Here is a 57,416-nt window from a genome sequence, read left to right on the forward strand (position 1 = left end):
AGGGCAGTGTCTCTATGTCTGGCGTTGTGGATGAAGTTGAGCGCCACGCTGCCGTCCATATCCGCTATCAGGATCTGGACGGTAAAGAACATATAGAAGAGTCGGAAGGCTTACTGGCCGTATGCCATCAACACGAGATTGATCAGATGAACGGTATTTTCTGGATTCAACGTCTCTCGCGGCTGAAACGGGATCGTCTGATTAAGCGCTTTGAAAAATTGCAGCGCCGCTAAACATATACCCTATTATAAAGAAGCCTCCCGAAATCACTTTCGGGAGGCTTATTCATTTTAACTATGCAGGCCCGGTGCTTCCTGACCGGTGCTTTCCACATATTCCGTATAACCGCCGCCATATTGATGAATACCATCCGGCGTCAGTTCCAGCACACGGTTTGAAAGCGCTGACAGAAAATGTCTGTCATGCGAAACAAACAGCATTGTGCCTTCATAGGCAGCCAGCGCCTTGATCAGCATTTCTTTGGTATCAAGATCAAGGTGGTTGGTCGGTTCATCCAGAACAAGGAAGTTCGGCGGATCGAACAACATAGCCGCCATCACCAGACGCGCTTTTTCACCACCGGACAGAACGCGGCATTTCTTTTCGATATCATCACCGGAAAAACCGAAGCAACCGGCAAGAGCCCGCAGAGGTGCCTGCCCTGCTTTTGGAAAACGCTGCTCCAGCCATTCCAGAATCGTGCTGTCACCTTCCAGAATATCCATGGCATGCTGAGCGAAATAACCGAGCTTTACACTGGCGCCGAGGGAAACATTGCCCTGATCGGCATCAGTTGTACCGGTCACCAGTTTGAGCAAAGTCGATTTGCCCGCACCATTCACACCCATAATGCACCAGCGCTCACGACGACGGATCATGAAATCCAACCCGTCATAGATTGTGCGGCTGCCATAGGCTTTATGGACACCTTTGAGATTGACCACATCTTCACCGGAGCGCGGCGGCGTTGCAAATTCAAAGGCCACAGTCTGACGGCGGCGCGGCGGTTCTACGCGGTCAATCTTTTCCAGCTTCTTCACGCGGCTCTGCACCTGTGAGGCATGGGACGCCCGTGCTTTGAAGCGTTCAATAAATTTGATTTCTTTGGCAAGCATTGCCTGCTGGCGTTCGAACTGTGCTTGCTGATGTTTTTCATTCAGAGCACGCTGGCCTTCGTAAAAAACATAGTCACCGGAATAGGTAGTGAGATTACCACCGTCGATTTCAATAATCTTAGAGACAATACGGTTCATGAATTCGCGGTCATGAGACGTCATCAGCAAAGCGCCGTCATAAGTCTTCAGGAAATTCTCAAGCCAGATCAGGCTTTCAAGATCAAGATGGTTGGAAGGTTCATCGAGCAGCATCACATCAGGACGCATCAGCAGAATACGCGCCAAGGCCACGCGCATTTTCCAGCCGCCGGACAATTTACCGACGTCGCCATCCATCATTTCCTGAGAAAAGCTCAAACCTGCCAGCACTTCACGCGCACGACCGTCCAGACCGTAACCGTCGAGTTCCTCATAACGTGCCTGAACTTCACCATAGCGCTCAATGATTGTATCCATCTCGTCCATACGATCCGGATCGCACATTGCAGCTTCAAGTTCACGCAATTCTGCAGCTACGATGCTGACAGGGCCGGCACCATCCATCACTTCCGCAACGGCCGTACGTCCGCCCATTTCACCGACATTCTGATCGAAATAACCGATCGTCACGCCCTTCTCGACCGTAACCTGTCCTTCATCCGGCTGTTCTTCGCCGGTAATCATGCGAAACAGAGTGGTTTTACCGGCACCATTCGGCCCGACAAGGCCGATTTTTTCGCCACGGTTCAAAGCGGCAGACGCTTCGATAAACAGAATGCGATGGCTGTTGGACTTACTGATATTGTCAATGCGGATCATGAAACAGGAGGCCTTGTGATTGTGCGCCCTCCTATGCCACGCCTTAGGCGCGCTGTCACGTCTTACAAGTTCTGCAATTTAATACACTGTCTCGCCAACATTATTGAGAACTTCAAACCGGAACTGGCCTGTTCGTCATCCGCAGTCGGTATTGAGTGCTTGACATTTAATTAGGACTCCTACTTAATATTTACATGAGTCAGATATCAACAACACTCCGGCACCTAAAGACGGGCTTTGATCGCCTTGCTATCATTTTGCGAGCTGAACTATGGGCAGCGGCAGCAGCTGAAGGGATGAACCCGGCTCAGGCACAGGTTCTTGCTTTGCTTGTGACGCGGCCCGACGGTATGCGCTCAAAAAATATTGCCGCGCAACTTGCCGTTTCCGGCGCCAGTATCACGGAGACAGTAAACGCCCTTGTCCGGAAAAAACTACTGATCCGCACCGCTGACACCTCTGATGCACGGGCAAGCATCATATGCGCGACCCCTGAAGGTCATGCAGTCAATGCTGCGATAGAAGAGAGTTCATCACGCTTTTCTGAGGCGCTGGCGAGCTTACCTGCTTCGGTACAAAGCGAATTACTCGCCACACAAATCAGACTCATCCATGAATTACAGCAAGCCGGTGCTATTCCACTACAGCGCATGTGCGTTTCCTGCCGTCATTTCCGCCCGAATATTCATCCCGGATCATCACACCCGCACCATTGCACATTTATCGGCGCAGACATTGCCGGTACGGATCTCCGGCTGGATTGCGGGGAACATGAAGCCGCAGACCAGACTGCTCAGGATGTGAACTGGGCAGCATTCACCCAAAACCCTGATAGAAATATCTCCGGCACACAAAAACTGCCGGATACCGTTGTTCACGGCCCATAAGCCGGAACTGAAAACGGCCCGGTGACTGCCATCACCGGACCGTTCATTGACCCAACTCCACGCTACAGAGAAGGATTATCTATTATGGCACATATTCATCTCATTGATCCAGCGTCTGCCACCGGTTCTGTCAAACCGGTGCTCGATCAGATTAACGGTGCTTTCGGCACTGTCCCGAACATGTTCAAGGTTGTTGCCAATTCACCAGCCGCATTGCAAAGCATGTGGGGATCGTTCGGCGCTCTTAGTACCGGCAAACTCGGTGCGCGTCTGGGCGAGGAAATCGCTGTTGCGGTCGCCAATGCCAATAATTGTGCATATTGCCTTGCCGCCCATACAGCGCTCGGACGCAAGGCCGGCGCATCAGCTGCCGATATGGCGGCTGCCCAGACCGGACAATCCTCAGACCCGCGGACACAAGCTGTTCTGAACTTTGCCCTCAAAATCACCCGCGACCGTGCCGCAGTGACAGCAAATGATATTGCGGTGCTGAAAGCCGCAGGTTTTGACGATGAGGCTATTGTGGAGATTATTGCCCATGTCGCTCTCAATCTCTTCACTAATTATATCAATGTCGCGCTGGATGTACCGGTAGATTTTCCTGCTGTCGCATTAAAACCGGCCGCCTGATCTTCCGGCAAAACAAACACAAAGAATAAAACTGCCGGCCTCCGTGACGGAAGCCGGTAGTTTCCTTTTACAAAATATCTGATGGATCAGAACTTGATGCCAAGTTTGGCATTCACAGAATTACTCTGAAAGCCTGATCCGAACTGACCACGATAGCTGATACCGAAAACCGCCTGTTCACTGGCCTTGATATCAAAACCTGCCTGAACCAGCGCCGTATCCTCTGCCACAGGAACACCGGAAATATCAAATGCAGAACCCGTTGCAAAAGATGCGCGGCTGACCGGATCAGTATCAGCAAATGCATGCTGCCAGCCAAGCGTACCATTCAGCTCGGCTTTGATACTACCAAACATCATCTCTGTTGCTCCGCGAATACCGAGCGTTGTGAACACGGTGCTCATTCTGTCACCGTCAACGGTCAGAGCAGCCTGTCCGCCGGTTTCGGTAAAACTATCCGTCTTCACTGCAACATAGGCAAGATTGGCGAAAGGCTCGAAGACCGCATTACCGGTTTGCAGCTTATGGCTGAGTTCACCGAAAGCCTGCATAGTGCCTGCATTATAATCAGCTGCGAGTTTATCCGAGAAATCAGCAAAACGGACTGAACGGCTGATATCTACCGAGTGCCAGCTATAGGCAAGACCGGCGCTCAGAGCAGTATTGCCCCATTGCGAACCACCGTAGATGCCGAGATGATAATTATCACTCTCGCCGGATGAGGCACGGTCATCAACATCAAAACTGGTGCGGCTGTAACCGGCAAGTGCACCAAGGCGTGTATTCTCTGCAATTTCTGCATCATAACCGGCAAAGACACCACCCGTTGTCTGGCTGAGTTTTGCAGCATTGTTGTTTGCAGAATTCTCAACCCATGTGCCGAAGCTCTGCACCCATAAAGCAGCAGGCGCATCTTTGGCTGAGACAACCTGAGCACCCTTCTGTGCATGTGTATCCCCGACAGCGGAACGAAGACGACCCTGTGCCGCGTTACGCAAATCGCTGCTCGTATTCATCAAAGCCGTTTTAGCGGATGCATGTACCTCACCTGTCAGCAGATCAAAAGCAGCCAAAGCCTGTTCTTTGCTTTCCAGCCCGAGCACAGCATCATAAACAGCATTGCCACTTGCCAGAGATTCAACAGAGGCTGCGACAGAACGCTGATTAGCCGTTTCGCCGATATCGTCAAACGCAACCTGATTGCGCAGCACATCCAGATAAACCGCCTTCGGATCGTAAATCAGGCCGAGATTAATGAATGGCATATTCTGGCTGAGGTCAGCGAAAGTACCGTTCACACCGCCATCCGCTGTGAGAATGGTATAACGGCTGCCCGGTATATAAGAGCCTCCCGCCTTATCGACATAAACGCGGGCACCGTCGATTGTTGCAGTACCGGAAGCCTGAACGAGATCAGATGTACCATCCGGATTGATTTCCGCATGATAAAGAGAGCCTGCCTCCATCACCAGATCGCCGGAAGTTTTCAGCGTGCCGATTGAGTTACCCGGTGCCAGAACAGCATCCGCAGCAATATGAATACCACCGAGTGTTCCTGAACCCGCAAGAAATGCACCATTGCTGACTTTAATCATACCGCTCATTGAAGCATCCGTATGATCTGCATCACCGACAATCAATCCGCCGCGCTCTACGGATGTGCCGCCGCTGTAGCTATTGGCAGCATTCAGTGTCAGTACGCCCTCGCCGCGTTTGATGAGAGCACCGCCGCCGCTGATCTCCTGATTAACTTTCAGGTTGTTGGCAGCTTCAGTCACATCAATCCAGCCATTGCCGTCCAGCACGATTTTGCGCTCAAGACTGTTCATTGCCAGACCGGCCACGCGCAGACCACCATCATTCAGACGTAAACTTGCTGATGCACTGCCCAGCGCCGCATCTTCAAAAACAATCACCGTTCCGCCATCGGAAACCGAGGTTTCGCCAATGAAATTGTGATTATCAATACAGTAATCTCTCACAGCCTGCGCAAAGCGTGCATCCGTTGTCTGGCAATTGAGCAGTGTTTGTTTTTCTTCCTGCGTCAGATCTTTCAGGATCGGTTTGCCGTTTTCATCCGCGACCTGTCCAAGATAAACATCATTACGGTTATTATTACGGGTCAGGAAAAACTCTTTGCCTTTGGTTTTAAAACCGGATGCACCGGCGCCCCAGATCAGACGGCTTTTCTCAACATCGCCGTCTTTATAAGTCTCAAGCTTTGGCCCTACCCAGCGCAGCTCCTGTGCGACCGGATCGTGATCCGACAGCGAATTACCATTTGGCAGTAATGACGGTTTGGAAAGTGTGCCGGACCATTGACCATTATCAACAATCTCAACCCATTTGGCGAAAGGTCGGGAAACCAGAATATGATCAATATTCACACGATCCCAGCTCGGCCATGTATTGGTGGATTCCTCCCCGTCACTGGTCCAGGTCGCACGTTCATCACCAACGTCACTTGGTTTGAACTGCTCGCGGTTCCGCTCAAGCTGAATCAGCTGATATTGTTGTTTCAGAATATTCATCGTCACCGGAAGATTATTGTCTACCGGATAGGTCTCTCCGGCAAAGCCTATATCTTTTTGCGCCTGATAGGCTTTGTCCAGTGCATTGCCCCACTGCTCCCATGACAAATTGTCAATATTGGCATTCGGGTGTTCGGCTTGAATGATTGCACGCCATTTTGCTGCATCCGCCCGCTCAAGATATTCATAAGCCAGCGTTTTATAAAATGCGTTACCAGCGGCTTTTTTTATCAGACGCAGTTGCGCATCCACACTCAGCAGACCACGCTCGGAAATATCACCGGCATTCAGATCGCCGAGCAATATTGTCGGCGTCAGGGTAGATTGTGCCAGTTTGTTGGCATCTTTTGCCTGAGCGATACGACCAGATGATGTGTCTGCATAATTGAAATGGCGACCGGCGATAACTGTATCAGGGAAGCCATTACCCGGCTTCACGACAACCGTATTCGCCGCCAGATATTCCGTTTCACCGCTTGTAAAGACCATGCCTTCGCCTTCACGGGAACCATGATCTTTGATTTTTTCAAATGCACCCAGCTTGTCTGCTTTTTCATTCAGCAGATCCAGAGTATTTTTCACATGGGCTTTAACAACCGTCGTATCGCCAAACGGCCTGCCGCTATTGTTGTAAAGTTCCGGCATAACCAGCACATCAGGGGCAACGCCACGCAGCAAATCCTGCATGGCCTTATTATAAATCAGCTGGTCATTCTTTTTTGCTTCCGCATCCCACATTTTGGAATCAAGGCCGTTATTCCAGATGTTAAAACCCATCACGGTCAGAGAAAAATTCTGTGTTTTTGCTGGTTCTGCCTGTGCATTTGTATTCAGCGCAGCCAGCAATATTGCACTCGCCACCCCTGCCGTTAATTTACGCTTATGCCTTGTGCCTGACCGCTGCTGTTTCATCATATCATCCTGATAATAAGATTTGAGACATAAAATGTCACTTTTCTTACATTAGACGAGTCATATGTCAGTTTTTATACAATCCGGATGATTGTCAAAAATCATTTTCTTGACGCATAATTTTTTTTGTCCGAAATACGTGGAGTACAGGGGGGCGCTATGCGATTTGACAATTCGGCATCAACCGGCGGCAACAAAAAAGACAACCGTCAGGCGTTTCTGCTGCAATATCTCGAGCAAAATCATTATATTTCGCTGGAAGAAATTGCGCATCTCTGCTCGGTGACGATGCAAACTGCACGCCGCGATATCATGGCGCTGGAAACCACAGGCAAAGTTCGCCGTATCCATGGCGGCGCGACGATCGCAGCTCCGATGGATGCCGGAACCTATCGTCAGAGGCGTCTGGATCAGGCCGCAGAAAAACAGGCGATTGCCGCATTTGTAGCCGATTACATTCCCGACAACACAACGATTTTCATTGATACGGGCACAACCTGTGAGGCCATTGCCGCTGCGCTGATAAAAAACAGGCAGGGCTTGCGCATTGTCACTTATAGTCTGCGTGTAGCATCACTCATCAGCGAGAATTCCGACTTCGCACTGGCAATCCCGGGTGGTTTTGTCCGCGCCGTAGATGGCGGCATTTTTCAGGAAGACACACCCGATTTCATCAACCGTTTCAAATTCGACTATGCGGTGATTTCTGTCAGCGGCATCGATGATGACGGTGACCTGTGTGATGATGACCGGACAGAAGTGGCGGCCGTGTCCAAAGCACTCAACCAGTCCAGACACAAATTACTGGCTGTCGACAGCAGCAAATTTGGCAAGCGCGCGCTTGTCAAACTCGGCGCACTGAATATTGTCGATGCCATTATCACCGACAAAGCACCGGCACCGCATATTTTTGAGAAAATACAGACGCATAAACTTCAGTTGCATCTGTGTGAGATCGCTGACCGGCAAAATACCTGAATTTGCCGGTCATAGAGCAACGATCCCGGATTATTCAGAAATCAGACCGATTTCCTGCGCATTGAAAACAGTGCTGAAAATTTCATTCCGGCCGGCACGTTTACTCAGATAGAGCTGGCGATCAGCATGTGCCATCCACTGAGAGGCAGACATTTCCGGCAGACAACATGCCGAAGCAACGCCGATACTCACCGTGACACAAGTGGAAACCGTTGAACCCGGATGCGGAATTCTTAAAGAACTGACCTGTTCCTGTATTTCTTTGGCCACCAGTACTGCCGCATCATGATCCCGCCCCGGCAAGACACAGACAAATTCCTCACCGCCATAACGTGCTGTCACATCTGTTGCCAGATGCACCGCGCGTGTAAGAGCCGCCGCAACCATCGCCAGACAACGATCACCGGCCGGATGACCAAATGTGTCGTTGAACAGTTTGAAGAAGTCGATATCGACCATGATAACCGACAGCCAGTCGCCTGTGCGGGCCAGTTTCGTGGTTTCCGTCGCCAATGTTTGTTCCAGATGACGGCGGTTGCTTAAACCGGTCAAAGCATCTGTGACAGCCATTTGCGCCAGCTGATCGCGCAGGCGTTTCAATTCGACATGATTGGCCACGCGCGCCAGCAGAATAACCGGCTGAATAGGCTTGGTCACATAATCGATCGCACCGGCAGATAATCCGCGTACTTCCGCATCCTGATCATTCAGGCCGGTTGTAAAAATCACCGGAATATCCGCAAGCATGCGATCTTTTTTCAGACGCTGGCAAACTTCATATCCGTCAATACCCGGCATCAGCACATCGAGCAGAATAAGGTCCGGCAACACCGTCTGTGCAACTTTTAATGCTTCCTCACCTGAAGTCGCAAAACATACTTCATAATCGTCCTCGAGTACTGCACTCATAATCTCAATATTTGAGATTTCATCATCCACAATGAGGATGACCGCGCGGTCTGTCATAATTATTCTCCGATACGCTCAGTGTCCGGTGAAGCTTGCAAAACATCAGCAAATTCAGCATCCAGCAATGTGAGGGCGCGATTATAGTCAAGATTGTCGAGAGCGACCTTCACCGGATGAACCTGCAGAGTGTCAGGTGTCATACCGAGCGTAATCGCCAATTTTTCAAAACTGCTGCGTGCCTTCAGACTTCTGCGCTCCAGAAGCCCGCGGAAAACCAGAATCTCCGCCTGAATATTGACCGGATCAGCTTGTCCTGCCGGAACCGGTTTATTATCATCTTCTGTTGTAGTTACAAGACTCTTAGCCGCTTTTATTGCCGGTTTCAGCACCTGCTCCAATTCAGCAATCAATATATTAGCCGCAACCACATCGCCTTGTGCCAATGCAGCTTCAGTCTTGGCAGACTGTTCATAAACTTCTGCCAGTTCCAGCGATCCCGCCACACCTTTCAGCGTATGGGCGCTGCGCCGTGCATCATCCAATGCACCGCGGCCGATCAGCTCGTTGAGCTCTTCCGGTGTTGCAGCAAATCTCTGTCCAAAATCAATAATCAGCTTACGCAATAGTGATGTTTTACCATTCATACGCGCCAGCGCTTTTGTAAGATCAAACGGCGGCAGGCTTTCCGGTAGATCACTTACAGGCTTCACTGCAACCGGAGCAGACTCTGCGACCGGACGCGAAGCTTCTTTGCTGCGCGGCTTCAACCAGCGATCAAGCGTGCGCACCAGCAGAAACGGATCAACCGGTTTGGCCACATGGTCGTCCATACCCGCAGCAAAACATTTCTGCCGTTCTTCCTCATAGGCATGGGCGGTCATGGCAATAATCGGCAATTGCTCCGCAGACCATTTTTTACGGATCTGCAAAGTGGCTTCAATACCGTCCATTTCCGGCATCTGGATATCCATCAAAATGCCGTCATAGGGCAGCGGATCCTGAAGAACGAGATCGCAGGCGATACGGCCGTTTTCAGCAACATCAACCACCAATCCGGCATCTTGCAGCAGCTCAACCGCGATCTCACGGTTAATCATACTGTCTTCAGCCAGCAGAACCTTCAGCCCGCGCAGCTGCTCCGCCACCATCGGAATAGTCTGGCCGATTTCCGCATGCGGTGCATCCGCCGCTGTTTCACGGGCAAACAAGCCGGTAATCGTGTCAAAAAGCACATTCGGGACAATCGGCTTGGTCAGGAAGGCAGCAATACCGGAACGCTCGGTTTCCGCGCGGAAGTCCTCATTACCATAGGCCGTCACCATCACCACATAAGGCAGCGGCGAAAGATTCTCATTACGATGAAGCGCCTGTACTGTTTGCAGACCGTCCATGCCAGGCATTTTCCAGTCCAGAACCACCAGATCATAAGGCTGGCCGGTTTTGCATGCTCCTTCAAGCGCGCCCAGAACTTCCTCACCGGAAGCAACCAGATCAATATTCAAGCCCCATGAATTAAAGACATCATGGAAAATCTCACGCGAGGCCGGATTATCATCAGCTACAAGCACACGCAAACCTGCAATCTCTGCCGAAGCGAGGCGCTCCGGTTCAGCCTGCATTTCACCAATTGCCATATTGACGGTAAAGGTAAAAGTACTGCCCACACCCGGCATGCTTTCCACGCCGATTGTGCCGCCCATCTGCTCAACAATCTGTTTGCTGATGACAAGTCCAAGTCCGGTTCCGCCAAAGCGGCGTGTCATGGAACTGTCGGCCTGTGTGAAAGAATTAAACAGCAAAGCCTGCTGTTCCGGTGCCATACCGATCCCCTGATCGCGCACCGATATGCGTAGTTTGACACCTGCATCCTGCTGCTCTTCAGCATCAACCGTGACAGTAACAGTCCCTTTTTCGCTGAACTTCACCGCATTACTGACGAGATTGAGCAGCACCTGATTCAGGCGCAATTCATCGCCGACCAGAACCGCAGGCACATCATTCTGAATTACGGTTTCAATGCTGACGCCTTTATTCTCCGCATTGATTGCCGCCAGATTAAGCTGGCTCTGCAAAGAAGAGCGTAAATTGAACGGACGTGTCTCGAGAGAAAGCTTGCCTGCCTCATTCTTGGAGAAGTCGAGAATATCGTTGATCAGACGCAGCAAAGCCGTGCTGGCATTGCTGATTTTCGAGACATATTCTTTTTGGCGCAGATCCAGATCCGTGCGCAGCACCAGATGGCAAAAGCCCAGAATGGCATTCATCGGTGTGCGGATTTCATGGCTCATATTGGCGAGGAACATGCTCTTCGATTTGCTTGCAGCTTCCGCTTCCAATGTGCGCTGTTCCAGTGCCGCATTCTTGGCAATGATTTCATCGCGCATGGCATTAATGCGATTGAAGCAATCGACAAGCATATCGCCGAACCACACCAGCACCGCGGCCTGAAACGCAACAATCACCGCATGAAGCAGAACGCGCTTGATATCCCCGCCTTCAGGAAACACCGCTGCTGGCATCAGATAATCCAGCGTTAAATGATGCAGAGCCACGGCAGCGGCGGCAAAAAGAACTGCACGCTTGTCACACCACGCAACCGTGAGCGCCAGCATAGCAAAGAAATACATATGCATATCCATTTGCCAGAGCTGACCGCTCATAAAATACAACAGCAATGCGGGCTGCCCCATCAGGGCAACACCGGAAATATAGCGCGTTACCGGAGCAATGCCTGAGCGCAGCCACGACATATGATAGGCACCGGCCAGTACCACGCCTGCCAAAGCTGCGCCGACCGGCGAATGACCGGTGATATAAGCAACCAGCGCCAGAAGCGGGACATGCAGCCAGAATAAAATCACCAAAAACCGGCCAAACCGGCTGCGAAGGTCGTCAAGTTCTAGGATCATGCGGCTGTCGTCCGTTCCTGAATGGCATAACAACCACCAGGCAGAAGCGGTTCAAAAACCAGCCACTCACCGGCACTGTAAAGCCTGTTTGGGAAATCTTTATTTTCGGAATAAACTGTAATCAGGCTGGATGAAGCATTGATAGAAATAATCGCGCCTTCAGCGGCCTGAATGGAGCTGATAACAGAGTTCAATGTGCGCCAGGGAGCGACCATAACAATATATTGGTCATCCTTGCCGGTTGGCTTGAGAAAAGCCACGGCAATCCCGCCAAGCAACAGAACCAGCAATGCAATCGCTGGCATAAGATCACGGATATGACACCGCTGATCACCGGTCTGCCCGTTCATGACATTATTCCTGCTTCAAATATTACTGATATTAGCAGGATTAATATCGTTTTCCGGTAAATACCGCCTTAAGATTTTATAAACGTCACAACAAGACAGACCAATAGGCCATCAGAACAGGAATCCTCAGCGGCGCAACACTTTTCCGGCTCTGTTACCGGTCGGTTTGCCTGCTGCAATCACCGCCTGTCCGTTGACTAAAACATGGCTGATACCAGACGGCATCTGTGTGGAATTTTCAAATGTCGCGTGATCTGTGATCGCATCTTCAAACAGCACCAGATCAGCAGCCATCGCAGGACGTAACAGGCCGCGGTCATGCAGAGAAAAACGCTGCGCAGCAACCGAAGTCATCCTGCGCACGGCATCCTCCAGCGGGAACCATTTTTTCTCCCGCCGTAAAGGACCGGCAATGCGCGGGAAAGTCCCGAAAGCACGCGGGTGCGGCTTGGAACCCGGACGCGGCAAACCGTCAGACCCCGCCATAAACAAACGGTTACAACAGGCTGCATGAAGATCATCCTCATCAAGCTGAAACAGGATAATCCCCGTCTGTCCGTCATCCTCTTCAACAAAACGCACCAGCAGATCGAAAGGCGTTGTGCCAAGCGTAAAGGCAGCTTCACGCATGGTCTGCCCTTCCAGATGTTTCAGTTCCTCAATACCGATTGCTGAAAGCCGCACATTCTCCCAGCCTATCAGCGAGATTTTGCTCTGGCCGTGATAATCATCACCGCCATGCTCCACCCAATGCGCCAATTTCTGCCGCCATGCGGTGTCCTGTAAGCGCACTTTCAAAGCCGGCAAACCACCATCCATCACCGCCGCTGGCAGAAGTTGCAATATCCATGTGCTGCCTGCCGGATAAGGATACATATCAAAGCTGATATCCACACCGTCAGATCGCAGGTTTTCCAGATAGTCAATCACAGCCGGTACATTACCCCAGTTCGGTCGTCCCGCCGATTGCAGATGTGACAGCAATCCGGCTGCACCGGACAGGCGCACAGCCTCACCGAATTCTTCGGTCGCCTGCATCAGCCCTGCCTCATAGGAACGGATATGCGCAGCCAGCACCCCGCCGAAACCGGCCACAGTTTTTCCAAGCGTCACCAGTTCTTCAATCTCAGCAAAAGCACTTGGCGGATAAACCAACCCCAGCGACAGACCTGCCGCCCCCTGTACCATTTGCACTTCAAGCAAGCTACACATCGCTGCAAGCTCGTTCTCTGTGGCAGGCCGTCTGTCATGCCCCATCACTGCCAGCCGCAAAGCCGCATGGCCAACAAGTGAGATCAGATTGAGAGCAATCCCCTCTCCTTCCAAAGCTTGATGATAGCCGGAGAAATCATCAAAAATCTCATCAGATCGCGTTTCACCGAGAAGGCCGGAGAAATGCTGACGCAGATATTCGCGGGACTGTTCTGCTGCCGGATAGAGCGAAAAAGAGCAATTGCCGACCACAATACTGGTCACGCCCTGCATCGCCTTTTCCGGCCTGTCCCGCTCGCGCAGAAAGATCAGATCATCATGACAATGGGCGTCGATAAAACCGGGGCTTAAATAACGCTCATCCGCATCAATGATCTGCGCATCGCCATTTGCTTTGAGCCCCCTGCCGACCTGCCGGATCAACCCGCCGCCCAGCAAAACATCTCCGCGATACCAGGGCGCGCCGGTGCCATCAATGATACGGGCATTACGAATGAGCGTTTGAGTCATATCCGGCTCCGGCACTTCATTGAGCATTAAAGGGCAGCAACTGCTGTCATTTCAACCCGCAGATCAGGATCAGCAAGGCGCGCTTCCACACAGGCACGCGCCGGCGGGTTTTCCGGATCGATCCATGCATCATAAACCGAATTCATCGCATCAAAATCAACAATGGCCGGAAGAAACACATTCACCGCCAGCAATTTGGAACGGTCAGTGCCCGCCTGCTGCAAAAGCTGGTCAATCTTGCCCAAAACATCACGGGTCTGCTCTTCAATGGAAGCCTTGCGGTTTTCAGCCACCTGACCAGCAATATGCACCATGCCGCCATAGCTCACGGCCTGACTCATCCGGCTGCCTTTTTGATAACGCATAATCATACCCGTATTTCCTTCTGTCATCGTCACTTCTGATTGTAAACTTCTGCTTGCCTGCATGATAAAATCCAATATAACAGACATAATAACATTATAGCGCTCATCGGAGGCAGCATGTCAGACAGTACCGCAACCGCTCCGGTCACGCCCAAAGAAGACAGCAGCAAACGTGCGCGCGGTCTGGATCGTGCCTTTGAGATACTGGATTTTCTGCGCAACAAACGTGAGCCGCTGAAACCCAATGAAATTGCCGCGCAGATCGGTGCCCCGCGCTCCTCGGTTTACGAACTGGTCAATCTGCTGCTGCGCAACGGCATTCTCGAATTTACCGGCGGTGACGGCCGTGTGTTTCTCGGACGTAAACTTTATTTTCTCGGTGCGGCCTATGAAGATCATTTTGACTTCATGCGCGCCTGCGATGCCGCACTGGAACGCATTGCCGAACAGACCCGCGAAACAGCGCAATATTGCGTGCTCGATGGTAATAAATATACCGTTGCCCGTATGAAAGAAGGCGTGCGCCCGTTTCGTATTTCCTCGGATGTCGGCCATTCCGTGCCTATTCCGTGGACAGCTTCCGGTCGCCTGCTGGTCGCCCATCTCAGCGATGAAGAAATTACCAGTTTCATTCCCGCTGCCGATTTCCAAATGCCCAATGGCAGCTGGCTTGATCCGGCTGAATTTATCGCGCAGGTGCGTGAAGCCGACAGAACCGGCCAATTTACCTTCAACAGCACGGTCGATAATTTCACTCACTGTTTTGCCGTACCAATGCGCGATGCGCAGGGCATTGCCACCGCGACGCTGTGCCTTGTCGCCCCACGCGATGACGGGCTGAAGAACCATGCTTTCTATCTGCAATGCCTGAAGGATGCCGCGCAGGCGCTCAGCGGCAAGCACTGACTGGAAGAAGCAGACTTGTTTCACCGGATCTATCATTGGAATATGAAATGCCCTTCTGATACTTCGCGCATCTGCCGCTGCACCGGTACATAATCCGGCGCACGGACAGGGCTGTGCAATTCATCCGCAATCTGCCCGCGCCGCATGCCACGCCGCGCCGGATCAGGCACCGGCACTGCAGCCATCAGTTTCTTCGTATAAGGATGTTGCGGATTTTCAAACACCGCTGCACGTGGGCCGATCTCAACAATCTCGCCCAGATACATCACCGCAACACGATGGCTGAGACGTTCTACCACCGCCATATCGTGCGAAATAAACAGAAAAGACAGGTTGAGACTGGATTGCAGATCGAGCAGCAGATTGATGACCTGCGCCTTGATGGAAACATCAAGCGCTGAGACAGACTCATCGGCAACGATAAGTTTTGGATCAAGCGCTAACGCGCGGGCAATACAAATACGCTGACGCTGCCCGCCGGAAAATTCATGCGGAAAGCGAGACGCCATATCGGCTTTTAACCCAACACGCTCCAGAAGATCGGCTACACGTTCCCGTGCCTGATGTTTTGTACCGAGCTTATGCTCCAGAAACGGCTCCGCAATCGACGCCCCTACCCGCATACGCGGATTGAGACTGGCATAGGGATCCTGAAAAATCATCTGCATGGTACGGCGCAGACCTTGCAGCTCATGCCCTGCCATGGCCATCACATCCTGCCCGTTGACCATAACGGAACCGCTTTGCGGCTCTATCAGCCGCATGATCGAGCGGCCGGTCGTCGATTTACCGCAACCGGACTCGCCCACCAGTGACAGCGTTTCTCCCGGTTGCAGCGAGAAGGAAACATTCTCCACCGCATGAACGCGCCCTGCCAGCTTCCCGAATAGTCCGCTGTGAATGGTAAAGCGTGTCGTCAGCCCTTTCACATCCAGAACCGGCTGTGCATCCTGTGCAACTGTATCGGCAGCTTCAACCGGCGGTAAAGCCGTACCGGTACGGATATCAACGACCGGAAAACGCAGCGGACGCGCACGACCTGTCATAGACCCGAGCGCCGGTACAGCCGAGAGCAAAGCCCGCGTATAAGGATGTTTTGCATCGCGGAAAATCGTGGCCGTATCGCCGGTTTCCACCGCATCGCCATGATACATCACCACCGTGCGGTCAGCTATTTCTGCAACCACACCCATATCATGGGTGATGAACAGTACCGAAGTGCCTTCCTCTTCCTGCAGGGTTTTAATCAGGTCGAGAATCTGCCCCTGAATAGTCACATCCAGCGCTGTAGTCGGCTCGTCGGCAATCAGCAGTTTCGGGCGGGTGACCAGCGCCATAGCGATCATCACCCGCTGGCGCATACCGCCGGAGAAACGATGCGGATACTCATTGAACCGGCTTGCGGCAGAAGGAATACGCACCTTATCCATCAGTCGCAGAGCTTCAGCCTTTGCCTCTGCCTTGCTCATATTGCGATGGCATAACAGAGCTTCACAAATCTGGTCTCCCACCGTGTAAAGCGGGTTGAGCGATGTCATCGGCTCCTGAAAGATCATAGCGACATCATTGCCGCGTATTTTTTGCATTTCCTGCTCGGGCAGCTGCAAGATATCTTTACCTGCAAGCAGAATATTCCCCTCAATCCGGCTGGTATCTGGCTGCAACAACCGCATGACAGAAAGAGACGTTACACTTTTTCCGGAACCGGATTCCCCGACCAGCGCCACGGTTTCCCCTGCACCGACATCAAAGGAGATATTTTTCACAACCGGTCGCCAGCCATCCTCACCAAGAAAAGAGGTTGTGAGATTTTGCACGCGGAGCACAGGCTGTTTGTCTGATAAATGGCTCATCATGCCCTCACATATCTTTACGCAAACGCGGATCGAGAAGATCGCGCAATCCGTCACCGACCATCTGCAAAGACAGTACGGCGAGAATGATGGCAAAACCCGGAAACAGCGTCATCCAGTCTGCCTGTCCGACATATTGACGGCCGGAGGCAATCATCGTGCCCCATGTCGGAATTTCAGGACTGACACCAAGCCCCAGAAAGGACAAACCAGCTTCGGCAAGCATGGCCTGCGCAAACAGAAACGTCCCCTGCACCAGAATAGGTGACAGCAGATTACGCAACACATGGCGGGTCATAATATGCGGCGTGGAAATGCCCAGCGCACGCGATGCCTCGATATAAGGCAGTTCGCGAATAACGAGTGTTGAAGCACGCACCACACGCGCCAGTCTCGGTGCATAGACAATCGACAAAGCCACAATCACTGTTGTCAGCGAAGGGCCAAGTGCGGCCACCAGCGCAATCGCCAGCAGAATATCAGGAAAAGCCATCATCGCATCAATCAGACGCGCAATCGGCGTATCCAGCCGCTGGAAAAAACCGGCCAGCAAGCCGAGTGTGATACCAATCAGGCTTGCCAGAACGACAACCGCAGCACCGACTGCCAATGACAGCTGCCCCGCATAAAGTGTGCGGGAAAATACATCACGGCCAAATTCATCGGTACCGAAAAACCATGTGCCGTTCGGCGCGGTCAGACGATTGCTGATCGACAATTTACCTGGTGCATAGGGGGCAATTAGTGGTGCCAGAACGGCTAGCAGCACGAAAACGATCAGGACGAACAGGCCGAATGCAACCGTACGGCGGCGCAACAGGCGACGGATAAACAACCATGTTTCTGAGGATTTTACACTGGAGCCGGTCATCAGTAACGCACCCTCGGATCGACGGCCAGATAAAGCATATCAATGGCAAAATTAATCAGAACATAGAGCGCGGCAATCACCAGCAAGGCCCCCTGAATAACCGGATAATCGCGGCGCATCACAGCCGACACCACCAGATTGCCAACCCCCGGCAAGCCAAACACCGTCTCTGTCACCACTGCACCGGAAATCAGCACAGCTGCGGTCAGGCCGATCACTGTCAAAATCGGGATCAGCGCATTTTTAAACGCATGTTTCATCACCACGCGTCTGCCATTCAGCCCCTTGGCTCTGGCAGTGCGCACATAATCATCGCCCAGCACATCCAGCATAGAAGCGCGGGTAAAACGCATAATCAAAGCGGAGGATACAATACCCAGCGCGAAAGACGGCAGCACCAGATGCATCATTCGTTCGCCGAAACTCGTATCCGGCCCGCCATAACCGGAGACCGGAAACAAGCCGTAGCGCACGGCAAATACCTGCATCAACAACAGGCCGAGCCAGAAACTTGGAATACTGGCGGCAAACATCGCCAGAGCCGTTGCGGTCTGATCGAAAAATGAGCCACGTTTAACCGCAGCATAAATGCCGACCGGCAATGCAATCGCACTGGCAATCAGAATGGAAAACAATGTCAGAAAGAATGTCGGCTCTGCCCGTTCCGCCAAGGCATGGACAACCGGCTGACCGAGAAAGATCGATTGGCCCAGATCACCGCGCAGCAATTGCAGCAGGTAATAGCCATATTGCACCGGCAATGAGCGATCGAGACCGAGCTTTGCTCGCAATCCTTCAATATCAGCTTGTGTCGCTTCCGGCCCCAGCATGACGGCTGCAGGATCACCCGGTGTGACGCGAACGATCACAAAAACAATCGTCACAACCAGAAACATGACCACGATCATGCCGATCAGACGCTGTATGATATAGCGTAGCATTCAGTCTCCACCCAATTCGGAAATACCCAAAACTTAAAGCCGCGCCGCCTCTCCTCCGAAGCTGGCGCGGCCTGTTTTATTTACTGTGTAACGGAAGCATTCCAGAAATAAGGCCATGGTGCAGGCGTCACACCATCCAGTTTCTTGGATTTGGCAGACAGATTGTTGAAATTACCGACTTTGATAAACGGTACTTCGTCAAACACGACTTTCTGCACATCCGCCCAGAGTGCCGCACGCTTCTGCGGGTCCGCTTCCGCATTAAACGCATCCATCACCTTGGCACGCGCCGGTGTATTCCACTTGCCCGGTGCGCTCACTGAAAGCGGATCAATCAGAGCCGGTTCCGGCAGGAACGGACTATGCGTAATGTAAATATCCCAGAGCGCCGGATCAGCACGGCGCTGGGTGAGCGTTGCCCAATCCACCACCTGCATATCAACATTGAAACCGACCAGTTTCAGATATTCAGCGGCAACCTGAGCCATTTTATAATGGAACTCATATTGGCGGCTGGTGAGAATACGCAACGGCTCGCCATTATAATTGGCGGTTTTAAGCAGTGCCTTTGCTGCTTCCGCATCACCGACATTATAGCTGCCTTCTGAACCGGCATCGGTACTCCAAATGAATTGGGACGGATAGAGCGATGGCTCGGCGCTGAAGAAATCCTTGCTGCCATAGGCGGCAGTCAGCATGTCCTCATTATTCAATGCGACCTGAACAGCTTTACGCAGATCACGGTTTGCAGCAATGCCTTTGGAAGTATTCATAATGAAAACCGGCCAGCCGAATGGTTTGAGCATCACGGCATCCGAAGACGCCGAGCCGGACACGCGGTCAAAAGCCTCAACCGGCAGCGCATCCACATAACCATACTGGCCGGAAACTGCAGCTTCTACGCGGGTATTGGCATCCGGTACCGGTACAAAACGGATTTCATCGAGATTTTGCTGGCGGCCACCGGCATAACCGCTCGGCTCGCCTTCCTGCGATTTATAACCGTCATAACGCACCAGCTGAATATACTGATCCGGCTTACGCTCTTTAAACTGATAAGGGCCGGTGCCGACAAATTCGGTCATCGGCTCAGCCTGTTTTTCTGCAGGCAAAACAATCGCCGCGGAATTATTGAAGGCCAGCAGAGATGTCAGCGGTGCATAAGGCTGCTTCAGCGTGATCTTGATGCTGTAATCGTCAACCGGCTCAATGGCTTCAATCAAAGTTGCCGCCTGCTTGCCGCGCGAGGCAAGTGTTGTCCAGCGCTTGAGCGATGCCACAACATCTTCCGATGTCATGTCTGTACCGTCGTGGAATTTAACACCCTCACGCAGTTTAATCAGATAGGTTTTTCCATCGGCAGAGATTTCCGGAAGGCTGGCAGCCAGAAGCGGCGCCGGTTTCCAGTCTTTATCGAAAGTATAAAGCGTCTCAAACATATGCTGACTGACAATGCCGACGAGATCAGCCGTTGAGACCATCGGGTCCAGTGTCGGCGGCTCACCAATAGTTGCCACATCCAGCACGCCGCCTTTTTGTTGCGCGAAAGCGGATGGTGTCAATGCGATTGTCGCGGCACCCAATAACAGTGCCAGTTTCATTGCCTGCATTTTCTGAACCCCCAATTGTTTGCCTGCATCAGGTGATGCAGCTCCTCCTCGGTATGATTTTTCATTTTGTCCAAAATAATGGACATTAGTCTATTTTACCGGATTGACGTATCTCAATACAGTATGCATAACTTGTCAAGGGGGCGACCAGCCTGACCGGCACGTTTTTTGACGCCTGAAAGGCAAGTCAACAGGGTCGCGGAATTTGTGAGGAAAAATGGAACCAAAACTTGCGGACCAATTGAACACACCAGCAATTGTCGTTGATCTGGATATTGCAGAAAAAAATATCCGCAATTTTCAGTCCTATGCGAACCAACATGGTTTCAAGGTGCGCCCTCACATCAAAACGCATAAATTACCAGCGCTGGCCTATGCCCAGCTTGCAGCAGGCGCAGACGGCATTACCTGCCAAAAAATCTCTGAAGCAGAAGCCATGCTCGACGGCTTGCAAAAACAATATGGTCTCTCCCCTGACCTGCTGATTACCTATAATATTTTAGGCCATGAAAAACTTGACCGGCTCAAAGCGCTCGCGCACCGCACAAAACTGAGTGTGGTTGCGGATAACCTGACTGTGATTAACGGTCTGTCCGAAGCTTTCGCCAATGAGGCACAGCCGTTAACGGTGCTGGTAGAGTGCAATACCGGCGCAGACCGCTGCGGTGTAGCAACGCCTGAAGCAGCAGCAGAACTTGCCAAGGCCATTCATAACGCTGCAGGGCTGCATTTCGGCGGCCTGATGACCTATCCGCCAGCCAATGCCCATACCGCAGTTGAAAACTTCATGGAACAGGCAAAACAAAAAATCGAAGCATCAGGCATGACTGTGCCGCTCATTACCTCCGGCGGCACGCCCTCAATGATGAGTGCGGCCGATGCCCCTGTTGTTACAGAATACCGTCCCGGCACCTATATTTATAATGACCGCTCACTGGTTGAGCGCGGCGCTTGCAGTTACGATGATTGTGCGTTTTTTGTATTGGCGACTGTTGTGTCCGTTCCGTCTGACAACCGCGCGATTATTGATGCAGGCAGCAAAACGCTGACTTCTGACCTGTTCGGATTGAGTGGTTATGGCCATGTCCTCGGACGCGATGATATCCGCATCGATCAGCTGTCAGAAGAACATGGCCGTTTGGTTAGCGAAAAGCCGATTAACCTCAAGGTCGGCGACAAAGTGCGGATCATCCCGAACCATGTTTGCGTCGTTACCAATATGTTTGACAGCCTCTATATCCAGCGCAACGGCATGGTCACGGAAAGCTGGCCGATTGCAGCCCGTGGCAAGCTGGTCTGAGGTTAATCATGAGCGGACAGTTTCTCGCCATCGGTGAGGCAATGATCGAGCTTGCCCCTGATGGCAGCGGCTTGTTGCGGCAAGGCTTTGCCGGAGACACCTTCAATGCCGCTTATTATGCCCGTGCGGCGCTGCCAGCAGACTGGCAGGTCAGCTATTTCACCCTGCTCGGGCAGGATGCAATGTCCGATGCCATGCTGGCATTCATGGCACAAAAACAAATCGGAACCGGCTATATAGGCCGCCATGCATCGCGCATGCCCGGCCTCTATATGGTGCATCTCAATAATGGTGAGCGCAGTTTCTCCTATTGGCGGTCGCAATCCGCAGCGCGTCTGCTGGCAGAAAACAAAACTGCATTGCGACAGGCCATTGAAGCTTCGGATAATATTGTTTTCTCCGGCATCACATTGGCAATCCTTGAGGGTGACGGGGCTGATAACCTGCTCTCTATTTGCCAAGAGCTCCGCGATACGAATAAGGTTATCGCTTTCGATCCTAATATCCGCCCGCGCCTCTGGGCAGATAAAGACCATATGCGCACACAACTGATCCGTGGTGCCAAAGCCAGCAATCTGGTGCTGCCAAGTTTTGATGATGAGGCCGCCTGCTTCGGCGATCTGACGACAGCGGAGACTATCAGCCGCTATCAAAGCTACGGTCTGAAGCGGATCATTGTCAAAAACGGTGCGGATGAAATTGAAGTTCTTTTTGACGGCCAGTCTTTTACTGTCAAAACAGCGCCCGTCGCACAGATTATCGATACGACCGGTGCAGGCGACAGTTTCAACGGTTCATTCTTGGGGCATTTCGCACAAACCGGCGATGCCGAGGCCGCCATCCGTTTTGCAGCGCAAACCGCAGCAAAAACCATTCAGCATTATGGTGCTCTGGTGGATTAAACACAAAAGCCCGCCGGAGTTTCCGGCGGGCTCTTTTTTCCTAAAAAGTGAAACACTTAGCGATAAACTATACCGCCGTCAGTCAGAATGGCCTGACCGGTAATATAATCAGAATCCGGCCCTGCGAGGAAAGAAACCAGCGCCGCCACATCATCCGGTGTTTGTGCACGGCCAAGGGCAATCCCTTCAACAAACTTCTTATAGGTTTCACCCTTCGGTGCACCGGTCAACTCAGAGAACCGTTCGTCAATTTCCACCCACATATCGGTGCCGACAATACCCGGACAATAAGCATTCACGGTAATGCCCGCGCTGGCATATTCTTTCGCCGCAGCCTGCGTCAGCGCACGTACTGCAAATTTGGTTGCGGAATAAACACCAAGCATCGCAAAACCGTCATGACCGGCAATGGACGACGCATTGATGATTTTGCCCTTCTGGCCGCGTTCCTTGAACTTTGCCGCCGCCGCCTGAATACCCCAGAGTACACCGTCAATATTGATCTTAAAGATCCGGTCAACCTCTTCCGGTGTGACCTCGGAAAGCGGCTTAACCTGCGCAATACCGGCATTGTTCACAATCACATCAAAACCGCCGAGTTCTTTCTCGGTATAATCAATGGCCGCGTAAATATCGTCGCGCTTGCTGACATCGGCAGCAAAAGTCGTTGCCTTGCGCCCGAGCGCTTCAATCTCTTTGGCAACCGCTTCAAGCTTGTCTTCTTTCAGATCAACCAGTGTCAGATCAAAACCGTCTTTTGCCAGACGCAACGCAATACCGCGGCCAATGCCCTGAGCCGCACCGGTAACTAACGCAACCTTATTGGTAACAGTCATAATCATATCCTTTTCGTCTTGAGGATCGAAAACCTGCCGGTCAACATGCCTGCCATACACGGCCGCAATATGGCCTTTTGCAGTGCATGTCTGCTACCGGATATGAGGGCAGAATTACAGATTTCCTGTATTAATTCATTGATTACAATCAATTTTTCATACAAGTCAGAGAACATCCATCAAACTATCGCCGTTTACGGCGCTTGTTACCCGGACAAATAATCTCTGAGAACAATTGCCTGATTATGGTCTGTATCTTTTGCTGAATAAAGCAGCGTAACCGCTCCCTCTGAACAATGCTGCAAAAGCAGTTTCACAGGTTCGGGATTATTCCGCAATTCCTCACGATAGCGCCCGCAGAATATCTGCCAGTTTTCCGGACTGCTTTCCTGATGATGAAACCATTGCCGCAGTTCCGTTGTCGGCGCGACCTCTTTGAGCCACAGATCAAGGGCAGCGTGCTCTTTGCTCATACCGCGTGGCCAGATACGGTCAATCAGCACTCTGAAACCATCATCCGGTGAGACATCTTCGTAAATCCGTTTCACTGTGATTTTCAACATTGCCCGTGCTCCTCCGGCATTGCCAAACATATTCAGGTTTATAGGATAATAAATGTCAGGTTTTTATAGTACAACTCCGGAACCGGTGTTATAGCAAAATCAGAACGGAAACAGGCAGAGTGAACAGTGCATTCAAAAGACCACACCGGACAAAGTGATAACAGACTTGCTGCGTTGGAGGTTTCATCCGTCAGCAGACATTTCGACACCACTGCCGCACTGCAGGATATTTCGCTGTCTGTTGCTTCCGGTGAAATCATCTGTCTTGTCGGCCACTCCGGTTGCGGTAAGACCACTCTGCTGAAGATTATCTCCGGTATTGATACGCCGGACAGCGGGTCGGTTTTCATTAATAATCAGCCTATCGTCAACGGTACGCATTTTATCGAACCGGAGCAACGCCGTGTCGGCGTAGTCTTTCAGAATTACGCCCTGTTCCCGCATCTGACAGTAAAGCAAAATGTCCTGTTCGGCTTGCGGAAAACACCGCGGGCAACAGCCTCGGCCCGTGCCGATGAATTGCTGGCTCTGGTCGGCTTGTCCCATATGGCATCCCGTTATCCGCATATGCTCTCGGGCGGTGAACAACAGCGCGTGGCATTGGCGCGCGCATTGGCTCCGACCCCGGACATTCTGCTGATGGATGAACCCTTTTCCAATCTCGATCAGGGTTTGCGCCAGAAAGTACGCAGTGAAACCATAGCTCTGCTGCGCCAGTTGGGTACCACCGTTATTATCGTGACGCATGATGCCGAAGAGGCTTTGTCTGCCGGAGACCGGATTATCCTGATGAAATCAGGCAAAATCATCCAGCAGGGTACAGCGCATGAAATCTACGACCACCCGAACGGACGTTACGCAGCTGATTTCTTCTGCAGTTTCAACGCTATTCCGGGCACAATCAAAAGCGGGACGATTGAAACTCCGCTCGGCACTTTTCCGGTCAGCAATACAGAGCTCAGCGACGGACCGGTAACAATGTATCTGCGACCTTTCCATATTCTTCCGGTGGCTGGCACAGATAATCTGCAGAACACAACTGAAGGCACAGTGACAGGCCGTCATTTTCTGGGCGAAACTGAAGAACTGCTCATCCGCACCGGTGATCTGCAAACGCCCCTGCGCATCCGCACCTCTCTCCGGTTGCCGGCCAATATTCAGAAAATACATTTGCAGCTTGATACGGACAAAGCGCTCTTCTTCCGCGATTAAACGCACATACAACCTGCTCACAAAGGCTTGACTTGACAGTCAAAGTCAACCAATAGTTGACTTTATTAATCATAATTTCTGTCCATGCAGTTTCAATCATGAAAGAGATACAATGACCAGAACCGGATATGCGCAAGCAGGCTTTGCTCTCGTCCTCGGAACCCTTTTCGCAGGCGCTGCGAATGCAGAGGAAGTCAATATCTATACCACCCGCGAACCGGGTCTGATCCAGCCTCTGCTTGATGCCTTCAAGGCTTCCAGCGGCATTACGGTCAACACTGTATTCCTGAAAGACGGTCTGGCTGAACGCGTTGCTTCTGAAGGTGAAAATTCCCCTGCGGACATTCTGATGACCGTTGATGCAGGTAACCTGATCGACCTGACAGAAAAAGGCCTCACCCAGCCTGTTTCGTCCAAAGTACTGGAAGAAGCCGTTCCGGCGCAGCTGCGCGATGCTAAAGGTGAGTGGTTTGCCCTGTCCATGCGCGCCCGCGTTGTTTACGCCGCCAAGGATCTGGATGTTACCGCTCTGAATTATGAAGATCTGTCCGATCCGAAATGGAAAGGCAAAATCTGTATCCGTGCAGGCCAGCATCCTTACAACACAGCCCTGATCGCCGATTACATCGCCCATTACGGCGCTGAAAAAACCGAAGAATGGCTGAAAGGCGTCAAAGCCAATCTGGCACGTAAAGCGGCCGGTGGTGACCGCGACGGTGCGAAAGACATTGCAGGCGGCATTTGCGATATCGCAGTTGCAAACTCCTACTATGTCGGCCTGATGCGTTCCGGCAAGGGCGGTGAAGAGCAGGTCAAATGGGGTGAAAGCCTCAAAGTCATTCTGCCAACCTTCAAAGAAGGCGGCACACAGGTCAATATCAGCGGTGCGTCCCTTGCTAAACATGCCAAGAACAAAGACGCTGCTGTGAAGCTGCTTGAATATCTGGTTTCCGATGAAGCTCAGAAAATCTATGCGGAAGCCAATTTCGAATATCCGGTTAAAGCCGGTGCGCCGCTCGATCCGATTGTGAAATCCTTCGGTGAACTGACAATCGACAAAACCCCGCTCACAGAAATCGTAAGCCATCGCAAACAGGCCAGTGAACTGGTCGACAAAGTAGGCTTCGACAATTAATAAAAAAGCGCCGCTCTTTATGAATAATGAAGAGCGGCGTTTTTTATATTAAAGCAGTTACAACGACGATTCGTTTCAACTGCAACACTGAGTGAAAGAGCGGTTTTCCGTTTCAGGACAAATCAAAGCCGCTCCGGATAATGGCGAGCCTTAATATGCCAGCATATTCTAAAAGCCGGTTTTTCCGTGCCGGATCTTTATGGCTCTGCCTTTCAGCAGTCAGCGCGTTTCTGGTTTTTCTGCCGGTGCTGGCGCTTGCTTTACAAGCCGCTCAGGGTTCTGACGGTTTATGGTCACATCTTCTGGCCACAACATTACCGGTTGCATTCATTGATACACTCATTCTGCTGACCGGTGTCGGCATTATTGTTGCAATTGTCGGTACATCTGCAGCATGGCTGGTAACAGCCTATGATTTTCGCGGGCGCAAGATTCTGGAATGGGCTTTGCTGCTGCCGCTTGCTGTTCCGACTTACATTATCGCCTATGCCTATCTTGATATTCTGCACCCGATCGGCCCTGTTCAAAGCGCATTACGTGCGCTCTTAGGGTTTGCCAGCCCGCGCGATTTTCGCCTGCCGGATATCCGCTCCATGACCGGCTGCATTCTGCTACTTGGTTTTGTGCTCTATCCTTATGTCTATATTCCGACACGGGCGATGTTCCTTACCCAGTCTTCTTCATTGATTGATGCGGCACGAACTTTAGGCGTCACCCGTAATGCGATTTTCTGGCGTGTGGCTCTGCCAATGGCACGTCCTGCCATTGCCGTCGGCATCAGTCTCGCTTTGATGGAAACACTGAACGATATTGGTGCGGCTGAATTTCTCGGTATCCGCACGCTCACAGTTTCCATTTATACAACATGGGTCACGCGCTCAGACCTGCCGGGAGCTGCACAAATTGCACTGGCGCTTTTGCTGATCGTTGTCTGCCTCGTCTCGCTTGAACGCTGGGCGCGGCGCAAACAGCGTTTTTCATCCAGTGCAAAACGCAGCCAGCAATTCACGCCACATAAAGTCAGCGCAACACGTGGCGGCATTTTCTTTTTGCTGGGGCTTACACCAATCCTGCTCGGTTTTGTCTTTCCGGCTATTTATCTGGCGACTGAAGCATGGAAACGCATACGTTTTGCCGGTATTTCGCCGCGCCTTTATGATGAAATCATCAATACGGTAATACTGGCTTCGGTCGCGACGATCGTTACACTCACCATCGGCCTGATCGTTGCCTATGCAATCCGGCTACGTCCGGGCAATGCCTCGCAATGGTTTTTCCGCTTTTCCACTATGGGCTATGCAGCTCCGGGAACGGTGATTGCGATCGGCGTGCTCATTATCACCGGCGCAGCGGATCGCTTTATCAGCCAGATCGCCATGTCATGGTTTAATATGTCGGTCAGCCTGTTCCTGCTGGGCTCCGGCGCAGCATTGATCTATGCCTATCTGGTACGCTTTCTAGCAATATCCGCCGGTAGTATTGATGCGGGGTTCAACCGTATTCCCGTAACCTATGATCAGGCATCCCGAACATTGGGTGAGACGGCAACCGGCACATTCCGGCACATTCATTTGCCTCTGTCCAAAACAGCGCTCAGTGCAGCTGCATTGCTGGTCTTTGTCGATTGCGTGAAAGAGCTTCCGGCTACTCTGCTGCTGCGCTCTCTCAACATCGAAACACTGGCAACCCATCTTTACGGAGAAGCGGCACGCGGTACCTATGAAGAAGCCTCGATTGCAGCACTGGCAATTGTTGTCATCGGTATCCTGCCGGTCATCGTCTTATCCCGTGTTGGGCGCCGCCTGTAAGCTACCTGCTCTCTGTAGCCGCTTCCTGATGCAGCCACTCAATAAACAGCTTCACAGCAGGTTTTTGTGCATTTTCGGGTAAGGTCAGCACATAATAAGCAAATTGTGTCGGCCAGGGGCGGTCTATGGCAAGAGCAAGACGCCCTGCCGCAATTTCCGGTCTGGCATAAATATCCCGCACAAGAGCAATTCCCTGTCCGGCCTCAGCAGCACGCAATAACAGGAAATCATCATCGAAAGCGGTGCCCCGCTCCACTTCCGGCGTCGGCTCCACACCGCAGGCAGTAAGCCACAAACGCCAGTCAGCACGATCTGAATCCTGCAGCAAAGGATAGGCCAGACAATCTGAAGGCTCATCAATAGCAGGCCCAGAAGCCAGCAATGCAGGACACATCACCGGCACAAGTTCCGGTGCTATCAAAGGCTGCACATCATAAGACGGATAATCACCAAGCCCGTGACGGATCGCTATATCGACACGCCCACCATGCAGGTTGGTTAAACCGGACGACGCCTCAACACGGACTTCAATCTCCGGATTTTGTTCCATAAATTTGCCCAGACGCGGCACCAGCCATGAAGCAGCAAAAGAAGGCAGTGTGCTGACAGTCAAAGTTTGCCGCTCCGTGCTTGCCTCAAGAGCGGCAAGACTCGCTTCAATCTGTGCGAATGCCCGCATCAATGCGGGATAAACACCCGCCCCTGCTTCCGTCAGTTCCACACCATATCGGGTACGCCTGAAAAGCGTTACGCCTGTCCGCTCCTCAAGCAGACGGATTTGCTGGCTTACAGCACCTGACGTTACTCCCATCATCTCAGCTGCACTTTTAATACTGCCCGTGCGTCCGGTCTCGGTAAAAGCCCGTAAAGCCAGCAATGGCAAAACCTTGCCCATAATTTAGTTTTCCTAAACTCAAAAATCAGAATTAATCGTTTTAGAAATACACTATTACCAAATAAATATGTCTTCAGATGATACTACCATAATTTAGATTTTCTAACACATCATCAAAAGGAAAAAATGATTGAACTTTATAGCGATTCATCCCCGAACGGGTTCAAAGCAACCATTGCCCTTGAAGAAACGGGCTTAGACTACACCCTGCATCATATTCAAATTGAACAGGGTGAACACCGCGGTGCGGATTTCCTGAAACTCAATCCGCATGGGCGCATACCTGTCATCACGGATAGTACAACAGGAATAGTGCTGTTTGAATCTGCTGCCATTCTGCTCTACATCGCTGAAAAATCCGACCAGCTCCTGCCAAAATCTTTTTCGGAGCGCTGGCAGGCACTTCAATGGCTGCAATTTCATTCGTCCAGCATGGGACCGATCTTTGGTCAGCGTGTTCATTTCGAAATCTTCGCTGAAACCAAATTAAAGCCCGCTATTACCCGCTACCAAAAACTGACAAACGATATTTATCAGGTGCTCAATCAACGGCTGAGTGACGCTGAATATTTTGCCGGATCAGAATATTCCATTGCGGATATAGCAGCCTTCGGATGGACACATATTGCTCAGATTTGCGGCTTCAGTTTCGATCACTATCCGTACCTAAGCAACTGGCATCAAAAAGTTGCTGCGCGGCCTGCTGTATTGCGCGGCATTGCTTTGCCGCAACCGGCTACCGGTCCCTAGCCTCCATCTGCCAAGTTTTCTATTCCTTGAAAGCCTTATCATGAATAATAATCAGTCTGCTTCAGAAATCACATCCGGTATGTCATCAGAAGCCTTTGCACACCATCCGGGTTACACCCGTATGTTTGCTGCCAATCAACTTACGATTGGCATATTTCTGCCGCTTCGCTTTTATCGAGGCGATATGCGTGTTCTTGAAGGTCAAACTACCCTCGTCAAAGACATTGACCAACGCGGATTTGCTTCCGTCTGGTTACGGGATGTTCCGCTATATGATCCGTCTTTCGGTGATGCCGGCCAGATTTTTGATCCATTCACCTATCTTTCCTATCTTGCCGCACAAACAACCAGAGTTTCACTGGCAACCGGCAGTGCGATTTTCTCCCTGCGCCACCCGATTGATCTCGCCAAAGCAGCAAGCACCATTGACCATTTGTCCGGCGGGCGGCTTGTTCTTGGAATAGCATCAGGCGACAGGCCGGTAGAGTTTCCGGCCTATGGTCTAGATCTGGATACAAGAGCTGAGCGTTTTGCAGAAACGGTCAGCTATTTTCGTCAATTACTGGCAGAAAGCTCACTGCCGATACGCTCGAGTTTGGGAGAACTTGCACAAGCAGAGTTTTTGCCAAAGCCAGCTTATGGACGGATTCCTTTGCTGGTCACAGGATCGAGCCGCCAGACACCTCAATGGATAGCCGAGCATGCGGATGGTTGGCTGACTTATCCGCAACAGACACATACGCAAGAAGGGTCTTTACGTCTGGCACAAAATATCCGTCGCTGGCGCGGTGCAATTCCTGACCGCGGATTTCGTCCACATGTGACCAATGAGTGGCTGGAATTGACGGAAGATCCTGATTTCCCGCGTACACCACTCAATGGCGGCTTTGTTTTGAAAACAGGACGTAAAGGACTGATTGACCTTCTTGGAGAATGGCAGCAAGCCGGAGTTAATCATGCGGCACTTGGTATGCAATTTGCTTCACGTCCGCCATCAGAGATTATACAAGAACTGGCAGAAGAAGTTTTGCCTTTATTTCCTTCGCTTGCTGGCGCTGCACCATCGAGCATAAAGTGGTAGATTGTCACCATTTTATGCATTCAAAATACTCAAGCGGAACATTGCTCATGCCGGTATGTTTTTATTCAGGTTGTATTCGGACGCCTATCGGTGAGCTGACCGTTATTGTGAATGATCAGGGCGCGGTTATGCGCCTTGATTTTGAGAATGACAGTCGTGTTCATTCAGCTACTACACAAATCCCTGTTACACAGCATGATGATGCAGCTGTGCGCCATGTCGCGGAACAGATACATCAGTATTTCGCACGAGAGAGACGTCATTTCGATCTTACACTAGCACCACTTGGCACGCCTTTTCTGAAGGCTGCCTGGCAGGAGCTTGCAAAAGTACCTTATGGTACAGTTGTCACCTATGGTGAACTTGCAGAACGTGCCGGTCATCGCGGCTCTGCCCGTGCCTTTGGCCGCGTGAATGCGATTAATCCGATTTCGATTATTGTTCCCTGCCACCGCGTCATCGGTGCCAATGGTCAGCTAACAGGCTTTAGCGGTGGCCTAGCCAAGAAGGAGGCACTGTTGCGTCTGGAAGGTAGCCTTTATCAGGAACGCTTACTCTAACTGCGTGAGTAGAGCTTCCCCTCATCCCCACTTAAGCGATTGAGGTGAAGCCCCTTATAGCCGTCGCTTGTCTATCGACTTTAGGCAGCACGGTCTGCTGCGAGAACTATGCTTGGTTTAGTAGAGTTATTGTATTTCGGATGTTTTATGAGGGGATTTTGGTTTCGGTTTTGGCTTTGTTCCGTTCGTCGTGCAATCAATATTGTATCGCTTGCTTTTCCTCCTCCGCCTTCCGGTTATGGGGCTGATGAGGTGAGAGCGTATAGAAACCGATTGATTATCGATTTTAGCTCGAACGGGCTGGTCCCGGATGCATTGGCACGCCTATTGGAATGGCGTCTGGATCGTAGCTTTATTGCTTTGAGGGGATTTGGTTGCGGGGGCAGGATTTGTGGTTTTGTATCCCGCTTAGTCGGCTTTGCCTCCTTGCGGGCCCCTGACTAGGCTTAAAATCTACGACCCGTTACCAAAAAAAATCCCGCTCAAAGAGCGGGCTGTTTGTTTGGTTGCGGGGGCACGCAACTACCGATACCGACATTCGCTGCAAGTTACAATCTAACGCGATCCAAGGCGCTTCAAAAGACGCCGTCAATAACGACGGTGTGCGCGTATGATAACGCCCTGCGGAGTACCAGTGGCAGCGTCGATGCCAACAACCATCTTGGTTTGGGGCTGTCTTAGCAAATCGACGGCCACAGCAAAGGCCGCTCCGGCATCAGTGATTTTCATGCCCTGCTGCACGGCCGGATTCTTCAGCACTTCGCTCACGCAATGACCTTTAAAATCCAGCAAGCCCTCGAGTTCTGATGCTTGGTCGGCCAGATACTCCATCGCTTGCCGGTGCGTAAACGCGCCGATAACGGCGCCGCCGTCCAAACAAACAAATGCGCAACAAGATTTTGCACCTGCATCACAAAGAAACAACAGGCTGTCGTCCGGCGCGACAGCGACAAAGTTGACATCTGATCGGCTGGCAAATGTCACCGGGGCCGAAGCAGCTCGACTAGGACGCGCCCGCATTACCAGACTGACGGTTGTATGATGCCTCATCCATGCAGCAGTGACAGCACATCGTAACTCGGTCAGCCGATGCATCTTCGCCAGCAGATCTGGGATATTCATATCGAGAATATGCTCGTGATGGGCAACGCGGTTACGAAGTCTGTTGATCTCCTTCACCAACGTCTGAACCTCGGAGCGCCCATGCCCGTGTGGCAGACCAGGAAACGCTATATTTGCCTTTGTTCTCCAAAGCCCCGCGTAATCGACACGGAAGAGATTCGACCAGAAATCAAAGGTCAGTTCAGCAATCACCTTTCCTCGTGCGTTAGACTTTGCCCGGATGATTGCTCTGTCGAGAGTATCAAGGCTCTGCGCCGTCAGCACTTGGTTCCGAAGCCCCGCATCTTGATGCCAGCTCGTCCCGTGGGACGCGACCAACGCGGCGTCGACTGCATTGCGTAAGGTCACTTCCGTGACACTCAGTGGGAACAGGAGAGATTTAGCAAGGCGGGCGTTGTAGAGATAGAGGGCGAATGCATAATGCTCATCGCCGCCCGCCTTAGCGAGGTAGGTCGCGAACCGCTGCGGCGACAGAGACGCCTTCAAGGCGTCGATCGACTGCGGGTCATAGGCATAGGGAACTTGACTTTCGGCCATCCGTTCTGTATCACTCATTCAATAGCAGTCGAAACGGCCCCACTGGCTTTGCTATGCGCCTTCGACATCCAGATTAAGAGCACCAGGTCGAGCTAGTCTCCACCTGGTGTTTCTGTTTAAGAACAATACTTTCCGTGCGAAAGCAAGGAATGCAGTGATTTCACTTCGGCAAAACGCTGCAGCCCTTGAGTTCAGCCAAGATTCTAATGCGCTTGGTGATGACATCAAGCAGCAAGAACGCGGTCATGAACGCCAGCCCCGCTGCGGTCAGCTTTCCGATGGCCCACAAAAGAACAGCCAGAAATATCATGGCGCGTGCAAAATCTTTCAACAGAACAGCTTGCATTCAAGTCCATTTTTGTAAGAGGTGAATGCACTGATGCAGAAAAATTATCTCTGTCCAAAGCCGAGAATCTCGCAAACCCGTGCCGTTTTCCTTGATTGATATGCCAAGGAAGCTGTTTTTAGATGGGCTGTTTGACGGATCGGCGCGCCTTCGCGAAGCCACGGTCCGTGGCGATGAAACGTCCCAACATTGGCACGATCAGCCGGATGGGATCGGCGGCGGGATGACCACTTTCGCGGGCTAGTACCTCGGCATAGGCGATCAGATCGCGGTGGAGCGCTCCCGGCAATTCCACCGTGACCTTTACGGGTTTGTCTTCAACGAGTGGCCCAAGTTTCAACTTTACCATGATCAATTCCTGTAAGGTTCGAGTAAAAGATCGCTGGTGACAATGACCCTGACCGGGAAGCCGGGCCGGATGGTCAGTGTCGGTGCGACCTGCAACTGGCGTTGGACGATCTGCTGTCCGGCCTGATTGATGGTGTCCTGCGCCCCGTCGCGGATGGCGCGGATCAAGCGATTTTCGTCATCGGTCGCCAGTTCCGTGCCGATGCCCAGCAGCGTGGACAGACCTGCCGCTTTCATCAGATCCCACCAGTGGTAATCGACGCCATCCTCCAGACCGGCATAGCCGGAAACGTCAGCACCGGGCTGGCGCTCCAGCACGATGGAGCGGCCATTGGGCAGGATCAGACGGTTCCAGACCAGCAGCACGCGGCGCTGGCCGAAGGTCACGCCGGCAACGTATTGGCCTATGATGCGTGTGCCCTGCGGGATCAGCAGCAGGCTGCCGGTCGGGCTGTCATAGACGGGCTCCGTAACTTGCGCGGTGATCTGACCGGGCAGATCGGAACGGATGCCGGTAATCATGGCGGCCGGAATCACGGCCCCCGCCTGAAGGATGTAGGGCGATGCTGGCGCCATGATACGATCCGCTGCGACCGTTTGCCGGTCTACCGGCCCGTTGAGAAATGCCGTGTGTCGGTCCTGCGTGGCGGACTGACCGCCAAGGTCAAGGCCAGCAAGGCCCGGCATATTAGAGCCAGGTTTCGTCGCTGATCGCTGCCCCGACTGGAAAAACACGGTACTCAGACGTGCGGCCTCTTCCTCAGCTAGACGGCGCTCCTCTGCCGGATCGGCGGTAGGCGTCAGGATCACGGGCGGCGCGACCGGCTGCCCCCGATTCTGAGCGTCGAGGATCGGACCGCCGAGATCGCCCGGCAACGCCGGCCCCAAGATCGGACCAGTATAGTCGCGCGGCAGACCGGAGAGGCCGTCCGCCGTGGCCCGGTTCTCGGTCGAATAGAGTTCTGCCCCTCCGTCACCAGAGCCGCGTGTTTGAAGCGCGTAGATCAGCGCCCCGCCGATACCGACCAGGGCGACGACCGCAACACTGGCGAGCATCTTGCGGGACAGTCGGGTGACGCGCGGCGGTTCGGCACGCAGGCGCATGGGAGCGGCATTCGTGGTCGTATTCTCGGTCATGACGACGATCCTCCTTTGTCTGCACTCCTCTGTGGCGGCACTACGGCCTGCCGTTGCTCAACGCGGACGATCCTGACGATTTGCTGCTGCTTGCTGCTGCCAAGCCGTAGCTCAGCCGCGCCGAACAGGCGATCCACGATCAAGATGTTCTTATGGATGCGGGAATTAACGATCTGCGGCTCGCCATTTGAGCCCAGAACGAAGATCGGCGGCATTTCGCCCTGCACGATGCCGCGCGGGAAGACGACATAGACGCGACGTCCATCATCGAAGGCGGAGATGGGCCGCCATGCCGGACTGTCTCCGGTCAGGCCGTACCGGTAATTGCGCGCGGTCTCGTCGGGAATGACGGGTGCTGCCGGAACGGTCTGGCGCTGACCTGCCTGTGGTACGGGATAGGCCCAGGCGATGGCGGGCATATAGAGCGCCTCGTGAGAACGCAATTCTATCATGTAGGTGCGGCGGTCGGTCGTCACGACGAGATTGGTCGCGATGTCGGGGCGGGTCGGTTTGACGAGGATATGGACGCGGCGGGTCGCGCCACTGCCACTCTCGGTGTCGCCGATGATCCAGCGGGCGGTGTCACCGGCCGCGATCGGCCCCGCGCCGGTCAGGCTCTCGCCGGGCTCCAGGGTAATGCTGGTGATCTGACCGGGCGCGGCATAGACCTGATAGAGTGCGCCTTCGGACCACGGATAGATCTGAATGGAATTGTAATAGCCCTCGCGGCGCGGCTCGACGCGCGCGGCGGTATTGGCGCTTTCAACACGGCCAGAGGGTGTTCCAGCGGTTTGTCCACCGCGCGCCACCGTCCAGGCCGGGGGCGTATGGAGCGGGCGCGGCCGATCATCGGTTACAGCGGCTTGCACCACGGGCAGCGGGGGCACGTCGGCGTCGTAGCTGAACTGCGGCGTCTTGTTGGTGGCGCAACCGGCGAGCACGGTGGCGGACAGGAGCAAGACGGCCAAGGTTGGTTTACGGAACACCTGTGTCATTGGCTCATCTCCCGCGACCACGAGATAGCATTGACGTAGATGCCAAGCGGATTGGCTTTGAGTCTTTCAGCGTCACGCGGCGTCTGGATCACGATGGTCAGGATCGCGGTCCATCGTTCGGTAGTTGAGAGCTGGCCATTCTCGTAATGCCGTTCGATCCAGGCCACACGGAAGGAACCCGGTGAAGCACGGATGACGCTCGATACTTCGACAGCGATCTGTTGACGTCCGACCTTGGTGAACGGGTCATTGGCGCGGGCATGATCGTTGAGCGCCGCCGCCCCGCGATCCGTTGTCCATTCGTAGGCGCGAAGCCAGTTCTGGCGGACGATGATGGCATCGGCGGGGATCGCGCGAACCTGCTCGATGAAGCGGCCGAGATGCCATGCGATCTGCGGGTCGGTCGGGAGATAATCAGCCACAGCTGGAGCAACGGTCTGAGCCTGGCCGAGATTATCGACCTGCACCACCCATGGCACGACAGTTCCCCGCGCCGACTGTAGGACAAGGGCGGCGGCGAAACCTGCCGACAGGATCAGCGAGCCGAAGGCCATATAGCGCCAGTTTTTCGCCTGAACTCGGGCCGAGCCGATGCGCTCGTCCCAGACCTGTGCGGCCTTTTTGTAAGGTGTCTCGGGTTCCGGCGACTTGCCGTAATGCGTCGACGGGCGCTTGAAAATACTCATGAGCGGTCACTTTCGGATAGATTAATAGTTGATCCGGAGCCACGGCTGTCGCCTGAACGCACGGTATGGGCGGCCATGGTCACGCCTTGATTGACACTCGGACCGCGCTGCATGCGCTGCGCCCAGGCGGGCGAACTGCCGGTCGGGAACAATGATGCGGAGGCCGGCGCAGCGCTTGAACCGCTAACCGTGCCTGCGGTAGATGTGCCGCCTGTCGCGCCGAAACTCGCGCGTGCACCGTCGCTGAAACTGGACTTGACGCTCTGGCTGGCGCGGGATGCCGCGCGCTTGAGGGGCGAGACGGCAGCCGAGCCGGCTGCGCGCGCGACACCCCCAACACCGGATGCAACACCTGATGCGCCGGTCTGGCCGAGCGAGCCAAGACTATAGGCAGCCGATGTCGCACCCGCAGCGGCTGCGCCCCCGCGAACGGCCGCGGCTCCACCAGACAAGGCGGCAGCACCACCCTTTGCGGCCATTCCAGCCGCAGCGCCACCAGCCAGAACCATGCCGCCTGCCGCAAGGCCCGTGCTGACAGCCGCGCCTGCACCAAGTTGTGGCCCGCCGCTGACAAGACCGGACGCGATGCCGGGACCAAAAATGCCGAGGCCGAGAAGGGACAGCGCGGCCAGCACAATCGCCATGGCGTCATCGATGCTCGGGGTTGCGCCGCCAAAACCCACCGTGAACTGGCTAAACAAGGTCGAGCCGATGCCGATGATGATGGCAAGCACCAGCACCTTGATGCCAGAGGAGACGACGTTACCCAAGACACGCTCGGCCAAGAAGGCGGTCTTACCGAACAGGCCGAACGGGATCAGCACGAAACCGGCGAGCGTCGTTAGCTTGAACTCGATCAGCGTGACGAAAAGCTGCACGGCCAGAATGAAAAAGGCAAGGATGACCAGTGCCCAAGCGAACATCAAGCAGGCGATCTGAATGAAGTTCTCGAAAAACGACCAGTAGCCCATCAGGTCGGAGATGGAATCGAGCAGCGGTCGACCCGCGTCGAGACCGGTCTGCGCCACTTTGCCGGGGCGCATCAGATCGGCGGCGCTGAAACTTGTCCCTGACGCCTGAAGGCCGAGACCGGCGAAGCTGTCGAAGATGATCTGCGCCAGACTGTTCCAGTTGCCAATGAGGTAGGCGAAGACGCCAACAAACAACGTCTTCTTGACCAACCGTGCGATGATGTCGTCATCTGCGCCCCAGCTCCAGAATAGCGCCGCCAGCGTCACGTCGATGACGATCAGTGTCGTGGCGATGAAGGCAACCTCGCCGCCGAGCAGGCCGAAGCCGGAATCTATGTAGCTGGTGAAAACACCCAGAAATGAATCGATGACGCCGGTGCCGCCCATGGATCACCGCCCTTCGCTGGATTGTGGTGCTGAGGGTGCAGGTTCGCGGCCAAGAAAGCGGTCGCGGGATTCTGCCCAGGTGGCGAGACAATCGGGATTGCTTACGGCCATCTGTCCAAGCTGCTGGCAGCGACGCAGGCTTTCGCGCATCGGATCTGGCGGCGGCTGAAGCGCCCGCGCCGGCCTGACTTGCGCCGGTTCCTCCTTGCGGGTCACCTCAATAGCCGTGGCGGTAATGGCGATGGCAACGAATATGATCGCGCTCAGTCGGGCCAGCATCTTGCCGTCCATGGGACGCCCCTCCCTCTTGTTATTTGTTGCCGTTGTTGAACATCTGCGCATTGCCGGGCTGATAGCCCGTGCCTGGCGTCAGGAAGCGCAGGCGTTGGACGCGTCCCTGCTCTGCGGCGGTGGCCCGCTCGGCTTCACCAAGCGCCTCCGCCCTGCCATTTGCGGACATCACCGCAATCAGATCTGACAACTGCTGCGACTGGAGGGCGAGAAGCTGGTTGCCCGCCTGCGTCGCCTGTAGCGCGCCGGCAGCATTCTGGCTCTGGCCGACGAGCGCGGACATCTCGGTGCGATTGCTGTCGACATTGCCAACGACACCTGCCTGCACGCGCATGGCGTCCTGCAAACCGCCGACCGTGTTCTGCCAGCGTGACCGGGCGTCAGTGACGAGTTGCTGGTCGGTGGCGGAGAGCGAGACATTACCGTACTGGCTCTGAAACATCTGGTCGATGTTCTGCACGTCGAAAGCGATGTTTTGCGCCTGTGCCAGAAGTTGCTGCGTGCGCTGGACGGATTGCTGAATCTGCTGGAGTGAAGAATGCGGCAGGCTCGCAAGGTTCTGAGCCTGATTGATGAGCATCTGCGCTTCGTTCTGGAGCGAGGTGATCTGGTTGTTGATCTGCTCCAGCGTGCGTGCGGCGGTGAGCACGTTCTGGGCAAAATTCGACGGGTCATAGACGATGCGGCCAAAGCCGAATTGCGCATGGACTGGCTTCGCCAGCATGGGTGAGAGAGCGACGGGAACGGCGAGCGCTAACGCAAGGGCCGAGGCGTTCGTCAAGCGGAACATGGGAATACGGATCATGGCAGGGTCTCCTCTTCTTGGGGGCGATCAGGTGCGACCGGCATGGCGGCTTCCGTCCGCTCAGTCAGCTTGGCGAGATTGGTGAGATTGGGTATAAGGTCGGCTGCCCAATCGACACCGCGATGGCGCAGCCACTGGTCAAGAAATCTATCGCGACCGTGCTCAGTGAGGATGCGCTCGATATCGGTCTGAACGGATTTTGAGGATGCGGCGCAGAGCGCGAGCCCGACTTGCGCCAGACCGAGATCGAACAGGCGATTGCCCCGCCGCGACTGGCAGTAATAGTCCCGCTTGGGGGTCGCCCGCGCGAGGATTTCGATCTGACGGTCATTGAGCCCGAAGCGGCGATAGATCGCAGTGATCTGCGGCTCGATCGCGCGCTCGTTCGGCAAAAGCAGCCGTGTTGGGCAGCTTTCGATGATCGCGGGGGCAATGGCCGAATTGTCGATGTCGGAGAGCGACTGCGTGGCGAAGATGACGGAAGCGTTCTTCTTGCGCAGGGTTTTGAGCCATTCGCGGAGCTGACCGGCGAACCCTTCATCGTCCAGCGCCAACCAGCCCTCGTCGATGATCAGCAGCGTCGGGCGACCGTCGAGACGGTCGCCGATGCGATGAAACAGATAAGCGAGCACGGCTGGGGCAGCGCCCGTGCCGACCAATCCCTCGATCTCGAACACCTGTACGTCGGAACCGCCCAGATGCTCAGCTTCTGCGTCGAGTAACCGGCCATAGGGGCCGCCGACGCAATAGGGTCGCAGCGCCTGTTTGAGGTCGTTGGACTGCAAAAGCACGGCAAGGCCAGTGATGGTGCGCTCCTCGACTGGAGCGGTGCTCAGCGATGTCAGCGCCGTCCAGAGATATTCCTTCACAACCGGCGTTACCGGCACGTCCTCGCGCATCAGGATCGCCACGATCCAGTCGGCGGCCCAGGCACGTTCGTGAGCTTCGTGAATGCGGGCGAGCGGCTGGAGCGAAACGGAACTATCCGAACCTTCTGTCAATCCGCCGCCGAGATCATGCCAGTCGCCACCCATGGCGAGTGCTGCGGCCCGGATACTACCCCCGAAATCGAAGGCGAAGACCTGAGCGTCCGCATAACGGCGAAACTGCAAGGCCATCAGCGCCAGCAACACGGACTTGCCAGCGCCTGTAGGGCCGACGACGAGCGTGTGGCCGACATCACCGACATGAAGGGAAAACCGGAACGGGGTCGAGCCTTCGGTCTTGCCGAAGAGCAGTGGGGGCGCGCTGAAATGCCCATCACTACTCGGCCCTCCCCGTTCCGGCCCCGCCCACACGGCACTCAGAGGGATCATGTGGGCAAGGTTAAGCGTCGAAATCGGTGGCTGCCGGACATTGGCATAGACATGTCCGGGAAGCGATCCGAGCCAGGCATCGACGGCATTGACGGTTTCCGACATGGCGGTGAAGTCGTGACCCTGAATGACCTTTTCCACCAGCCGCAATTTCTCTTGCGCCATGCGGGGATCGGCGTCCCAGACCGTGACGGTCGCGGTGACATAGGCCATGCCCGCCACGTCCGCGCCGAGTTCCTGCAAGGCCATATCGGCATCAAGCGCCTTGTTGGCGGCATCGGTATCCACAAGCGCGGATTGCTCATTGGTCATCACCTCTTTCAGGATTGCGGCAATGGACTTGCGCTTGGCGAACCATTGGCGGCGAATGCGGGTCAGCAACCGCGTGGCCTCCAGTTTGTCGAGCAGAATCGCACGCGTGCTCCACCGATAGGGAAAGGCCAGCTGGTTCATTTCATCGAGCAGACCGGGTGTCGTAGCGGTGGGGAAACCCGTAATGGTCAATATCCGCAGATGCTGATCGCCCAAGCGCGGCTCCAACCCGCCGGTCAGCGGCTGGTCAGCCAACAGCGCGTCGAGATACATCGGCACTTCGGGCACGCGCACGCGATGCCGGTTGGTCGAGATCGTGGAATGGAGGTAGGTCAGCGTGCCAGCGTCATCGAGCCAGCGGCATTCCGGCATGAAGCCGTCGAGTAACGCCAGCACGCGGTCGGTACGATCCATGAAGCCACGCAGGATTTCGTGCGGGTTTACACCGGATTGCTCGCGGCCCTCATAGAGCCAGGTTTCTGCGTGGGCCGCTTCTTCGGCCGGCGGTAGATAGAGGAAAGTCAGGAAATAGCCGGAGACGAAATGCGCGTCCGCTTCCTCGAACCCGGCTTTGCGCTCGGCGTCGAGCAGTGCAGATGCTGCATCGGGAAATTTGCTGTCGGGATAGGTCGCGGCTTCAGAACGCTGCGCCTCGACAAAGATGCTCCACCCGGAGCCGAGACGGCGGAATGCGTTGTTGATGCGGCCAGCGACCGCGACCAGTTCGGCGGCGACGGCGGAATCCAGATCCGGCCCACGAAACTTCGCGGTGCGCTGGAATGAGCCGTCCTTGTTCAGCACGATGCCCTGGCCAACCAAAGCGGCCCAGGGCAGATAATCCGCCAATCTGGCGTTGCGATTGCGATACTCAGTGAGGTTGATCATCGGTGTGCCTCCCTCAGACCGTGAGATGACTGGGGATGCGCAGATGTCGGCGACCGACTTCTACGAAGAGCGGATCGCGTTTTGCCGCCCATACAGCGGCGAAGTGGCCGATGACCCAGATGGCGAGGCCGACAAGCCAGAGGCGCAATCCAAGGCCAACAGCCCCAGCCAGCGTTCCGTTCATGATGGCGATGGCGCGCGGAGCACCGCCCAGCAGGATATGTTCGGTCAGTGCCCGGTGAACCGGCACTGTAAATCCCGGCACCGTATCGAGTTGTTCGAGGACCGCCGCCATCAAACGAGCGCCCCGCCGCCGAACGAGAAGAACGACAGGAAGAAGCTCGACGCCGCGAAGGCGATGCTGAGACCAAAGACGATCTGGATCAGTTTGCGGGCGCCGCCCGAACTGTCGCCAAAGGCGAGCGTCAGGCCGGTCACAATAATGATGATGACCGCAATGATCTTGGCGACTGGCCCCTCGATCGACTGGAGGATGGATTGCAACGGTGCTTCCCAAGGCATGGATGAACCCGAGGCATGGGCGGCAGGCGCAAAGATCATGGTAATGGAAACAGCGGCGGCTGCGGTTGCCATGGTGCGACAACCGCGCGAAAGGGTGCGGATCATGAAGGGTCTCCAGTAGTGGCTTGAGTTGAGAGATTGACGCGATAGTCGCCGTCGGGACTGAGCCCTTCGATACGGGCGAGTTCGCTCAAACGGCGTGCGGAGCCGCGTCCGGTAAGAACAGCAACGACATTGATGGTCTCTGCGATCAGCGCGCGCGGGACCGTGACGACGGCTTCCTGAATGAGCTGTTCCAGGCGACGCAGCGCTCCGAGCGCGGTGCCGGCGTGGATTGTACCGATGCCGCCCGGATGGCCGGTACCCCAGGCTTTGAGCAGATCGAGCGCTTCTGCGCCGCGCACCTCGCCAATGGGAATGCGGTCGGGGCGAAGACGCAGCGAAGATCGCACCAGATCGGAAAGTGTTGCGACGCCATCCTTGGTGCGCATGGCGACGAGGTTGGGTGCTGCGCATTGCAGTTCGCGCGTATCTTCGATGATGACGACGCGATCCTGCGTTTTCGCCACCTCGGCGAGCAGTGCATTGGTCAGCGTCGTCTTACCGGTCGAGGTGCCCCCGGCAATCAGGATGTTGGCGCGGGATGTAACGGCGTCGCGCAACGTTGCAGCCTGATCGGCCGACATGATCCCGACCGCCACATAGTCGTCGAGCGTGAATACCGCGACGGCGGGTTTGCGGATGGCAAAGGCCGGTGCTGCAACAACGGGCGGCAGCAGGCCTTCAAAACGCTCGCCGGTCTCCGGCAATTCTGCTGAGACACGAGGGCTTCGCGCATGAACTTCTGCGCCAACATGATGTGCGACAAGACGCACAATACGTTCGCTTGTCGCGGCGCTCATCGTCTCGCCTGTATCGGCCAGACCTTCGGAAAGCCGGTCGATCCACAAGCGCCCATCCGGGTTCAGCATCACTTCAATGATGGCTGGGTCTTCCAGATACCGCGTGATGGAAGGGCCGAGCGCCGTGCGTAACATACGCGCGCCACGTGCAACAGCTTCTGGTTTTTGGTGAGAGTTGGTCATGTTGCCCCGTTTTTTCTCGGGGCGCACGACAGTCAGTCCCCGCAATAGGGTCGATTAAAGGAGCCCGAAATCAGGTTGATTCAACAAGTATTTACGTGTGTGCGGCCATCAGCGGCGACCGGCGGCAAATAGGATGGGTTGAATATTCAGCCGAGATTGTCGCCGCTCTTTGAAATGCTGCTATCGGTCTCATCCAGTCGCGAATCGATATCTCGCGACATCTCTTTCAGGAACCTGTCACCCGTCGCCAGCCGGCGACCGAGTGACTGCATGAATCTCTCGAAGCGCTCTGCGCCTTTCGCGCGGGCGGATGTCTGCGCCGATTCCGACAATGGAGGTGTGACGGTCAGCCAGAAGCGGATGAAGAGAGAAAGAGCTTCACCGAGCACGGCGAGATCTTCGTCGAGCATGTCGATCTGACGGCCAAGCTTGTCCACGCGGCGCGACATGGCCGCTTCCAGCCGTTCCGACGTGTCGCCGGACAGGAAAGATGCGACCGCCGCCTCAATGATGGCGGATTTGGACACCTTGCGTCGCAACGACAGTGCCTCGACCTGTTTAAGTAATCCGGGGTCGAAATAGACGTTCATGCGGGTCTTGGTGGTCATGGGCGTGTCCTCAAAGTTCAATACCGTCGGCCGGGTCCATCGATGCCTGCCGTGCGATCATTCGTGTCCGCTGGCGCATGGTGCGGGCCTTTGCAGCATTGACGTCCGGCTCGTCGTCGAGCAGATCGAACTCCTGTGCTGGCGGCGGCGGGGTTACGACGATTTCTTCATGCTCAGGCAATTCCGGTTCGCAGCGGATACCGGCATTGGAGGGATCGCCTTCAGCGGCGTTGCCTACGGCGGCAGCTGTACTATCCTTCGTAGGGATGATGCGGCTAGACCAATCGTCGGATACTGCCTCGATCGTTGGAGAGGATGGCAACTCGGGCGGCGGCAGGATGCGTTCCTGCAACCGTCCATCCTCGAAATAGCGCGCCTTCTTTGCCCGGATCGGTGGCGTACCCGCCACCATGACGATCTCGTCGGCGGGCGGGAGTTGCATGATCTCGCCGGGTGTCATCAATGGTCGCGCCGTTTCCTGTCGCGACACCATAAGATGGCCGAGCCACGGCGCGAGACGATGGCCGGCATAGTTGGTGGAATCGCGTAATTCTGTTGCCGTGCCGAGGGAGTCCGACACACGCTTGGCAGTGCGCTCATCATTGGTGGCGAAGGCGACGCGGACATGGCAATTGTCGAGGATCGAGTTGTTCGGCCCATAGGCTCGCTCAATCTGGTTGAGGCTCTGCGCGATCAGAAAAGATTTGAGACCATAGCCGGCCATGAAGGCAAGCGCGGATTCAAAGAAATCAAGTCGGCCGAGCGCAGGAAATTCGTCGAGCATCATCAGCAGACGATGACGACTGCCGGATGTGGTCAGGTCCTCGGTCAGCCTGCGCCCGATCTGGTTGAGGATCAGCCGGATCAGCGGCTTGGTGCGATTGATGTCGGACGGTGGCACGACAAGGTAGAGGCTGACTGGCTTCTTGCTTCCGACAAGATCCGCGATGCGCCAATCACAACGCGCCGTCACCCGTGCCACGACCGGATCGCGGTATAGGCCGAGAAAAGACATTGCGGTCGAGAGCACGCCCGAGCGTTCGTTTTCGGATTTGTTCAGCAGTTCGCGCGCAGACGATGCAATAACCGGATGGACGCTGCCATCGCCCAGATGTGGCGTCTCCATCATCGCTCGCAACGTGGCTTCCACCGGGCGGCGCGGATCGGACAGAAAGTTGGCGACGCCGGCCAGTGTCTTTTCCTTCTCCGCATAGAGGACGTGCAGAATCGCGCCGACCAGAAGCGAATGGCTGGTTTTTTCCCAATGGTTGCGCTTGTCGAGCGAGCCTTCGGGATCGACCAAAATATCCGCGATATTCTGTACATCGCGGACTTCCCATTCGCCCTGCCGCACCTCCAGAAGCGGGTTGTAGGCGGATGACTTCGCATTGGTCGGATCGAACAGCAGGACACAGCCATACTTCGCTCGGAAACCCGCCGTCAGCGTCCAGTTCTCGCCTTTGATGTCGTGGACGATGCAGCTTCCTGGCCAGGTCAGCAGTGTCGGGACGACAAGGCCCACACCCTTTCCGCTTCGCGTCGGGGCAAAGCACAGCACATGTTCAGGGCCGTCATGACGCAAATAGTCACGATCGTAGCGGCCGAGCACCACCCCATCAGGACCAAGCAAACCTGCGGCATGGACTTCCTTGTCTTCGGCCCAGCGTGCTGAGCCATAGGTGGCGACATTGCCGGTCTCGCGCGCCCGGACAATCGACATCATAATCGCGGCCGCGATGGCAAGGAAACCACCAGATGCGGCGATAATGCCGCCCTCGACAAATATTGCCGGCGCATAAGCATCGAAAGAAAACCACCACCAGAAGAAAGCCGGCGGATAATAGACGGGCCAACCTGCCAGCTCGAACCATGGCCCGCCAAGCTGCGGCTGGAAGCCGAGGCGAAAGGCGACCCACTGCGTCGTCGCCCAAGTCATGATGAAAACAATGGTCAGGACGATGATGATCTGACCCCAGAGTATTCGGCCTCCACGCATAACGGCTCCTGTCGGCAAAAAAGATGGAGCCAATCAGAGAATAGAATGTGAAATAAGATGCAACAGTCGTGAGAATACCATAGTGCTATCGGATACAGATGGCGGTGAATAGGACGGATATAAACCGTAATTCCGGTCATTAGCTCACGCAGGCGGACAAATGAATTCTCCAGAACGCCGTAGCTCATCCGCTAGATCCAACATGTTTTGCACCGTAGGAGTAACATTACCGACGGGCCATACAGCCGAAAAAGATACAGGATCGGGCTCATCCGCGATTGGCAGAAAAACTACCCCATGAGTTGGAGTAAGACTAGACGCTGCGCCCAATAATGTAATGCCAAAACCCTGTCCCACCATTGAAAGCAGCGAACCACGCTCTACGGCAGCATGTAAAATCGAAGGTCCAGGTCTACGTCCCAGACGCATAAAAATATGATCAAGAACTTGCGGTCCTGTACCACTATTGCGGACCAGAAAAACCTCTTCTGAGATATCGGCCCAGGTAATGCATTCTCGTTCCGCAAGAGAATGATCGTCAGGAAGCGCAACAACAAGTGGCTCAATCCATATCAGACGGCTATGGTAATCGGAAAGGATCGGTGTTCCGACCATGAAAGCAATGTCTAGCTGACTGGTATGCAACTGTATAAGCGCATCACGTACCGTGTTTTCAGTGATTTCCAGATTAACTTCAGGATAAGAATGTCGATACGCGCCAATTAGTTCAGCAAGAAAGCTATGCTGCACCAAACCATGGACGCCCATACGTAGGCAGCCATGTTCGCCTTGTGCAGCAAGACCAGCGGTTTTCACGGCATCATCGAGCACATCAAGACAGGTTGTAATACGATCAACAAAATGACGTCCGGCATCGGTAAGACAGACGCCGTAGGCATGTCGCTCGAATATAAGAATACCAAGTTCTGCCTCAAGCGTCTTAACCCGTGTACTAATGCTTGACTGGCTAGTATTGAGTGCTCTGGCCGCGCGGTTAAAACTGCGATACTCAGCGACAGCAATAGTTTGGAGTAAGGCCACCATCGGAATGCGGCCGCGCAACAAAGCAGAGAAGACAGATCCTTGTGAGTCCTGCTTTAGCTTTCGTCTGCGCATACCGCCTCCGTTTATTGATCATTCACCAAACAGTTCCAGTTATGTGAACCACTGCCTATCTGAGGTGGCAGCGTCACAAACGCAGCTCATAGCTTTGAGACACTGCCGGAGCGGCTTTATTTGAAGAACAGTAAATACAGTCAAGGCCTTATAAGGTGATTACATCGAATTTGTCAGCTGCGACCATACGATCACGTGCAGGCCCATTCTTTAATTTTGCAAGAAGCACCTTTACTTTCGCATTGCTGAATGGCTTCAACTTCTGCGTCTTTACGGGTTTCAGCTGACGCTGCACCCCAGAGAGAAAATGGGGCATTTTTTTCTGCTCCCAATGCTAGTGCTGCGCAATGCTTGTAAGGAAATCCAGAATTGTCATCGTCATTCCAATGGCGGTGATTGCGGAAAGTGGTAACAACAGAACAGTCTGTACCTTTGTTATTTTCGCAATGCTTTTGCGCGATGCTGTCGGCTTCATTACGCTTGTCAGCCCCCCAGAAAAAACCGTATTTTCCATCAGATTCTGAATAGGCGATTGCGCCCCAAATACCTCTCTCGTCTAGAGATACTGAAGGTGGCACAGGAACATCCTGATACGCCTGAATGATATCAGCAGCAAAAGCAGCTGTTGTTGTTCCCAGCGCTATTAAAAGCGGAAGAAGGATACGTTTCATGATGATAACTCCTCAAATAGATGAATACCGGCCTGTTAGGCATTTTTGACAGGCAAGCGTGATTAACGAGTGGAAGCGTCGGAGGCTCGAACTATAGAAATCGCAACGCAAGTACTGCTCGTCGGCAACAACATTAACTCACCGCCATTATTGCTTAATTGATGTACGGTCACGCCATTAAGCGGCTCTGAAAGATTTGCACCTTCCGGTAAAGTTGCTTCCACCTCTGCACATGTTTTTTCAAAGGGAACAATACGCACCATTGTGCCCTCACAGGCCGAGCCGTTGGGGGCGGCAAAGACAATCCCAGCTGCAGATCCCGTATAAGCTTGCGTAGAAAACGTCATGCCAACATTAGACTGAACACTGTTCTGGTCAGGCTTTTTATTATGAAAACGGGTCTGCGCCTTATAATCAGTTCCATCGGTGAGCAAACTTCCTAGAAGCGGAAACACAGTACCGCAGGCTGACAATTTTGCTTCTTCGGCTTGTCTTAGAAACACTGAATCCGGTAAAGTTGGCTTGGGCTTAGCCTCAGCAAACAAGTTCATAGTCAGGTTTTCTGTCACGAAGAGCGTGCCACCGCCGATAATGGCACCCGCCAAAAGCAATAATGCTGCGACACTCATGGTCTTGCGGCGTTTACACTTACTCTGCTTGCCAGTGGTTGTAGTTTTAAATTCTACCTCTAACGGAGATTTTGTCTGGTTCATGATGCGATCATGTAATGATCGAGGATGTGTCTCGGATTGCGACATACCGCACTCCCTAATTAATCGCGGACAGGGCGTCAGACAGCCCTTTTAAAGTCGCTGGAATGGTCATAGTGCGGTTGTCCGTCGTCTCATAAGAAATACCGACGCCACTCTGTTTATTGATATGTTCACGAAACACCGGTCCAACAGGGGTTTTTGCAACACATATCTGGCTGTTACAGCCCTCAATTTTGATATTCACGGGCTGTTTGCGTCCCGGTAATTTGACCTGAACAGATCCTTTGGGTTGTGCATCAGCCCCTATCCTGAGGATCATAAACGGCTTACCGTCATGAGACGCAGCCAGTGACCAGCTGAACACTACCTCACCAGCTTCATTCACAATTGACTGCCCAATATTACAGACACGCTGCTTTGCCTTGAAGTTTTCATCGCAGATTGTCGTCCAGTTATCGAACGGTTGAATAATTCGGCGATACTGGCCGGACGGCACACCGTCCGGCACAGCAACATCGGGTTCTTTAATACGAAAGGTCAGCCCTTGACCTTCCGACTTTTCCTGCCCGAAGGCCGAGCCACCGGGCAGGAAAATGCAAGCCATAACGGCTAATAATGGTAAATAAGAATAGCGTGTTACGACTTGCATGCTGCACCTAGATTAATTGAAGGTGTAGCTTAGGCCGGCACCTACGCCCCAATGACCACCTGAAGTTGTGGCGGACAAGTTGGAGCGAATACGACCATCTTCACTGGTGTACCCCATACCAAGGGCAAGAGCGCCCTCACTACGCCAGAACCCACCACCAACAGCAGCACTTAGCTTACCTGGACGATCGTCAAAACGTAGAGATGCAGCGGCAAGCCCAACAGCTGCTGCCTGGCGGGCTTCCTTGCGAACATCACCGATTTCACTGCTCAACTGGTTGAACTTATTGTCGGTATAATTGTTCGCTTCAGTAAACTTCTGATCAGTATAGCTATTCGCTTCCGTAAATTTCTGGTCAGTATAGTTTTTACCTTCTGTCTTAACCTGATAGAGCTGACCACCGTTAACGGCTTCCGTCGAGCCACTCTCAACCTTGCCATCAGCAACATTAGAAATCAGAACAGGTGCATTCGGATCACCACCTTCAAGCGCAACTTCGTTCGACTTGCTACCGTCTGGGTTTTTCTTGTACTTGACTGCGCTATCGTCCAGATCGGCGATCTTTTCATTTGTTTCGTGAAGCTGAGAACCATTGACCGCATCGGTCGAGTCCTTGCTTACTTCGCCGTCCTGAAGATTAGTGATCTTGGTACCATCCTTGCCTTCCAGCGTAATAGATTCCTTATTCACGGTTCCGTCAGTATTTCTGTCATATTTGACAGCGCCTTCAACACCATCCTGAATGTTGGTGATGTCACCTTGAATGTTAGTGATATCCCCCTTAATGTCGACGATGTCGCCCTCAACATCAGTTACACGATCGCCGAGCTTCTCGACGGCCTGGTTTGTAGCATGAAGTTGAGAACCATTGACTGCATCAGTACTGGTTTCTGAAACTTCGCCAGCTGCGACGTTTGTAATAGTCCGCTCACTGTCCTTATCACCAACGCTGACAGTGCCCTTCGGATTGGTACCGGCAAAGTCATAATCATCGCCATTTATCGTCGTTCCCGATGTACCCTTAGCTTCGCTGGTCACTGATCCTGAGCCCAGAGCAACGCTATCAGCATGATCTGCCTTGGCACCTGCACCCATAGCAACACTACGGTCGCCATTAGCTACGGCTTCAGGTCCGACAGCAACACTATCCGTACCATTGGCTGCGCTATCCGCTTTCGTCGAGTTCGCATGGAAATACTTGATGCCGCCACCATTGGTAATATTGGTCAGCGAATTATTGATGGTTGTCAGACTATCATCGACTTCCTCAAAAGCTTGCTTGATGGTTGTCGCATTGCTGCCCTGAATGACATATGTCGGGCCGGTAATAGAACCGTCTGGATTAACAGTTCCCCCACCGAGGTGATTAACGATCGACTGTGACACACCAAATAGCTGTGTGCCGTTGATGGCATCTGTCGAGTCATTGTTGACAGCGCCCTGAGCTAGATTGGTGATCTTCGTACCACCGGTAGCACCACCATCGGTTGAAATTGCACCCTCAAGCGCGATGTTATCTTTGTTTACACTACCGTCAGGATTACGGTCGTATTTAACTGCACCGTCATTGAGATCGGCAAGGGCCAGATTAGTAGCATGAAGCTGAGAGCCATTAACACCGTCAGTTGACGTTGCTGAAACTCGGCCCGCAGCTACGTTAGTAATGGTGCGCTCAAAACCGACATTACCAATGCTGAGCGTGCTCGTTGGTCCCGATCCAGCAAAGTCGTAATTGGTTCCATTGATAGTCACACCGCTTGTGCCAATTGCTGTTGCTGTAACAGCGCCTGATCCCAGAGCAATATCACCAGCATTGTTCGCCCGAGAGCCGGAACCCAGCGCAATCGCATCCGCTACACCAGCAGCTGTCCGCGCATTTCGCCCCATGGCAATGGTCGAATCTCCAAGAGCGGCACTAATATCACCGATTGCAACGCTATTGCGGCCCTCAGAACGGTTACTTGTCCCTATAGCCAGGCCGGCCTCTTTGGTAACTACGTTATTCTGCCCCAGTGCTGTGCCCCTATATCCAGACACATTGTTTTGCATCCCAATTGCGGTCAGGCGATTACCAGACGTCGTATTCCACGCACCGGAAACAACGTTTCTGTCGCCATCAACCTTGTTACCCGCACCTTGGACGACCGTGTCAAAAGAGCGAGCAGTAATGGTATTGTCATGTCCGGTCACTATGGAGCCGGTTCCATTGACTTCGTTATTAGCACCAAAAACATAACTATCGTGTGTAGTGACCACATTGCTGCCGATGTTAAGATTACCACTCCCGTCTAATGGCAATTGTTGTGCCATTGCTGGTGCAAAGCTCATTGCAGCTGCGAGCGACGCACCAACAACACCAAGAGAACCAAGACCAAGACGCTTACGACTTGGCCCCATAGCCATGGATGACATACGCAGCACGGCCATCAGACGGCGACGCAGTGAACGTGTATCGGACGCTCCTGCAATCCAGTTATTTACAAAATTTGGTTTCGACATTCTGTCCTCCAAAAACCAGTTAAAGATTAGGTTGAAATGTTTCTGCATCGCGTCGGCCGAGAGATTCTACGGTCCTAATCACGCGCAGCAGGATGGGATGATCGGCATCAGGAATCCTGCGAATTGCAGCCTCTGCAGCCATAGGTGAGATGATGTCGTCTGCTACATAGCGCAGAACCGCGATCTGATCGGACGGCGCCAAGACGGGTTGATGCGTGGCGACGAAGCCATAGATGTAATGAAGGAAGGTGAGGTCGACCTCTTCGCGCGTCAGCTTGTTCACGAAACGCTCCCGCAAGGCCTTTTCTGTGACGCACGCCCTGTTCAACAGATGCGTAAATGCATCTTCGCCAAACATGGTCTTAATCCCCTCATCCCCAGACTTCACACTCATGCGGCGCCTCCCAAGCCAGAGACACCCGCGACACAAGGTAACTTGCAACGAAGAACGGAGAAACGCAGGGCTAGCTTAGGTGTTGGGTCGCCTTGCGCCTTCCTGCTGCCTTGCTGCCGGATGCCGGGCAACAGATTGCAAAGCTTTTGCGACCAACCCAAAAAGAAAGGGCAAGCCAGACGCAAACCTTCTATCGAGGTCCAGTTTGTCCCGTACATGATCTGTTTTGATGAATATTGGAAACTACCAAGAACTCGCCTCATGTTGTATCCCCGGCTGAGAACGGCACAGGCCTTGATAGGTGCCAACCCTGCACATGGGTCGCGCCAGCTTGTTCCGCACATAACAAATCAAGCTCTGTTTCAATGCCTTCAACAATCACAACAGGCGCAAAGGACGCAGAAAACTGAACAAAATGGTTCAGGCTTCCAAGCCAGCCGCCATGCTTGCGCGCAGCCCACACGAAACCGGCATCCAACTTGATAATGTCCGGGTTGAGCGAATAAAGCTGAACAGGCGGCAGATAGCCCGCCCCAAAATCATCAATCGCGATCCGGCAACCAAGGTTCTGTGCATCATCCAGATGGGTGTTCAACATGCTCAAAATACCGAGCGGACGTGTCTCAATAATTTCAAATACCAGCCGGTCAGCCAAATGCTTTCGCTCCTCGACCTGATCGAGGATGCACTGCCATTCCTTCTCCTTGGAAATCGTGTCTGCCGAAATATTACAGCCAAGTACTGCATGAGGATCAGCCTCAAGCTGGTTCAGAACCAGCTGGACCATGCAGCGGTCAAGCAGTGGAGTTTCGCCTAGGATTTCCAGTGCAGGAACGAATTCACTGGCTTCGTAAATTTCGCCTCGGGGTCCGCTTATACGGGCAAGACATTCGCTATAGAGAATCGTATCGCGATTAAGCACATCATGTATGCCCTGAACGTGAAAACCGATACGCTCCGTAGCGATAGCCGCAGACACCGCAGCGACAAATTTGCGGTCAAAAATATCAAATCCGGTGAACATTTAGGCCCCCGAAGATTTAAAATCAGGAGGCAGACAATGCACTGGAGTAATGATAACTGAGTGATCAACCCACTGATTTAGAACAATATTTTTATAATTAGAAAAAACTTGTTCAACCAGTGCGCGAGTGATCAAAAACCATCCTTTTTGACTATCTCAGCGTATGGGGTCATTTCGTGTCGGAATTTGCCGGATTGCCGGTCATTTCGCAAGATCAAGTAGGGGGATTTAATGGTGCGGCGTAAAGGATAGTTTATGTCAATATCATTCCGCTACTACTGGTTGCCTCTTTGTGATCCATTTTCAATAGTAGCGATTTCTAATTTATTTTTTCGTTTACGAAAGTCTCATCACAAACACAGGGGCACAGTAGAGAAAACAGCAGGAGAAGCACAGCAATGAGAATAGGTTACGCTCGGGTATCAACCGACGGACAGCGCCTAGACATGCAAATGGAAGCGCTTCATAACGCCAATTGCGATCATATTTTTACGGATGAAGGCATCTCTGGAACCATCTTCGCCCGGGAAGGATTAGACAAGGTTGTGGCATCACTGCAACAGGGGGACACACTAATTGTATGGCGGCTAGACAGAATCGGTAGAACATTGATCGGGCTTGTCGAATTCCTGACCGAACTAGGTCACCGCGGAGTGGAGTTATGCTCTTTAACCGAGAACATCGATACAAGTTCATCCGGCGGAAGACTGGTTTTCCACATGATGGCGGCGCTGGCTGAATTTGAGCGTTCCCTCATCAGTGAAAGAACATGTGCAGGCCTACAAACCGCGCGTAACAACGGCAAACAACTTGGCCGTCCGCCACGTTTAACTGTCATTGAGGCACGGAAAATAAGACATGCCGTCCTGATAGAACAAGAAAAGATAAGTAAGCTGGCTCATAAATATGACGTTTCATATCGTACCATCATGCGCATCGTCGCTAAAGAACCGGAAGACGAATCCACAGCACCATAAATGTGTCCATCAGGATCGGTCACGCCATACTTCTTTTCTTCATGTTCGTGGTTCTTTATTTTATCATCATGAGCACCTCAAACAACGTTTTCAAGAAGTTAGTAAAGTGCATTTTTTGCCCGTAAACTTAGAGACACATTCCTCTCTGTCTTCCAAGCTGCCACGAGACCGATCCACCTTGCACAATGCCCATGACCTCACGACCAAGCTGGCCGTCGATGGCAGGTCGCCACGGAACGAGGGTAAACTCATGACTCTTCTCCACGACGGCGAACTTGCCGCTCGATAGCTGTACGGTGCCGGTGAACTTCCCTGCCACAGTTTCACCGTCCTTGGCCGCCCGGCACGGTAGCGCTTTCGTCACCGCTATCTCGCCCCCGACTCGGGCCACCTCGCGCTCGCGCAAGGTAGCGAGCAGGTTGCGCCTATAGAGGATGCGTCCGTTTGGCTGCCGCATGGCATCGCCCTGTGCGATATGATGCTCAAGCCGCTGGTCCATAGCCTCTCGCACCTGCTGGCCGAACCCTGCAGGGGTAAGATCCGAAGCGTCCGACGTAACCAGTCGCTTGTCCAGCCAGGTCGCACCATCGGCACCGATTTGTTTTTCCAAATCGTAGTTCGAGACGAGACGGATGCTGGCCTGCCGATTGCGCCCCGCGTCATAGGCGGCAGCGCGGCTCTCGAAGTCCTCGGGGATGCGCCACTGGTCGGCGTCGATCCGCTCAGCGATCCCGGCGCGGCGCAGCGCCTCCAGTCGCCGGACATGAGCATCGACATAGCCTTCGTAATCCCCACCACGCACACGTCCCTCGAACTTCGCTTGTGCGAGATGGCGGCTCGGTCGATAAATACCGTTCTCCGATATCGCAGCGATGGTACGATCAGAAGGACGTTTTGCTGTATCGACGGGGCCTACTTCCACGATACTGCCGATCCGGGCATCTTCGACGCAGGCCGGATCAATGCCGGGAAGATGATGTGTTCGCCCGTCGATGCCGTCCACCACGAGCGTCAGGTTCTCGCCCATCTCATCAGTGAGATATTTGTCCACGACGCGGCCGGTGATGGGTGCTGCGGGTGCGCCGTCGTGAAGCTGGAATGTCATCGGATCACGTTCCTGCCCATCGGCCTTCAGCGCATTGTGCATGTTGCGGATGATGTCCCCGCGTTCACCGAGTTCACGCAGCGCCGGTTCCATCTTCGCGCCAAGCTCCCAGACGCCCGGCGCGTGTTCGGTGGCAAGCCCCATCTTTTCCAGTTTGGCGAGACGGCGCAGACGAATTGTGCGGTTAAACTGGCGGCGCGGATCTTCGGGTTCATGGCGCAGGTCGATGAACCGTTCGTCGGCCTCCTCGGTCATGGCGCGGTCAATGCGCGTGAAGCGGTCCTGATCGACTTCGGCAGAGAGCTTGCGGCTCTGCTCGATCTCGGTCACGGGGCCGAGTTCCAGCGTGGTCAGTTCGCTTGCCCGCTCACGAATACCATTGGCGAGATAGTCGCCATTGATGACCAGGTTCTCGCCCAGATCGTCCTTGCCCCGAACGATGACATGGACATGGGGATGGCCGGTATTGTGGTGATTGACCGCCACCCAATCGAGCTTCGTGCCAAGATCGACCTCGATGCGACTCATCAGATCGCGGGTGTGCTCGGTGAGATCGGAAAGATCGACGGCATCTTCGGGCGAAACGATAAAGCGGAACTGGTGGCGATCATCCTTGCCGCGATCAAGGAAGACATCTCCATCAGCGCGATCCTCCGTAGCGGAATAGAGCTGGCCGTGCTCACCATCACGCGATGTCCCGTCTCGCTGGATATAGCGCAGATGGGCAGCTCCTTTGCCATTCTTTCCCGCGCTCTGGACATAACGGGTTTTCACGACAACGCGGCGCACTCCGGCCGCACTGTGACGCCAACCGCCCGACAGGTTTCGGTCGCAGACAAAGGCTGCGCCACGGCCACGCTTGACGCCCGGCCCCTTGCTCGCCCACGATGCTTTCCCGCTCTTTCCGGCCGAACCAAATGAAGACGACGAGGAAGTCCGTGATGCGAATGATGATGATCGACCGGGACCGGTGCTATGCTGACGCGCCAGCTTCTTCGCCTGCGTCAGAAAGCTCTTCGCCTTGCCCGCCTTCGGCACGTCCGACCTGATGCGGCCAGGCTTCGGGCGAAAGCGGTTCTCGTCGTCGGCGCTCATGAGCGCATCCCATACCGTGTAGGCACGCAAACGACATATATTCGGCTATAGTGCCGGTCAAAACCCAGCGAAGCCAAGGCTTTGCGCCAAATCGCGGCACGCGAGGCCCAAAAGCAGGGTGCCGTGCGCCGCGCCTCAAAACAGTGTGCAGACAAGGGCTTGCCCAGAAACCGGCCCGACGTGGTGCCGGTTTCCTTTATCTTGCCCTCCGCCTTTCTTTCCCTTTTTGCCCTTCCTGCCGGGAATGCAGACAGGCGACCCCTTGCCTGACTGAACACCGGAAGCGGACCGAAAGCGCGTGGAGACGCCATGCTCATGGCGCATCTCCATTGCTCGCACGGGCCACGAACAGGCCGCCGTCGCGCGGCTCCTGATCGACGGAATCGTGCAGAGGAACGGTTGCGCGGACGTCGCCCGATGGCTGATTGGCCGCCGCCGAATTGCTGCCGGATTGCGCAACAAAGAGCGGAGCTTCGCGCCAATCCGGCGGTGACGGCGGCACAATCGTCGGCACATCAGGCGCAGCCATATGCCCGAGAACAGGTGCGAGCGTGGCGACATAGGCGCGTGTTTCTGCGGGCAAAGTTCGACCTGTCGCCAGATGCTCGTCATAGCGACCGGGACCGGCATTGTAGGCGGCAAGCATGGCCGCGACATTGCCATAGCGGTCCCACATCTCCCGCAGATACGCCGTACCTGCGAGGATGTTGTCGCGCGGATCGTAAGGATCGCGTCCGAGGCCATGGCGGCTGCGCAGGCCCGCCCAGGTATCGGGCATGACCTGCATCAGTCCCATTGCACCCGCCGATGAGATGGCGCGCACATCGCCCGCGCTTTCCACACGCAGCACGGCCCGAATCCAGTGCTCTGGAATGCTGAAACGCTGTGACGCCTCGGCAATGAAAGCAGCATGGGGATGCGCTGTAACAGGCGCGGGTTGCGGCGTGACCTGCGCAATGGCTGGCGTCAATCCGCTGCCAGCCGACAGAAGGGCCGTGAAGAGAAGAAGGGCGCGAGATCGCATGATTTCAGTCCCGATCTTCGCGGGGCCGCGGGCGGCTCCAGTGCAGCGACCATGACGAGCCTGCATCGTCGTCACGGAACAGATTGGCGCGGATCGGCTGCGGCAAGGCGTGATCGTCGAGCAGTACGGAGAGATATTCACCAGCCTTTTCGCCGGTGCGTTTCCATGCTGCACCGACCTCCGGCCCGTCATGCTCAATGTAATGGACGCGATAGTCCAGTGCATTCTCCGTATCGGAATGTTCAGCGGGCACGATGACGAGATCGCGCTTCATGGTGAGCGTGACGAGCTGACCGGCGAAGCCGGATGCGTCACGCGCAAATTGACCGATCTGTGGCATGGTATGTCTCCTGTGTTGGTGGATTTGGCGTGGGTTCAATGCGTGGCCGCCCGCCATTCGTAGCGGCCATCGCCTTCCTCATTGATCCAGAGCGGGAGCGCCCGGCCGATGACGGAACGGGCTGGAACAGG

At 54.1% G+C, this 57,416-nt stretch carries 54 protein-coding genes (2 of these 54 running past the window's edge); 14 read left to right on the forward strand and 40 right to left on the reverse strand.

The window, feature by feature from the left end:
* Positions 1-233, forward strand: the 3' portion of a protein-coding gene (locus tag KHQ09_RS16045) for a peptide deformylase (RefSeq protein ID WP_213599242.1). Its footprint begins 265 nt before the window's first position; only the last 233 of its 498 coding nucleotides appear in the window; the start codon falls outside the window, past its left edge; it ends in the stop codon at positions 231-233.
* A gap of 57 nt (positions 234-290) precedes the next feature.
* On the opposite strand, the gene KHQ09_RS16050 is transcribed toward KHQ09_RS16045, so the two are convergent.
* A complete protein-coding gene (locus KHQ09_RS16050; protein WP_213599249.1) occupies positions 291-1,913 on the reverse strand; it encodes an ABC-F family ATP-binding cassette domain-containing protein in 1,623 nt (540 codons plus the stop codon).
* Positions 1,914-2,209: 296 nt separating this feature from the next.
* Here KHQ09_RS16050 and KHQ09_RS16055 point away from each other — a divergent pair, with 296 nt between their 5' ends.
* Positions 2,210-2,800 (forward strand): MarR family winged helix-turn-helix transcriptional regulator, encoded by a 591-nt coding sequence (locus KHQ09_RS16055; RefSeq protein WP_213599251.1) that lies wholly within the window; start codon positions 2,210-2,212, stop codon positions 2,798-2,800.
* Positions 2,801-2,884: 84 nt separating this feature from the next.
* Entirely contained in the window at positions 2,885-3,430 is a 546-nt protein-coding gene (locus KHQ09_RS16060) for a carboxymuconolactone decarboxylase family protein (protein WP_213599253.1), read from the forward strand.
* A gap of 86 nt (positions 3,431-3,516) precedes the next feature.
* Here KHQ09_RS16060 and KHQ09_RS16065 read toward each other — a convergent pair whose 3' ends face one another.
* Positions 3,517-6,876, reverse strand: a complete 3,360-nt coding sequence (locus KHQ09_RS16065; RefSeq protein WP_238481664.1) for an autotransporter outer membrane beta-barrel domain-containing protein — start codon at positions 6,874-6,876, stop codon at positions 3,517-3,519.
* A gap of 156 nt (positions 6,877-7,032) precedes the next feature.
* Here KHQ09_RS16065 and KHQ09_RS16070 point away from each other — a divergent pair, with 156 nt between their 5' ends.
* Positions 7,033-7,851, forward strand: coding sequence for a DeoR/GlpR family DNA-binding transcription regulator (locus tag KHQ09_RS16070; RefSeq protein ID WP_213599255.1), 819 nt, complete (start codon positions 7,033-7,035; stop codon positions 7,849-7,851).
* 30 nt (positions 7,852-7,881) lie between these two features.
* Here KHQ09_RS16070 and KHQ09_RS16075 read toward each other — a convergent pair whose 3' ends face one another.
* The 5 genes from KHQ09_RS16075 to KHQ09_RS16095 form a co-directional block, all read right to left on the reverse strand.
* Positions 7,882-8,817 (reverse strand): diguanylate cyclase, encoded by a 936-nt coding sequence (locus tag KHQ09_RS16075; protein WP_075657574.1) that lies wholly within the window; start codon positions 8,815-8,817, stop codon positions 7,882-7,884.
* A gap of 2 nt (positions 8,818-8,819) precedes the next feature.
* Positions 8,820-11,669: a hybrid sensor histidine kinase/response regulator gene (locus KHQ09_RS16080; protein ID WP_213599257.1), complete on the reverse strand. Its 2,850-nt coding sequence runs from the start codon at positions 11,667-11,669 to the stop codon at positions 8,820-8,822.
* Positions 11,666-12,019, reverse strand: a complete 354-nt coding sequence (locus KHQ09_RS16085) for a hypothetical protein (protein ID WP_022709298.1) — start codon at positions 12,017-12,019, stop codon at positions 11,666-11,668. Before KHQ09_RS16085 ends, KHQ09_RS16080 begins: the two co-directional genes overlap by 4 nt.
* A 126-nt stretch (positions 12,020-12,145) precedes the next feature.
* On the reverse strand, positions 12,146-13,741 hold the full coding sequence (locus tag KHQ09_RS16090) for an N-acyl-D-amino-acid deacylase family protein (RefSeq protein ID WP_213599259.1): 1,596 nt from the start codon (positions 13,739-13,741) through the stop codon (positions 12,146-12,148).
* Positions 13,742-13,767: 26 nt separating this feature from the next.
* On the reverse strand, positions 13,768-14,112 hold the full coding sequence (locus KHQ09_RS16095; protein ID WP_113945964.1) for a RidA family protein: 345 nt from the start codon (positions 14,110-14,112) through the stop codon (positions 13,768-13,770).
* A gap of 111 nt (positions 14,113-14,223) precedes the next feature.
* Between KHQ09_RS16095 and KHQ09_RS16100 the strand changes: the two genes are divergently transcribed.
* The gene (locus KHQ09_RS16100) at positions 14,224-15,012 is read left to right on the forward strand and encodes an IclR family transcriptional regulator (RefSeq protein WP_151160356.1); all 789 of its coding nucleotides are present in this window, start codon (positions 14,224-14,226) and stop codon (positions 15,010-15,012) included.
* A 32-nt stretch (positions 15,013-15,044) separates the two neighbouring features.
* Here KHQ09_RS16100 and KHQ09_RS16105 read toward each other — a convergent pair whose 3' ends face one another.
* From KHQ09_RS16105 to KHQ09_RS16120, 4 genes are all read right to left on the reverse strand, one after another.
* Positions 15,045-16,868 (reverse strand): ABC transporter ATP-binding protein, encoded by a 1,824-nt coding sequence (locus KHQ09_RS16105; protein ID WP_213599261.1) that lies wholly within the window; start codon positions 16,866-16,868, stop codon positions 15,045-15,047.
* Between the two features lie 4 nt (positions 16,869-16,872).
* A complete protein-coding gene (locus tag KHQ09_RS16110; RefSeq protein WP_022709303.1) occupies positions 16,873-17,736 on the reverse strand; it encodes an ABC transporter permease in 864 nt (287 codons plus the stop codon).
* On the reverse strand, positions 17,736-18,677 hold the full coding sequence (locus KHQ09_RS16115; RefSeq protein ID WP_213630857.1) for an ABC transporter permease: 942 nt from the start codon (positions 18,675-18,677) through the stop codon (positions 17,736-17,738). The genes KHQ09_RS16110 and KHQ09_RS16115 overlap by 1 nt, the downstream gene beginning before the upstream one ends.
* An 80-nt stretch (positions 18,678-18,757) precedes the next feature.
* The gene (locus tag KHQ09_RS16120) at positions 18,758-20,287 is read right to left on the reverse strand and encodes an ABC transporter substrate-binding protein (RefSeq protein ID WP_420801459.1); all 1,530 of its coding nucleotides are present in this window, start codon (positions 20,285-20,287) and stop codon (positions 18,758-18,760) included.
* A 217-nt stretch (positions 20,288-20,504) separates the two neighbouring features.
* Between KHQ09_RS16120 and KHQ09_RS16125 the strand changes: the two genes are divergently transcribed.
* Together KHQ09_RS16125 and KHQ09_RS16130 are read left to right on the forward strand one after the other, a co-directional pair.
* Positions 20,505-21,587: a D-TA family PLP-dependent enzyme gene (locus KHQ09_RS16125; protein WP_213599263.1), complete on the forward strand. Its 1,083-nt coding sequence runs from the start codon at positions 20,505-20,507 to the stop codon at positions 21,585-21,587.
* An 8-nt stretch (positions 21,588-21,595) separates the two neighbouring features.
* Complete coding sequence (locus tag KHQ09_RS16130) at positions 21,596-22,489, forward strand: sugar kinase (RefSeq protein WP_213599265.1); 894 nt, start codon at positions 21,596-21,598, stop codon at positions 22,487-22,489.
* Between the two features lie 56 nt (positions 22,490-22,545).
* Here the strand turns inward: KHQ09_RS16130 and KHQ09_RS16135 are convergent, their stop codons facing one another.
* Together KHQ09_RS16135 and KHQ09_RS16140 are read right to left on the reverse strand one after the other, a co-directional pair.
* On the reverse strand, positions 22,546-23,325 hold the full coding sequence (locus KHQ09_RS16135; RefSeq protein ID WP_213599267.1) for an acetoin reductase: 780 nt from the start codon (positions 23,323-23,325) through the stop codon (positions 22,546-22,548).
* A 206-nt stretch (positions 23,326-23,531) separates the two neighbouring features.
* A complete protein-coding gene (locus tag KHQ09_RS16140; RefSeq protein ID WP_213599269.1) occupies positions 23,532-23,888 on the reverse strand; it encodes a DUF488 domain-containing protein in 357 nt (118 codons plus the stop codon).
* A 126-nt stretch (positions 23,889-24,014) separates the two neighbouring features.
* Between KHQ09_RS16140 and KHQ09_RS16145 the strand changes: the two genes are divergently transcribed.
* The 3 genes from KHQ09_RS16145 (at position 24,015) to KHQ09_RS16155 (ending at position 28,043) form a co-directional block, all read left to right on the forward strand.
* Positions 24,015-25,100, forward strand: coding sequence for an ABC transporter ATP-binding protein (locus KHQ09_RS16145; protein ID WP_213599271.1), 1,086 nt, complete (start codon positions 24,015-24,017; stop codon positions 25,098-25,100).
* 112 nt (positions 25,101-25,212) lie between these two features.
* A complete protein-coding gene (locus KHQ09_RS16150) occupies positions 25,213-26,235 on the forward strand; it encodes a Fe(3+) ABC transporter substrate-binding protein (protein ID WP_022709352.1) in 1,023 nt (340 codons plus the stop codon).
* Positions 26,236-26,390: 155 nt separating this feature from the next.
* Entirely contained in the window at positions 26,391-28,043 is a 1,653-nt protein-coding gene (locus tag KHQ09_RS16155) for an ABC transporter permease (RefSeq protein ID WP_213599273.1), read from the forward strand.
* A gap of 1 nt (position 28,044) precedes the next feature.
* On the opposite strand, the gene KHQ09_RS16160 is transcribed toward KHQ09_RS16155, so the two are convergent.
* A complete protein-coding gene (locus KHQ09_RS16160; protein WP_213599275.1) occupies positions 28,045-28,938 on the reverse strand; it encodes a LysR substrate-binding domain-containing protein in 894 nt (297 codons plus the stop codon).
* Positions 28,939-29,064: 126 nt separating this feature from the next.
* Between KHQ09_RS16160 and KHQ09_RS16165 the strand changes: the two genes are divergently transcribed.
* The 3 genes from KHQ09_RS16165 to KHQ09_RS16175 are packed head-to-tail and all read left to right on the forward strand — an operon-like array spanning position 29,065 to position 31,329.
* Positions 29,065-29,688, forward strand: coding sequence for a glutathione S-transferase family protein (locus tag KHQ09_RS16165; protein ID WP_213599277.1), 624 nt, complete (start codon positions 29,065-29,067; stop codon positions 29,686-29,688).
* Between the two features lie 40 nt (positions 29,689-29,728).
* The gene (locus tag KHQ09_RS16170; RefSeq protein ID WP_213599279.1) at positions 29,729-30,769 is read left to right on the forward strand and encodes an LLM class oxidoreductase; all 1,041 of its coding nucleotides are present in this window, start codon (positions 29,729-29,731) and stop codon (positions 30,767-30,769) included.
* A gap of 47 nt (positions 30,770-30,816) precedes the next feature.
* A complete protein-coding gene (locus KHQ09_RS16175; RefSeq protein ID WP_213599224.1) occupies positions 30,817-31,329 on the forward strand; it encodes a methylated-DNA--[protein]-cysteine S-methyltransferase in 513 nt (170 codons plus the stop codon).
* A gap of 588 nt (positions 31,330-31,917) precedes the next feature.
* On the opposite strand, the gene KHQ09_RS16180 is transcribed toward KHQ09_RS16175, so the two are convergent.
* The 22 genes from KHQ09_RS16180 to KHQ09_RS16285 form a co-directional block, all read right to left on the reverse strand.
* Entirely contained in the window at positions 31,918-33,006 is a 1,089-nt protein-coding gene (locus KHQ09_RS16180) for an Abi family protein (protein WP_213599281.1), read from the reverse strand.
* A 142-nt stretch (positions 33,007-33,148) separates the two neighbouring features.
* Complete coding sequence (locus tag KHQ09_RS16185) at positions 33,149-33,334, reverse strand: hypothetical protein (RefSeq protein WP_213599283.1); 186 nt, start codon at positions 33,332-33,334, stop codon at positions 33,149-33,151.
* A gap of 118 nt (positions 33,335-33,452) precedes the next feature.
* Positions 33,453-33,683, reverse strand: a complete 231-nt coding sequence (locus KHQ09_RS16190) for a DUF2274 domain-containing protein (protein ID WP_213599285.1) — start codon at positions 33,681-33,683, stop codon at positions 33,453-33,455.
* Between the two features lie 2 nt (positions 33,684-33,685).
* A complete protein-coding gene (locus tag KHQ09_RS16195) occupies positions 33,686-34,819 on the reverse strand; it encodes a TraB/TrbI/VirB10 family type IV secretion system protein (protein ID WP_213599287.1) in 1,134 nt (377 codons plus the stop codon).
* Positions 34,816-35,814: a P-type conjugative transfer protein TrbG gene (gene trbG, locus KHQ09_RS16200; protein WP_213599289.1), complete on the reverse strand. Its 999-nt coding sequence runs from the start codon at positions 35,812-35,814 to the stop codon at positions 34,816-34,818. The genes KHQ09_RS16195 and trbG overlap by 4 nt, the downstream gene beginning before the upstream one ends.
* Positions 35,811-36,500, reverse strand: coding sequence for a conjugal transfer protein TrbF (trbF, locus tag KHQ09_RS16205; protein ID WP_213599291.1), 690 nt, complete (start codon positions 36,498-36,500; stop codon positions 35,811-35,813). The genes trbG and trbF overlap by 4 nt, the downstream gene beginning before the upstream one ends.
* A complete protein-coding gene (gene trbL / locus KHQ09_RS16210; RefSeq protein ID WP_213599293.1) occupies positions 36,497-37,858 on the reverse strand; it encodes a P-type conjugative transfer protein TrbL in 1,362 nt (453 codons plus the stop codon). Before trbL ends, trbF begins: the two co-directional genes overlap by 4 nt.
* Positions 37,859-37,861: 3 nt before the next feature.
* Complete coding sequence (trbK-alt, locus tag KHQ09_RS16215; RefSeq protein ID WP_213599295.1) at positions 37,862-38,149, reverse strand: putative entry exclusion protein TrbK-alt; 288 nt, start codon at positions 38,147-38,149, stop codon at positions 37,862-37,864.
* 19 nt (positions 38,150-38,168) lie between these two features.
* Positions 38,169-38,954 carry a P-type conjugative transfer protein TrbJ gene (trbJ, locus tag KHQ09_RS16220; RefSeq protein ID WP_213599297.1) on the reverse strand — a complete coding sequence of 262 codons (786 nt, stop codon included), beginning with the start codon at positions 38,952-38,954 and terminating at the stop codon, positions 38,169-38,171.
* Positions 38,951-41,467, reverse strand: a complete 2,517-nt coding sequence (gene trbE / locus KHQ09_RS16225; RefSeq protein ID WP_213599300.1) for a conjugal transfer protein TrbE — start codon at positions 41,465-41,467, stop codon at positions 38,951-38,953. The genes trbJ and trbE overlap by 4 nt, the downstream gene beginning before the upstream one ends.
* A 13-nt stretch (positions 41,468-41,480) precedes the next feature.
* Positions 41,481-41,762, reverse strand: a complete 282-nt coding sequence (locus KHQ09_RS16230; protein WP_213600061.1) for a VirB3 family type IV secretion system protein — start codon at positions 41,760-41,762, stop codon at positions 41,481-41,483.
* Complete coding sequence (locus KHQ09_RS16235; protein WP_213599302.1) at positions 41,762-42,094, reverse strand: TrbC/VirB2 family type IV secretion system protein; 333 nt, start codon at positions 42,092-42,094, stop codon at positions 41,762-41,764. Before KHQ09_RS16235 ends, KHQ09_RS16230 begins: the two co-directional genes overlap by 1 nt.
* Entirely contained in the window at positions 42,091-43,074 is a 984-nt protein-coding gene (gene trbB / locus KHQ09_RS16240; RefSeq protein WP_213599304.1) for a P-type conjugative transfer ATPase TrbB, read from the reverse strand. Before trbB ends, KHQ09_RS16235 begins: the two co-directional genes overlap by 4 nt.
* A gap of 146 nt (positions 43,075-43,220) precedes the next feature.
* Positions 43,221-43,682: a ribbon-helix-helix domain-containing protein gene (locus KHQ09_RS16245; RefSeq protein ID WP_213599306.1), complete on the reverse strand. Its 462-nt coding sequence runs from the start codon at positions 43,680-43,682 to the stop codon at positions 43,221-43,223.
* A gap of 10 nt (positions 43,683-43,692) precedes the next feature.
* A complete protein-coding gene (locus KHQ09_RS16250) occupies positions 43,693-45,678 on the reverse strand; it encodes a conjugal transfer protein TraG (protein WP_213599307.1) in 1,986 nt (661 codons plus the stop codon).
* Positions 45,679-45,822: 144 nt separating this feature from the next.
* Entirely contained in the window at positions 45,823-46,794 is a 972-nt protein-coding gene (locus tag KHQ09_RS16255; protein ID WP_238481665.1) for a LysR family transcriptional regulator, read from the reverse strand.
* Positions 46,795-46,985: 191 nt separating this feature from the next.
* Positions 46,986-47,465, reverse strand: coding sequence for a DUF4189 domain-containing protein (locus tag KHQ09_RS16260; RefSeq protein ID WP_213599309.1), 480 nt, complete (start codon positions 47,463-47,465; stop codon positions 46,986-46,988).
* Positions 47,466-47,527: 62 nt separating this feature from the next.
* On the reverse strand, positions 47,528-48,178 hold the full coding sequence (locus KHQ09_RS16265; RefSeq protein WP_213599311.1) for a hypothetical protein: 651 nt from the start codon (positions 48,176-48,178) through the stop codon (positions 47,528-47,530).
* Between the two features lie 55 nt (positions 48,179-48,233).
* Complete coding sequence (locus KHQ09_RS16270; protein WP_213599314.1) at positions 48,234-48,827, reverse strand: invasion associated locus B family protein; 594 nt, start codon at positions 48,825-48,827, stop codon at positions 48,234-48,236.
* 12 nt (positions 48,828-48,839) lie between these two features.
* Positions 48,840-51,326, reverse strand: a complete 2,487-nt coding sequence (locus KHQ09_RS16275) for a YadA-like family protein (RefSeq protein ID WP_238481666.1) — start codon at positions 51,324-51,326, stop codon at positions 48,840-48,842.
* 19 nt (positions 51,327-51,345) lie between these two features.
* Entirely contained in the window at positions 51,346-51,720 is a 375-nt protein-coding gene (locus KHQ09_RS16280) for a hypothetical protein (RefSeq protein ID WP_213599318.1), read from the reverse strand.
* 259 nt (positions 51,721-51,979) lie between these two features.
* On the reverse strand, positions 51,980-52,744 hold the full coding sequence (locus KHQ09_RS16285; RefSeq protein ID WP_213599320.1) for an EAL domain-containing protein: 765 nt from the start codon (positions 52,742-52,744) through the stop codon (positions 51,980-51,982).
* 446 nt (positions 52,745-53,190) lie between these two features.
* Between KHQ09_RS16285 and KHQ09_RS16290 the strand changes: the two genes are divergently transcribed.
* The gene (locus KHQ09_RS16290) at positions 53,191-53,721 is read left to right on the forward strand and encodes a recombinase family protein (RefSeq protein WP_238481667.1); all 531 of its coding nucleotides are present in this window, start codon (positions 53,191-53,193) and stop codon (positions 53,719-53,721) included.
* A 127-nt stretch (positions 53,722-53,848) separates the two neighbouring features.
* Here KHQ09_RS16290 and KHQ09_RS18545 read toward each other — a convergent pair whose 3' ends face one another.
* The 4 genes from KHQ09_RS18545 to KHQ09_RS16310 all read right to left on the reverse strand — a co-directional run.
* Complete coding sequence (locus tag KHQ09_RS18545; protein ID WP_213599324.1) at positions 53,849-55,921, reverse strand: relaxase/mobilization nuclease domain-containing protein; 2,073 nt, start codon at positions 55,919-55,921, stop codon at positions 53,849-53,851.
* Positions 55,922-56,234: 313 nt separating this feature from the next.
* Positions 56,235-56,945: a lytic transglycosylase domain-containing protein gene (locus KHQ09_RS16300; protein WP_213599326.1), complete on the reverse strand. Its 711-nt coding sequence runs from the start codon at positions 56,943-56,945 to the stop codon at positions 56,235-56,237.
* A gap of 4 nt (positions 56,946-56,949) precedes the next feature.
* Complete coding sequence (locus KHQ09_RS16305; RefSeq protein WP_213599328.1) at positions 56,950-57,285, reverse strand: DUF736 domain-containing protein; 336 nt, start codon at positions 57,283-57,285, stop codon at positions 56,950-56,952.
* Positions 57,286-57,320: 35 nt separating this feature from the next.
* A protein-coding gene (locus KHQ09_RS16310) for a S26 family signal peptidase (protein ID WP_213599330.1) crosses the window boundary here: on the reverse strand, positions 57,321-57,416 show its 3' portion. It continues 450 nt past the right edge of the window; the window shows 96 of its 546 coding nt (coding positions 451-546); its start codon lies beyond the right edge, outside the window; the stop codon is at positions 57,321-57,323.

Source organism: Pseudochrobactrum algeriensis (assembly GCF_018436245.1).
In the GTDB taxonomy this organism is placed as follows: domain Bacteria; phylum Pseudomonadota; class Alphaproteobacteria; order Rhizobiales; family Rhizobiaceae; genus Pseudochrobactrum; species Pseudochrobactrum saccharolyticum.

What these genes read in the sequence shown, in the direction of transcription:
- KHQ09_RS16180 (WP_213599281.1), bottom strand. Translation starts at nt 33,006, where the DNA reads ATGAGTGATACAGAACGGATGGCCGAAAGTCAAGTTCCCTATGCCTAT.
- KHQ09_RS16265 (WP_213599311.1), bottom strand. Translation starts at nt 48,178, where the DNA reads ATGAACCAGACAAAATCTCCGTTAGAGGTAGAATTTAAAACTACAACC.
- KHQ09_RS16135 (WP_213599267.1), bottom strand. Translation starts at nt 23,325, where the DNA reads ATGACTGTTACCAATAAGGTTGCGTTAGTTACCGGTGCGGCTCAGGGC.
- KHQ09_RS16125 (WP_213599263.1), top strand. Translation starts at nt 20,505, where the DNA reads ATGGAACCAAAACTTGCGGACCAATTGAACACACCAGCAATTGTCGTT.
- KHQ09_RS16150 (WP_022709352.1), top strand. Translation starts at nt 25,213, where the DNA reads ATGACCAGAACCGGATATGCGCAAGCAGGCTTTGCTCTCGTCCTCGGA.
- KHQ09_RS16090 (WP_213599259.1), bottom strand. Translation starts at nt 13,741, where the DNA reads ATGACTCAAACGCTCATTCGTAATGCCCGTATCATTGATGGCACCGGC.
- KHQ09_RS16120 (WP_420801459.1), bottom strand. Translation starts at nt 20,287, where the DNA reads ATGCAGGCAATGAAACTGGCACTGTTATTGGGTGCCGCGACAATCGCA.
- KHQ09_RS16170 (WP_213599279.1), top strand. Translation starts at nt 29,729, where the DNA reads ATGAATAATAATCAGTCTGCTTCAGAAATCACATCCGGTATGTCATCA.
- trbE (WP_213599300.1), bottom strand. Translation starts at nt 41,467, where the DNA reads ATGATCAACCTCACTGAGTATCGCAATCGCAACGCCAGATTGGCGGAT.
- KHQ09_RS16160 (WP_213599275.1), bottom strand. Translation starts at nt 28,938, where the DNA reads ATGGGCAAGGTTTTGCCATTGCTGGCTTTACGGGCTTTTACCGAGACC.
- KHQ09_RS16270 (WP_213599314.1), bottom strand. Translation starts at nt 48,827, where the DNA reads ATGCAAGTCGTAACACGCTATTCTTATTTACCATTATTAGCCGTTATG.
- KHQ09_RS16290 (WP_238481667.1), top strand. Translation starts at nt 53,191, where the DNA reads ATGCAAATGGAAGCGCTTCATAACGCCAATTGCGATCATATTTTTACG.
- KHQ09_RS16285 (WP_213599320.1), bottom strand. Translation starts at nt 52,744, where the DNA reads ATGTTCACCGGATTTGATATTTTTGACCGCAAATTTGTCGCTGCGGTG.
- KHQ09_RS16070 (WP_213599255.1), top strand. Translation starts at nt 7,033, where the DNA reads ATGCGATTTGACAATTCGGCATCAACCGGCGGCAACAAAAAAGACAAC.
- KHQ09_RS16110 (WP_022709303.1), bottom strand. Translation starts at nt 17,736, where the DNA reads ATGACCGGCTCCAGTGTAAAATCCTCAGAAACATGGTTGTTTATCCGT.
- KHQ09_RS16095 (WP_113945964.1), bottom strand. Translation starts at nt 14,112, where the DNA reads ATGATTATGCGTTATCAAAAAGGCAGCCGGATGAGTCAGGCCGTGAGC.
- KHQ09_RS16305 (WP_213599328.1), bottom strand. Translation starts at nt 57,285, where the DNA reads ATGCCACAGATCGGTCAATTTGCGCGTGACGCATCCGGCTTCGCCGGT.
- KHQ09_RS16175 (WP_213599224.1), top strand. Translation starts at nt 30,817, where the DNA reads ATGCCGGTATGTTTTTATTCAGGTTGTATTCGGACGCCTATCGGTGAG.
- KHQ09_RS16130 (WP_213599265.1), top strand. Translation starts at nt 21,596, where the DNA reads ATGAGCGGACAGTTTCTCGCCATCGGTGAGGCAATGATCGAGCTTGCC.
- trbK-alt (WP_213599295.1), bottom strand. Translation starts at nt 38,149, where the DNA reads ATGGACGGCAAGATGCTGGCCCGACTGAGCGCGATCATATTCGTTGCC.
- KHQ09_RS16190 (WP_213599285.1), bottom strand. Translation starts at nt 33,683, where the DNA reads ATGGTAAAGTTGAAACTTGGGCCACTCGTTGAAGACAAACCCGTAAAG.
- KHQ09_RS16080 (WP_213599257.1), bottom strand. Translation starts at nt 11,669, where the DNA reads ATGATCCTAGAACTTGACGACCTTCGCAGCCGGTTTGGCCGGTTTTTG.
- trbF (WP_213599291.1), bottom strand. Translation starts at nt 36,500, where the DNA reads ATGAGTATTTTCAAGCGCCCGTCGACGCATTACGGCAAGTCGCCGGAA.
- KHQ09_RS16260 (WP_213599309.1), bottom strand. Translation starts at nt 47,465, where the DNA reads ATGAAACGTATCCTTCTTCCGCTTTTAATAGCGCTGGGAACAACAACA.
- trbL (WP_213599293.1), bottom strand. Translation starts at nt 37,858, where the DNA reads ATGGGCGGCACCGGCGTCATCGATTCATTTCTGGGTGTTTTCACCAGC.
- KHQ09_RS16105 (WP_213599261.1), bottom strand. Translation starts at nt 16,868, where the DNA reads ATGATGAGCCATTTATCAGACAAACAGCCTGTGCTCCGCGTGCAAAAT.
- KHQ09_RS16075 (WP_075657574.1), bottom strand. Translation starts at nt 8,817, where the DNA reads ATGACAGACCGCGCGGTCATCCTCATTGTGGATGATGAAATCTCAAAT.
- KHQ09_RS16065 (WP_238481664.1), bottom strand. Translation starts at nt 6,876, where the DNA reads ATGATGAAACAGCAGCGGTCAGGCACAAGGCATAAGCGTAAATTAACG.
- trbG (WP_213599289.1), bottom strand. Translation starts at nt 35,814, where the DNA reads ATGACACAGGTGTTCCGTAAACCAACCTTGGCCGTCTTGCTCCTGTCC.
- KHQ09_RS16115 (WP_213630857.1), bottom strand. Translation starts at nt 18,677, where the DNA reads ATGCTACGCTATATCATACAGCGTCTGATCGGCATGATCGTGGTCATG.
- KHQ09_RS16185 (WP_213599283.1), bottom strand. Translation starts at nt 33,334, where the DNA reads ATGCAAGCTGTTCTGTTGAAAGATTTTGCACGCGCCATGATATTTCTG.
- KHQ09_RS18545 (WP_213599324.1), bottom strand. Translation starts at nt 55,921, where the DNA reads ATGAGCGCCGACGACGAGAACCGCTTTCGCCCGAAGCCTGGCCGCATC.
- KHQ09_RS16140 (WP_213599269.1), bottom strand. Translation starts at nt 23,888, where the DNA reads ATGTTGAAAATCACAGTGAAACGGATTTACGAAGATGTCTCACCGGAT.
- KHQ09_RS16195 (WP_213599287.1), bottom strand. Translation starts at nt 34,819, where the DNA reads ATGACCGAGAATACGACCACGAATGCCGCTCCCATGCGCCTGCGTGCC.
- KHQ09_RS16085 (WP_022709298.1), bottom strand. Translation starts at nt 12,019, where the DNA reads ATGAACGGGCAGACCGGTGATCAGCGGTGTCATATCCGTGATCTTATG.
- KHQ09_RS16055 (WP_213599251.1), top strand. Translation starts at nt 2,210, where the DNA reads ATGAACCCGGCTCAGGCACAGGTTCTTGCTTTGCTTGTGACGCGGCCC.
- KHQ09_RS16100 (WP_151160356.1), top strand. Translation starts at nt 14,224, where the DNA reads ATGTCAGACAGTACCGCAACCGCTCCGGTCACGCCCAAAGAAGACAGC.
- KHQ09_RS16255 (WP_238481665.1), bottom strand. Translation starts at nt 46,794, where the DNA reads ATGCGCAGACGAAAGCTAAAGCAGGACTCACAAGGATCTGTCTTCTCT.
- KHQ09_RS16300 (WP_213599326.1), bottom strand. Translation starts at nt 56,945, where the DNA reads ATGCGATCTCGCGCCCTTCTTCTCTTCACGGCCCTTCTGTCGGCTGGC.
- KHQ09_RS16230 (WP_213600061.1), bottom strand. Translation starts at nt 41,762, where the DNA reads ATGGCGGCGGTCCTCGAACAACTCGATACGGTGCCGGGATTTACAGTG.
- KHQ09_RS16155 (WP_213599273.1), top strand. Translation starts at nt 26,391, where the DNA reads ATGCCAGCATATTCTAAAAGCCGGTTTTTCCGTGCCGGATCTTTATGG.
- trbJ (WP_213599297.1), bottom strand. Translation starts at nt 38,954, where the DNA reads ATGATCCGTATTCCCATGTTCCGCTTGACGAACGCCTCGGCCCTTGCG.
- KHQ09_RS16050 (WP_213599249.1), bottom strand. Translation starts at nt 1,913, where the DNA reads ATGATCCGCATTGACAATATCAGTAAGTCCAACAGCCATCGCATTCTG.
- trbB (WP_213599304.1), bottom strand. Translation starts at nt 43,074, where the DNA reads ATGACCAACTCTCACCAAAAACCAGAAGCTGTTGCACGTGGCGCGCGT.
- KHQ09_RS16245 (WP_213599306.1), bottom strand. Translation starts at nt 43,682, where the DNA reads ATGACCACCAAGACCCGCATGAACGTCTATTTCGACCCCGGATTACTT.
- KHQ09_RS16275 (WP_238481666.1), bottom strand. Translation starts at nt 51,326, where the DNA reads ATGTCGAAACCAAATTTTGTAAATAACTGGATTGCAGGAGCGTCCGAT.
- KHQ09_RS16280 (WP_213599318.1), bottom strand. Translation starts at nt 51,720, where the DNA reads ATGAGTGTGAAGTCTGGGGATGAGGGGATTAAGACCATGTTTGGCGAA.
- KHQ09_RS16250 (WP_213599307.1), bottom strand. Translation starts at nt 45,678, where the DNA reads ATGCGTGGAGGCCGAATACTCTGGGGTCAGATCATCATCGTCCTGACC.
- KHQ09_RS16060 (WP_213599253.1), top strand. Translation starts at nt 2,885, where the DNA reads ATGGCACATATTCATCTCATTGATCCAGCGTCTGCCACCGGTTCTGTC.
- KHQ09_RS16235 (WP_213599302.1), bottom strand. Translation starts at nt 42,094, where the DNA reads ATGATCCGCACCCTTTCGCGCGGTTGTCGCACCATGGCAACCGCAGCC.
- KHQ09_RS16165 (WP_213599277.1), top strand. Translation starts at nt 29,065, where the DNA reads ATGATTGAACTTTATAGCGATTCATCCCCGAACGGGTTCAAAGCAACC.